Source organism: Nitratidesulfovibrio sp. 1201_IL3209, assembly GCF_036763125.1.
Classification (GTDB): domain Bacteria; phylum Desulfobacterota; class Desulfovibrionia; order Desulfovibrionales; family Desulfovibrionaceae; genus Cupidesulfovibrio.
This window is the reverse complement of sequence record NZ_JBAIYT010000006.1, coordinates 1-57,671: the sequence shown is the minus strand read 5'-3', so window position 1 is coordinate 57,671 and position 57,671 is coordinate 1. Positions and strand designations below refer to the sequence as shown.

Genomic DNA, 57,671 nt, shown 5'->3' with positions numbered 1-57,671 from the left:
CATCATCAATACCCAGGGCGGGGTGGTGAAGCCGGGCGAATCGATCCTCGAACTGGTGCCGCTGGACGACACCCTGCTGGTGGAGGCGCGCATCCGCCCGGCGGACATCGCCTTCCTGCACCCGGGCCAGAAGGCCATCGTCAAGGTCACCGCCTACGACTTCTCCATCTACGGCGGCCTGGAGGCGGGGCTGGAGCAGATCAGCGCGGACACCATAGAGGACCGCAAGGGCGAGTTCTACTACCTGGTCAAGCTGCGCACCAGGAAGAACGCCATCACCTATCGCGGCGAAAACCTGCCCATCATGCCGGGCATGACCGCCACGGTGGACATTCTCACCGGCAAGAAGACGGTGCTTGACTATCTGCTGAAGCCCATCCTGAAGGCGCAGCAGAACGCCCTGCGGGAGCGTTGATGCGGCAGAGGGCCACGGGCGAGGAAAACGGCGCGGGCAGCGCGCCGTACCATCCCGGCCGACCGGTTGCGGCGGGCGGGGCCGGGGGGGTGCGTTCGCGCCGTGAACCCGGCCCGGATGGCCCCTGCCCGAATGCCCCCTGCGTGGACGGCCCTTGCGTGGTCGGCCCCGGCGCGCGTGGCCTGATGCAGGTGCTTTTCCGCCGACGTGGCCGGGCGCTGCCCGTCCTGCTGGCCCTGGTTGCCTTGCTTGCCATGCCGCTGGCGGTGGAAACCGGCGCGTGGCGCGGCATGGCCGTGGCGGGCGGCTCCACTCCCAAGGCCGCACCCATGCAGGCGCAGGATGCGGGCAGCACCGCCGCGAGGACCGGGCCGCCCGCCACCCCCGAGGTGCGCGGGGCGGTGGCCGGGCCAGCGCGGGATGAGGCCGGGACGGACACTGGTGTACGGTCGGCGCCGAATGCTGCCGATAAGCTGAAGGAGCAGGGCGGGCAGGGTGGGCAGGTAGGGCAGGCCGGGCAGGCAGGACGGCAGGAGGCCGCCGGGGACGAAAGCGACGCACGGGCGCAGGACGCCGCCACCGCGCCGGACATGCCGGACATACCGGACAAGGCTGATGGAAGCGGCGGGGCAGCCGTCCCCGATACGGTGGCCGACGCCGCCGGTGATGACGCCGCCGGAAAGGATGATGACGGAGAGGTCGCGGGCAAGGCCACGGTGGGCGCACCCGATGCGCCCCTTGTGGCCCAGGCCGAGCAGCCCCCGGCCCGACAGGGCCAGCCATCACAACCAGTCCGGCAGGGCCAGCCGACCCGGCCCGGCCAAGCGACGCAATCCGGCCAGGCCGCGCAATCCGGCCAGACGGCCGAGCCCGGGCGGGCCGCCCCGGCCCGCGCGCGTCCCAACGGCATCCGGCTGTTCAACACCATCGAGTTCAGGGGGCCGCTGAAAAACCTGCCCAAGTGGGACCGGGTGCTGAACGTGGACCGCAAGACGCCGGGCCTGATTCCGGAACGGGCCCTGGGCGGGCGCAACGCCCTGTGGGGCGAACTGCGGTCCGAATGGCGCGGCCTGTCCACCATGGACAAGTTGCGCAACGTGAATTCCCTGTTCAACCAGTGGCCCTACCGGCTGGACAGCGAAGTGTGGGGAGTGGTGGACTACTGGGCCGCGCCCATCGAATTCCTGCGCAAGTCGGGCGACTGCGAGGACTACGCCATCACCAAGTATTTCGCCCTGAAGCAGCTTGGCGTGCCCGTTTCGGACATGCGCATCGTCATCCTGCTGGACTCCATCCGCAGGCTGGCCCACGCCATACTGGTGGTATACACCGGGGGCGACGCCTACGTGCTGGACAATCTTTCCAATGTCGTGCTGTCGCACCAGCGTTACGGGCACTACGTGCCGCAGTACTCCATAAACGAAGAATACCGGTGGGCGCACATCCCTATCAAGAGCGGCCCCGGCACCCGAAGAATGCAATAGCTCGCGGAGGACCCATGGCAGAGAACAGCGCATCGACAGGTACGCCGGACCGCGACAGACCCGCCGGACGCTCGCGGCTTCTGTGGTTCGGCATCGTGGTGCTTGCGGTCACCGTGGCGGCGGCCACGGTGGGGGCCTACTGGAACATCTCCGACGCACGGCGCAAGCTGGAGACGGACATCGCCCAGCGGCAGGCGGTGCTCACGCTGGCCCGCGTGGAATCCGTGCACCTGTGGCTGGCTTCCATGACCGAGCAGGGGGCGCGGCTGATCAACGCCGACCTGTTCCGGCTGTTCGCCTCGGAGGTGAACCAGCTGGAAGGCGACGTGGGCCTGCTGCTGAATAAGCCGGGTCAGGACGGGAACAAGGCGGGCAAGCCGGGCGCCGTTCAGGGCGACGACGACATCTCGCAACTGGCCGCGCAACTGCCGCTGATGCGCAACCTGCTGCGCGAGTTCGTCACCTATTCCGACTTCGTGTCCGGGCGCATCGTGAACACCCGCGCCCAGACCTACATCTCCACGGACGCCACCCCCGTGCCGCTGGGCGAGGACCAGCAGGCCGCCATCCGCACGGTGCTGGAAACGGGGCAGATGCGCTTCTCGCACGCCCGTTCCACCCAGACCGGGCTGGTGCTGGACCTGTTCATGCCCATCCTGCCGCCCCAGTTCGAGGCGGCCACCGGCGCGCGGCCCGTGGCGGTGCTGATGCTGTCCAAGATCATCTCCGGCAAGGTGGGCGAGTTCCTGGCCGCCTCGCCGCTGGTGGAGAAGGGGCAGGTGTCGCGCCTTGTGCAGCGCACCCCGCGCGGCTTCGAGGAAATCGCCCCCTCGGCCCAGGAAGGGTTGAAGAACGTGCCCCCGCCCGTCTTCGCCGAAACCGGCGACCTGCCCTTCATGCAGCGCGTCTCGGTGGATGGCGGCACGCAGGTGTACTCCACCGGGCGCAAGGTGGCGGACATCGAATGGTGGACCGTGGAGGAGATTCCCGCCGACCTCGCGCTGGCCCGCCTGGCCGAGCGCGAGCGCACCGTGGTGGGGCTGGCCGTGCTGTGCACCCTGCTGCTGGTGGTCATGCTGGCCTCGCTGTGGTGGTGGCTGGTGGGGCGGGAGCAGCGCGAGATCGCGCGGGACTTCAAGGCCCTGTTCGAGGTCATCGACGACCAGAAGCAGCTTCTGGACGGCATCAACTCGGCCATGACCCACCCGGTCTCGCTCACCGACGACCAGGGCGTGTTCCAGTACGTGAACCGGGCCTTCGCCCGCGCCGCGGGCCGCAGTCCCGAAGAACTGCTGGGCATGGACATGCAGGCGGTGTTCGGCTTCGACACCGCCCGGCGGCTCACCGCGCCCGACGCCCAGGTGCTCATGGGCGGCGACCCGGCGACGCTGACCGAAGTGGTGTACCTGAGGTCGCAGAAGCGCCACTTCCAGATCGTCAAGGCCCCGCTGTTCGGACCGGACGGCAGGCAGGTGCGCGGCGTGGTTTCGGTGTTCCACGACATCACCGACCTGGTGGAGGCGCAGGAACGCAACCGCCGGGTGGTGCAGCAGACCATCGACGCGCTGGTGCGCGCCATCGAACAGATCGACCCGTACCTGGCCGGGCATTCGCGGCTGATGGGCCTTGCGGCCAGCCTGACGGCGCGGGCCATGGGCCTTGGCGAGCGCGACGTGGCCACGGTGGAGGCGGCGGCCAACCTTTCGCAGGTGGGCAAGATGTTCGTGCCGCGCGACATCCTGAACAAGCCCGGCAAGCTCACGGCCGAGGAAAAGCAGGAGATGGAGCGCCATGTGGAATACTCCCGCGACGTGCTGGCCTCCATCGAGTTCGACCTGCCGGTGCTGCCCGCCATCATCCAGATGAACGAGCGGCAGGACGGCAAGGGTTACCCGGAGTGCCTCCTTGGCGACGGGATATGCCTCCACGCGCGCATCCTGGCCGTGGCCAACGCCTTCTGCGCCATGCTGCGGCCGCGCTCGTACCGCCCGGCCCTGCCGCTGGACAAGGTGCTGGACGCCCTGGAAAGCCAGACCGACAGCTACGACGTGAACGTGGTGCACGCCCTGCGCGACGTGCTGGACACCCCGGCGGGCGAACGGCTGCTGGGCCAGATCGGCGGGGCGGCTACCGGCGGGGCCGACGACGAGGCCTAGCCGGACAATCGCCGTCCGCGCAACGGATGGGAACGGTTAATAAAAAGGGGGGCGCCATGCGGCGCCCCCCTTCGTATCGTTGGCAGGTCGGGTGCGCGTCAGGCGCGCATCTCGGCGGTGAGGCGGCGCAGGTCGCCGGCCAGCCCGGCCAGTTCGTTCACGGCCGTGGCCGAGCGGGACATGATTTGCGCCGTGTCCTGGGCGATGATGTTCACTTCCTCGGTGGACCGGCTGATCTGCTCGCTGGCGGCGGACTGCTCTTCCGAGGCGGTGGCGATGGAGCGCACCTGGTCGGCGGTCTGGTCCACCATGGTCACGATCTCCTTCAGCGCGCCGCCGGAGCGTTCGGTAAGCTCGGTGGAGCGCATCACCGCGTCCACGGCCGCCGCCGTGGCCTGCACGTTGTCGCGCGCGCCGGACTGGATGGAGGCGATGGCCTGGCCCACCTCGCGGGTGGCGTTCATGGTCTTTTCGGCCAGCTTGCGCACCTCGTCGGCCACCACGGCGAACCCGCGCCCGGCGTCGCCGGCGCGCGCCGCCTCGATGGCGGCGTTCAGGGCCAGCAGGTTGGTCTGGTCGGCGATGTCCTCGATGACCTGCATCACCCGGCCGATGTCCTCCGCCTGGCGGCCCAGCCCTTCCATGTTGGCGCGCAGGTCCACGGCCAGGTCGCGCACGCCGGTGATGGCCTGCACCACGCCGGCCACCAGTTGTTCGCCCTCGTCGGCCTTGGCCCGCGCGCCCTCGGCGTTGCCCGCCGCCTGCGAGGCGTTGTGGGCCACCTCCAGCATGCTGGCGTTCATCTGCTCCATGGCCGTTGCCGTCTCCGCCGTGCGGGCGCGCTGCCGGTCGGTGCCGCCGTTGGCCTCGTCCACCTGGCGGGCCAGTTCTTCGGCCGCCGTGGCCAGTTGCCGCGCGATGTCGTCGGCCTGTTCGGCCACGCGGGTGATGGCGGCGTGCTGGGCCTCGACGCGGGCCTGCTGGGTGCGCAGTCCGGTGACGTCGGCGTAGATGGTGAAGGCCCCGATGAGGGCGCCGTCCAGGTCGTACAGCGGGGCCACGTCCACCTGGGCATGCACCGGCTTGCCCGTCTCGGTGGTCAGGTCCACGCTCAGGTTGCATTCGGCGCCGCCGCTTTGCAGACACCGGCGGGTGGCCATGTCGTCCATGGCGCGGCCGTACACGAAGCGGTCCAGCGGCTTGCCCACCCAGTCCTGCGGGGTGCCGGGGCGCTCCAGCATGTCCACCAGCGCCGCGTTGGTGAACACCACCTTCTCGTCGGGAGAACTGATGGCGAAGGGCACGGTCATGCCGTTCAGCACGCCCTGGGTGAAGCCGAGCTTGTTCTTCATCTCGGCCACCATGGCGTTGACGGCGCCGATGGTGTCGCCCACCGCGTCGCGCGCCTCGTAGCGCATGGCGGCGGAAAAGTCGCCGGAGGCCACGGTGCGGGCGTAGGCGGCCAGTTGCCCCATGGGCTTCATCAGTTCGCGCACCAGCAGCCACACGAACAGCACCGCCAGCGCCAGCGCGGCCGCGCCGCCGCCCGCGGTCCAGCGCAGCATGTCGGTATCCGCGCCCTGGAGCATCTCGTCGCGGGTCATGGCCACGGCCAGGTACAGGTCCCACGGCTCGAAATAGCGCACGTAGCCCACCTTGAGCCCGTCGTACTCCCATTCCAGGAAGCCGTTGCGGGTTTCCAGCATCTGCCTGCCGTAGCTGTCCTGCAGGATGTTGGTGCCGGTGCGGGTGGGGTGCAGCAGGCGGGCGCCGTCGGGCGTGAAGATGAAGGTGTAGCCGCGGCCGCCCACCTTGGCCTGCCCGAACATGGTGCGGAAGGCCTCGCCGAGCAGGGGTTCGCCCACGAACAGCGCGCCGATGACCGTGCCGTAGGCGTCCTTCACCGGGCGGTAGTGGGTGCGGAATGCCTTGCCCATGACCATGGCCCGGCCGGTGTAGTCCTTGCCTGCCGCCATGGCCTGGTACACCGGGCTGGATTCGGGGATGTAGGTGTCGATGGCGCGCTTGCCCTGCGCGTCGGTGATGGTGGTGGCCACGCGCAGCAGCTTGCCGGGCAGCAGCACGAACAGGGTGGCGTCGGAACCCACGGTGCGCTTGTGGCGTTCCACCAGGGCGTTGGGCGAAAAGGGCAGGGGCGTGCCGTCGCCGGTCAGTTCGAAATTCGGCACGGCGACGCGGGATTTTGCGCCGCTGGATTGGTCGGTGACCTCGTGCTCGGTTCTGCCGGTGGCGTTGAGGTGCAGTTCGCCTTGGCCCAGCAGCGAACCGGACAACGCCTCCAGGCTGTTGTGCAGGGCTTCGCCGCCGATGCTGTCCTGCATGGCGGCCACGTCGCACATGGCGTCCATGAATCCGGCAAGGTTGTCGTGCCCCATCCGGTCCAGCGTGCCCTGGGTGCGCCAGGCCACGATGCCGGACAGGAACACGATGGTGCACAACACCACCATGATGACCCCGGAATACATCTTGGTGGTGATCCTGAGTGTATCCAGCCGCATTGTCGTCGCCTCCCGTCGGCATTTTCCATGGTACGTAAGTCCCCACTTCCCTGGCCGGGTGGTTGCACTATTTTTCACAAGAGGTCAATCGATTTCTCCATATATGGCCGTGTTAGTCGCTGCGTCACATCGCGGAACGGAAAGCCGCGCCGTGCGGATGCCGCCGCGCGGCACTGGAGTCGCACCCGTGGCGGCGCAATGGAAAAGGCCCGGCATGGTGGCCGGGCCTTCGGGAATTGTGACGGGTGGGGGAGGGCCGCCGGTCAGTCCGTGCGTTCCCCGTCCGGCCTGGGCGTTGCGGTCCCGGCCAGGGCGGCCATGCGTTTCACCTGGCGGCACACGCCCATGACCAGGTCGAATTCGTGGCGGCGCAGCCGGGTGCGGCCAAGGAAGCGGCGCACCGGCATCATGAAGTAGTCCGGGTTGTCGGCGCGCAGGTAGTCGATGGCCAGCAGGGTGTCGCGCAGGGTGTCGTGCAGCAGTTCCAACTCCGCATGGTTGGCCAGACGCGAATCCGGGGCGGGGCCGGGCCGGAACGGGTGCGCCGACGCGCCCTTCAGGCATTCGTACAGCACCACCAGCACCGCCTGGGCCAGGTTCAGCGACGAGGCATCGGGCGCGGTGGGGATGGTCAGCAGCCGATGGCAGTGCTCTATCTCGTCGTTGGTCAGTCCCCGGTCCTCCGGGCCGAACACCACGGCCACCCGGTCGCCCCCGGCCAGCACCGGGCAGGCTTCCGCCGCCGCGCGCTCCGGCGAGAGCAGTTCGCGCCGCCACCCGCCCGTGCGCGCCGTGGTGCCGAACACCAGCGCGCAGTCCGCCACCGCCTCGGCCAGCGTGGCCGCCACCCGCACCCCGGACAGGATGTCCTGCCCCTTGGGTGTGGCCAGCGGCACCGCCTTGGCCGGGTCGCCGTCCGCCTCGCTCCAGCGCTCCGGGTCCACCAGCACGATGTCGCGCGCGCCCATGTTGGCGCACGCCCGGGCCACCATGCCCACGTTTTCCGGGAACCGGGTCTTTACCAGGACGACAGACAGGTTGTGCAGCATTGTCGTATGGGGAAGAAGGTTGGAAGAAGAGGGGAAAGACAGGAATATCGGGGGAAGGGAGGAAAAATTTCGCTCTGCGGTCGCCATCCGTAAGACTCGCGCTCTGCGCTCGCCTAACGGCTGCCGCAAATTTTTCCTCCCTTCCCCCGAACCCCCATCCCTCCTTTCAAACTTTTTATTTGGTCCGTTGAACAGAGGGGTGGGAAGCCTACGCGGGCCAGACCTGCCTCGCGCCCATCACCGCCACCACGGCGCCGGCGGCGAACTTGAGCGACAGGCCCAGGAACTTGCCCACCAAGGCGCCCCAGGCGGCCTGGCGGGCCGCGTCGCGCGGGCGGCCATGGCTCAGTTCCGCAAGGTAGCAGCCGAACCACGCCCCGGCCAGAGCGCCGGGCAGCGCGCCCAGGCCGAACAGGAAGGGCGCGCCCAGAATGGCCCCGGCAATGGCCCCCACGATGCCGCCGAGGTTGCCCCGCCCGGTGGAGCCGTGGCGCTTGCCACCCAGCATCTGCACGCCGAATTCCAGCACCTCGCCCACGGCGGCGGCCCCGATGATCGTTGCGAAGAACCACGTGTCCATGCCCGGCGCGGCGGGGGCCAGCAGCTTCCACAGCGCCAGCACGCCCACGGCCAGCCAGTTGCCCGGCAGGCCGAACACGTTGAGCCCGATCATGCCGAACAGCACGATGATGCACAGGGTGGCGAGGATGTAGTCCATGGGGCTCCGTGAGGATATGGGGACGAGGGGTTGGCGATGTTGCCCCAGCTTAACCGCGCACGCCCCAATTGAAAAGTTTTGAGGGCGGGAAGGGGGTGTGGGGGAAGGGAGGGAACTTTTCGCTCTGCGGTCGCCATCCGTAATGTTCGCGCGTTGCGTACGATGGCCGTACGGCTCGCAAGCTCGCCAACGGCCACGCTTCGCGCCCTTTGGGTCGATCTGCGCGCTCACAAACGGCTGCCGCAAAAGTTCCCTCCCTTCCCCCACGTTCATGTTTTCGATGTCTTTCCGCCTTACAACGCGGGGCGTTCGCGCAGGTCCTGCACGCGCTGGGCCTTGCCTTCGCTTTTGGGCAGGCTGTTGTGCTGGACCAGGTCCACCTTGGGGGTGACCAGGATTTCGTCGTGGATACGACGGGTGATGCGTTCGCGCAGGCCGTGCAGCTTGCGCATGTCTTCCTCGAAGTATTCGTCGCGGATTTCCACCTTCACGCGCAGCACGTCGCGGAAGTCGTCGCGTTCCAGCACGATGAGGTAGTTCTGGCCCACTTCGGGGAAGCCCATGAGCACCTGTTCCACCTGCATGGGGTAGATGTTCACGCCCTTGACGATGAGCATGTCGTCGGCGCGGCCCAGGATGCGGTCCAGGCGGCGGTGCACGCGGCCGCAGGCGCATTCGCCGGGCAGGAACCGGGTCAGGTCGCGGGTGCGGTAGCGCAGGACGGGCATGCCCTGGCGGCACAGGGTGGTCATGACCAGTTCGCCCACCTCGCCGTCGGGCACAGGCTCGCCGGTGGCGGGGTCGATGATTTCGGCGATGTAGGCGTCTTCCCAGACGTGCAGGCCGTTCTGGTGCACGCACTCGAAGGCCACGCCGGGGCCGTTCATCTCGGACAGGCCGTAGGAGTTGTAGGCTTTCAGGCCCAGCATGTCCTCGATGCGGCGGCGGGCTTCCTCGGTGTGCGGCTCCGCGCCGATGAGCGCGATGCGCAGGGGCAGGGCGGCGGGGTCGTCGCCCTCGTCGCGCAGGGCGGCGCCCAGGTACAGCGCGTACGAGGGGATGATGTGCGCCACGGTGGTCTTGAAGTCGCGCACCAGCTTGACCTGGCGGCGGGTGTTGCCCGCCCCGGCGGGGATGGTCAGGCAGCCCAGGCGTTCGGCGCCGTAGTGGATGCCGAGGCCGCCGGTGAACAGGCCGTACCCGGCCATGTTCTGGAACACGTCCTCGCGGCGGATGCCCACCATGTACATGCAGCGGGCCATGAGGTCGGCCCAGGAATTGAGGTCGGACTGGGTGTGGTAGACCACGGTGGGGGTGCCGGTGGTGCCGCTGGATGCGTGCATGCGCACCAGTTCGGACTTGGGCACGCAGAGCAGCCCGTCGGGGTACTGCGAGCGCAGGTCGTCCTTGCTGGTGAGCGGGATGCGCCGCACGTCGTCCAGCGAGCGGATGGAGCCCGGGGTGACGCCCGCCTCCTTCAGCCGTTTGCCGTAGAAGGGCGACTTCATGGCCTGCTCCACGGTGTTGCGCAGGCGGACGATCTGGGCGGCGGTGATGGCCTCGCGGCTCCAGGTTTCGGCGATGTCGAAGAACTCCATGGCACCCCTCTTTTATGGTTGCCCGCGTGGCGGGCCGTGTTGACCGGAAAATGCGCGTGACTGCCGGATGTTGCGAACACGGATGGGCGTGCGCCCGCGCGGGTCCGTGTGGGCCGGGCAGGCCGTACAGGCCGGGCGGGGCCGTGGCGGCGGGCTATGTGCCGTCGCGCAGGGCCAGCCCGTGCAGCAGCCCGTGGCAGCCCGCCAGCATCATGTCGCCGTGCGGGGCGATGAACTGGCCGTGCCCGCGCAGCATTTCGCGGCGCGGCCCCAGCACGAAGGCGGGGCGGAAGCCCTCGGTCTCCGGCGGGATGTCCGGGGCAAAGGCGCTGCCGTGGCCCCCGGCGGCCCGCACCTGCTCGTCGGGCAGCCAGCACAGGCGGAATTCGTTCAGGTCGCGCAGCAGGGTTTCGGTGGTCAGCATGCCGGTATGGTGCTCGTACACGCCCCACACCCGCTGGCGAAAGACCAGAAAGGCGATGGTGTGGCTGTTGCCCGCGTTGACCACCAGCACCCCCTCGCGGGCGCTGCGGGCCTGCACCTCGGGCAGGGCCAGCGCGCCCAGCACGGCGGCCGCGCCGGTATCGGCCACGGGGCCGCCGCCGATGGCCCGCTGCAAGGTGGCCAGCCGGGTGAACTGGGCGGGCGGCGCATCGTAGATCAGGCTGGCGGGGTTGGCGCCTGATTGGCCGTCACCTGATTGGCCGTCCGTGGAAGTATTGAGGAAGCCGCGCCACAGCTCGAAGCGCCCCACGGTGTTGGACCCCTGCGGATGGTGTCCGTGGTCCTGCGCGGCGGCCACCACCAGATGCGGCTGCGGCAGGCCGCAGGTGTCCAGCAGGGCGCGCCAGAAGCCGGGCTCGTAGTCGGCCAGACGCACCGGGACGAATCCGGCGGGGCAGGAGTCGGCGATGTCCACGCCCAGGGCGCGCACCCGTTCCGGGTTGTCGTGCAGGGCCAGGGCGGCGTCGGGGTGGGCGGCCATGCGCAGCCCGGCGGCCACGTGGGCCTTCACCGCGCCGAAGAAGCCGCCGCCCATGTTCTCGCCGTGCAGCCAGACGTGGCGGCCTTCGGCGGTGAGTTCGGCGATGCGCCGGGCCACCCGGCGCGCGGGCGTGGGCAGCACGAAGCGCGGCCAGTTTTCCGGGTTCAGGCCGGGCATGGTCAGCAGCACGTCCTGGGTGCCGCTGCCGATGTCCAGACACAGGATGCTGCCGGGGCCGGGTTGGGGGGCGGGGGCCGGGGAAGCGGTCGGGGCCTGCGGGGCGGAGCGGAGATCGGGTATGTTCATGCGTCGGTATGGTTCGCGTAGGGGTTCGGTGTGGCTGCCGCGCACCGGGGGCCGCGACGGGCCGCAGGAAAGCGCGGGGCGCCGTGCCAAGGCACGGGCGGTCCATGGGGCGGTCCATGGGACGATCCATGGGACAATCCGCGGGACAATCCACGGGGCGCAGCCACGGGGAGCGGCCACCGGAAGGGAACCGGTGCGGCGGCGGTGAAGGCAGGGCACGACAGTACATGCAAACCCGCAACCACCGCAAGCCGCCGAGGGTGCGGACGGCGCACGCGGTTGTCACCGGGGCGCGGAAAAACAGCAGAAAACGCTTGCCAAGCCGGGTTGTCCAAGGCTATACGGTCGTTCCCGCGCCGAGGTGGTGGAATTGGTAGACACGCTATCTTGAGGGGGTAGTGGGAGAAATCCTGTAAGGGTTCGAGTCCCTTCCTCGGCACCATGTTTCGAAGACGCCGCAGTGGAAACGCTGCGGCGTCTTCGTTTGCGCCCGGAATACGGCACGGGAAAATATGGACAAGCACCTTGCGTTGGTTTTGAAATTATTTCATTATCTAAGCATGTTGTTTGATTTTCCTGAGGTATTTAACAGTAATAATTACTATTGCTAAATCTGCATTTTCCGATATAGTCGCTGCACGGATTGGGGTCGTCAAACGATCCAGGGAGTTATCGAACCCGGCGAACCCGCGGCACAGGCCTGAAAGATGGCGACGCTCGTGAGGTTTCGCACAGACTGCGGGCGCGCGGATGCCCGCGCAAGGAGGCGATGATGCGAAAGGGAGCAGCATGGATGATGGCGGGCTGGGCCGTGGCGGCGGTCATCGGGCTTGGCGCGGTCACTCTCGGCGTACCCGGCCTGATCGGGGTGACGGGGGTGACGGGGGTGACGGAGGCGCGCGCGGCAGCCGCCGAAAAGGGACCGGAGGACAAGCAGCCGGTGAAGGGCGTGCCGCAGATGGCCAAGTTCAGGCAGGTGTCGGAAGTGGTGCGCGACAAGTGCATGGCCTGCCACAGCCGCGACTACGACCTGCCCTTCTACGCCAAGGTGCCCGGCATCAAGCAGATGATCGAGAAGGACTTCCGCGACGGCCTGCGCGCCATGGACCTGAACGTGGAACTGGTTGACGCCGCCAAGGACGCGCCGGTGGGCGAGGCCACCATCGCCAAGATGGAATGGGTGGTGCTGAACGAAACCATGCCCCCGGCCAAGTTCACGGCGGTGCACTGGGGCAGCCGCCTGAACGCCGAAGACCGCAAGGCCATCATGGAATGGACGGCGTCCACGCGCGCGGCCCATTACGCCACCGGCGCCGCCTCCAGCCGCGCCAACGAGCCGTTGCAGCCCCTGCCCGAATCGTTGCCCACCGACGCCCGCAAGGTGGCCCTGGGCGAGCGGTTGTTCAACGACAAGCGCCTGTCGGCGGACAACACCCTGGCCTGTTCCGGCTGCCACGCCGAGGACAAGGCGGGCACCGACAACCGCCGCTTCGCCGAGGGCATCCGCAAGCAGTTCGGCGACATCAACGCCCCCACCACCTTCAACGCCGTGTTCAACAGCCGCCAGTTCTGGGACGGCCGCGCGGCCAACCTGCAGGAACAGGCGGGCGGCCCGCCGCTGAACCCCATCGAGATGGGCTCCAAGGACTGGAACGAGATCATCGCCAAACTGGCGGCCGACCCGGACCTGACGGCGGCCTACGCCGCGCTGTACCCCGGCGGCTGGACCGCCGCGGGCATCACCGACGCCATCGCCGAATACGAAAAGACGCTGATCACCCCCAACAGCCGTTTCGACAAGTGGCTGAAGGGCGACGACAAGGCCCTGACCCAGGCGGAACTGGACGGCTACCAGCGCTTCAAGGCGTACCGCTGCTCCAGTTGCCACGTGGGCAGGGCCGTGGGCGGCCAGTCGTTCGAGTACATGGACCTCAAGGCCGACTACTTCAAGGACCGGGGCAATCCGCTGAACTCCGACGTGGGGCTCAAGGGCTTCACCAAGAAGCCCGAAGACCAGCACCGCTTCAAGGTGCCCACCCTGCGCAACGTGGAGCTGACCGCGCCCTACCTGCATGACGGCACCGTGACCACCCTGGACGACGCCGTGCGCATCATGGGCACCTACCTGTCCGGCATGCCCATTCCCGAGGGCGACCGCGCGCTCATCGTGTCCTTCCTGCGCACGCTGACCGGCGAATACAAGGGCAAGCCGCTGACCGGCGTGGCCGTGGCCAGGTAGCGGAGGGCGGCGCGCCGACGCGCGGGCCGCCTGCGACCGAAGACCACGGGACGGAACAACACGCACAAGGGCGGAACGGGCAATTCCCGTTCCGCCCTTCCTTCTTTCCTTGTCGCGGCTCGCGGGGCTACGCCTCCTCGCATTCTCCGTCGTCGGGATAACGTTCCAGAAAACGCCGCTCGGCCTCGGAGTCGCCGATCAGGATCAGTTCGTCGCAGGCGTGCAGCAGCAGGGTGGGCTCCGGGTTGACGGAAAGGCCGTCCGGCCCGCGCAGGGCCACCACGCTGCATCCCGTCCCATCGCGGATGCCGCTGTCCTGCAGGGTGCGCCCGGCAAGGCCCACGCCCACCGGGGCGCGGAAGATGTTCAGCCCTTCGCTGAGCATCAGCACCTTGCCGGGGCTCAGCAGGTTGATCACCGTGTTGGACACCAGCGAGGCGTACGACATGACCAGGTCCGCCCCGGCCTTGTGCAGGATGCCGATGTTGCGGTCCAGCGTGGCGCGGCTGATGATCTGGATGTCCGGCCGCAGCCTGCGGCAGTAGATGGTCAGGTAGATGTTCAGGTCGTCGTCGTGGGTGGTGACCAGCACGGCCGGGGCCTCGCGGATGCCCGCGCGCTCCAGCACGTCGAGGTCGGCGGCGCTGCCGGTGACGGTGTGCTCCTGGTCGTGCACCAGGCGGGGGTTCTTTTCCACGACGCGATAGTCGATGCCGGAGCGGGCGAACTGCCGCGCCGCCGCCAGCCCCACGCGCCCGCCGCCCAGGATGAGCACCGGCGCGGTGGATTTCGCGGTGGCGTCCGGCCTGCCGGTTTCGTCCTGTTCCCCCTGTCCGCCTTGTCCGGCCTGTTCGCCCTGTCCGCCCGTCGCGCCGGAGGCGGTTACGTCGTCCTGCCGTCCCCCGATGTACCTGTCGAAGGCGTCCATCTGTTCCCGTGTGCCCGCCAGCACCAGCACGGTGCTGGCTTCCAGCGGCGCGTCGGGGCGCGGCAACTGGAAGCGGCCGCGTTCCCACACCCCCACCACGTTGACCCCGGTGACCTTGCGCAGGTCGCTGTCGCGCAGGGAATGGCCCACCAGTCCGGTGCGCATCACCGGGGCCTCGGCCACGGTCAGGTCGTCGAACCGGCCCACCACGCCGGTGCGCATGTGCCCGGCCAGGGTGCGCCGGGCAAGGCCCTGTCCCAGCATGCTGGAAAACTTGAACACGTGGGTGCTGCCCGCCAGGGACAGGATGTCCACGGCCTCGTCCTGGTCGGCCCCGCAGACCACGGGGATGTCGGGGCTGGCCTCGCGCGCGGTGAAGGCCACGTTGGTGTTGCGCACGTCGCCGTCCAGGGCCACCACCATGGCCGCCTGCCCCACGCGCAGCCGCCGGTAGGTTTCCGGGTCGTCGTAGTCGCCCACGGCCACGGTATGGCCCTGGTCCTGGAGGTCCAGGGCGGCCTGGGCCTCGGTGCACAGCAGCACGTAGGGGTGCGAATACTGGGCAAGATCCTGGCCCAGCGCCTGGGCGGTGGCGTCGCCGCCCACGATGATCACGTGGCCGTCGGTCTCGGCGGGCAGTTCGCGCGGGGCGCGCAGGCGGGTCTGCGCCTCCAGCCACGGCGCGTAGAAGAACTGGATGAACGTGAACGGCAGCATCACCAGCAGGAAGATGATGCCCGACAGCAGCACCACGAGGGTGAACAGCTTGCCCGTGTCGCTGAGAAAGGTGATGTCGCCGAACCCCAGCGTGGACATGACCGTGAGCGTCCAGTAGAAGCCCGTGGCCCACGAGTACTCGCGTCCCTCGTGGTTCATGATGACGTGGAACAGCACGCTGTACAGGGTGATGACCACCACCAGCAGCAGCACGAACCGGAACAGGAACCGCATGTTGCGCTGGGCCGAGCGGCTCTGCATGAAGAAGGCGATCTGCGAGGGCAGGAACTTCATCGGGCATCCCCTGCGGTGTTGGAAACGGAGTGCGGCGGTGCGCCCATGCTACCAGCGCAGGCGGCGGGACGCCAGCCACGGGAACGGAAAAGGCCGGAAACGGGTGCGTTTCCGGCCTTCGGTTTTGGGGTCGGGAGGCGTGGCTACTCCGGAAATGCCCAGAACAGGGTCATCACGGCGCAGACCGTTGTGATGAGCACCGAGATGACGAACGCGGGCCGGATGGCCTGCGACGCCTCGCGGATACGGTCGATGCTGGCCGCCGCGTTCTGCAGCTTGGCGGGCGAGATGACGCTGGCCAGCCCGCCGCCGATGCCGCTGGCCGCCGCGATGACCAGGCCCGACGCGCCGATCTTCTCGGCCGTGGACAGGTGCAGCTTGGTCAGCATGGCGATGGACGACGACTCCGATCCGCTGATGAACCCGCCCAGCAGGCCCAGGTACGGGGCCACGAAGGGGTACATCTTGCCGAACAGCGCGGCCGATGCGTCGGCCATGACGTAGACCATGTTGTGCAGCGGCTGGGCCAGGGACCAGTCCGCGCCCTTGCCGGAATGGTTCATGACGTAGGCGATGGCGAAGAAGACCGAGGCCGACATGAACGGCCGCCCGGCGCGCTTGCCCGCCTTGACCAGCGAGGTGGCCACCTGCTGGCGGGTGGCCTTCAGGAAGGGCAGGGCGGCCGCCGTGCACACCAGCACCCAGAAGTAGGCCTGCCAGAAGATGCGCAGCCGTTCCGGAGACTTGGGGATGATCTCCAGCGGCATGGACCACTGCTTGAAGGTCAGGTCGAAGAACGGCAGGAACGGCGCGTTGAGCACCAGCGAGACCACGGTCAGGATGATCCACGGCGAGCAGGCGGCGGCCAGCGAGTGCCGGCGCTCCGCCGCCAGGTCGTTCTCGTTCAGCAGGGTGCGGTCGCGCAGGGGGCGGCCGGTCAGGCGGATGTACAGCATCAGCGCCACGATGACCGCGAGCCCGGCGGCGATGCCGGTGATGGTCACAAGGCCCAGCCTGGCCATGAAGATGGCCACCACCCCGGCGGTGATGCCCGCGATGAGCGCGGGCATGATGCCCTGGCGCACCATTTTCATGCCACCGGTAAGGTGCAGCATGCCCAGCGCGATGCAGGTGGAAATGGCGGGCATGAACCGGGCGAAGTAGCCGCCCACCTCGGTTACCGGCAGGCCCACGAAGTTGGCGTAGACCACGGCGGGGATGCCCAGCAGGGCGTAGGTGCACAGCGCGTCGTAGCCCAGCGCGGGCAGGATGATGGCCGCGAAGGTGGAATAGCCCAGCGCTAGCATGATGGGCGGCAGGATGGACACCGTCACCGCGCCCAGCGAGGTGAGCAGGATGCCGAAGCCCACGTTGATCAGCATGATCTGCACCGCCTGCTGGCCGGGGGCCACGCTTTTCATCAGCGCCACCACGCGGGCCACGGCCCCGGTTTCCTGCATGACGGTGATCTGCAGGATGCTGGCGGACATGACCAGGGCGATGGGCAGCGAGGCCACCAGCCCCGCCACGGTGGACAGCAGGATGACCGAGGGCGCGGTGTCGAAGAACAGCCAGGCGATGGCGGCGGCCACCGCCCAGCCGATGTACCCGGCGGTGTCGGCCGCCACCCGGTACACGAGCAGCAGCACGAAGATGGCGATGACGGGCATGAAGGCGAGCAGAACGGACAGGGCATACATGGGGTGCTGGACCTCCTCGTGAAATGTTCTCACCGGTCCCGGCGGCGGGGAGCCGCGACCGGGACGCGCCCGGAGCGGCATGCCGTTGCGGGCCGGGGTGGCCGTATCCTCGTGATCATGTCCCTTTCCTCCGTCTGTGGTCATGGCCGCCGCGCGGCATGAAAAAAGCCGGGTGCACCAGCGGTGCGCCCGGCCATGCATGCCATGCGAGACGCCCGCCTACGCTGTCCGGCAAAAGTAATAGAAGTAAAAAAACGCCCCGTTGGAATGGGGCGCTAGGAATACTTCAGGAGTGGCGGCCAAGGGCTGGCGGGACGGAACGGCCACGGTGCGTTTGGCGCACGGGGCGGAAAGGGCCACGGAAGCCGAAACCGGTCCCCTGCCCGCGTCGGCGGGGTCCTGCGCCGGACGAAGGGGGGCGTGGAGCGCGGCGGCCATGGTGGGCCGCGTTGCGGGGCGGTGTTCGGTGCTGGCGGTCATGCGGTACCTGCGTACGTCGTGGGGGCCAGGATCATGGCGTAGCCATGCCTTCCGTGCCGCCGTCCGCTCCGTGGGCATGTGTTCGCGCCTTCCGGGGCGCGGCGCTCGGGGCGGTTGCGGCGGTGCCCGAGAGGGGCGCTGTAGACTGAGAAAGCGCCACCCTGCGGGATGGAGGCGAGAATAGGCGGGGCCGCGTGAGAAGGCAAGCGGAAAAGCTCCGGAATCACAAAAACGTGATCACCGTGCGGGACGGCACGGAACGAGGCAGAACGGGGCAGAACGGGGCGGGCGGGCGCCGGGTGGGCAGGCGGGCGGAACATGGGGCGCGGCGCCCCGACCGTCGGGACGCCGCGCCTTGGCCGTATCCGGCGTCATGGCCCCGCACGGTGGGGTCACGAGGTGCCGGACGGCAAATCCGCATGGGGCATGGCGCCGGGGGCTGGCGCGCCGGGGCGCGGCGGGACGTCCCGTTCAACACCGGGACCCGCGCCGGGCACCTTGCCGGGGGCGGCGGGACCGGCATGGACGTGGCCCGGCAGGCCCGGCGGTGGGTGCGGCGGGCCGGGAAGGGGGGTGCGGATGCCGGTCTCCCTGATGATGCGCTGGCGCATCTCGATGGCCAGGTCCTGCTGTCTGGCGGTCACCTCGCGCAGGGCGCGGGCGCTGCGGGCGGTCTCGTCGGGGTCGGGGGTGGCGCGGGTCAGCGCGGCTTCCAAGGCCGCCCACGCGGCGTACTGTTCCTGGCGCAGCGCGGCGAAGCGCGCCGCGAATCCGTCGCGGATGCTCCGGATGGCCGAGCGCTGTTCCGCCGTGGGCGGCGTGGGCGGCGGCGGTGCGTCGTACGGGATATCAGGCGGCGGTGCCGGGGGAAGGCCCATGGCGAAGGGGGGCAGGGGCGGCGGTCCGAAGTCGGGCCGGGGACCGGCATGCAGCGGCCCCACGGCACGGGCGGTCACGGCCGCAAGGGCCATGCCCGCCAGCAGCAGGGCCGCGCAGGTCCCGGTACGGACGGTGGCTGGCAGCATTTCCATCTCCTGGATAACCGGCCGCGCCAGGGGGCGTCGGCATGCGCGGATCGCCGCTGCGCCCCGTGACGTGCATGGCCGGTGCATGGGAATGCTATCGTCCGTTTCGGATGTGGCTCAACCCGTGATTTGGTTAAGAAATGTAAAGAGATTAACGCCCCGTGCCGGGCGCGCCGTTCCGGTCCGCCTGCTGCATGTTCATGGAGGTTCCGGGGTGCGGGGCAGGGCGATCCGTCAGCGGGAGGACAGAGAGGGAAGAACGGGCGGAAACCCGCCGGGCGGCATGGGGGGCCGGGCGGCAAGAAGGAGGGAACGGGCGGGGAGGGGGGCAGGCGAGGGCCAACGCGTCAACAGGATCAACGCGGCAGCGGGTCAGGGGGGGCAGGGGGGGGGCAGGGGTCAGCGCGTCAACTGATCAGCGCATCAGCAGGGTGGCCACGGTGATTTCCAGCAGCAGCGCGGCGGTGATGAGCAGGGCGAGGTCTTTCATGGAAGGACTCCTGCGCCGGGCGGCACGGCTGATGCGTCCGCCCGGCTCGGTAGTTGGCTGATGTCGTCGGGGCGCGCGGGGCGTCTCCGGCCGCCGCGCTCCCTGGGGTCACGCGCCGGTGCGGCCCGTGGCGGGAACGGAGGACCGGGTCGCCGCGCCCGAGCCATCGGCGGGGCAGGCGCCGTCAAGACCGGGCCGCGCCGCCAGGGCGAGATCGTGTTCCCTGCGGTCGTCACTGGTGATGAGGCGCCGCAGCGAACCGGCGAAGCGCCGGGCCACCACGCGGCCGGAACCGATGGAGCAGGCAAGGGTCATGGCATGGTCCTCCGTGGGGTTGCGGTGGTGTGGGCGTGCGAGGGGGACCCTACAGGGCGGCCGCCACGCGTCCGGCCCAGGCCGAGATGTCGTCGCGCATGGTGCGCGGGTCGCCGTCGATCTTCAGCGAATCGGCCACGATGTCCGCGCCGAGGTTGGACAGGCGCTCCTCGATGGCGTCCACCGCGCCGCAGAAGTAGGTGTAGCTGCTGTCGCCGCAGCCGAAGCAGGCCGCCCGGCCCTTGCCCGCGCCCGTGGCGTCCAGCGATTCGTACAGGTGGATGAAGTCGTCCTGCAGTTCGATCTCGTCGTCGCCCCAGGTGGAGCAGCCGAACAGCACGAGGTCGCGGCCCTCGCACAGGCCTTCCGCCTCGACCTGGCCCGCGTCGCGGATTTCGACGGCGTGGCCCGCCTCGGCGATGTCGCGGCCGACGGTTTCGGCGACCCAGGCGGTGTTGCCGGTGGTGGAACCGTAGACGATGAGCACGTTGGCCATGGGAATCCTCCGGATGGATGGTGTCGGTGTTCGTGTCGCGGCCGCCCGTCAGGCGGCCCGACTACACTGTTTCCCAAGGCGGTGGCGGCGTGCGGGATGCGCGGCGCGGGCGGGGGAGGTGGCCCTTTCCGCCCGCCCCGGGGTGCAAGGCCGGGACGGGCGGGAAGGGCCGGAGGCTGGAAGGCGTGGGAGTCGTGTGGGCATGCGTAGGAAGTCGTTGTGGTTGTTCGTTGTGGCGACCATAATGAAAATGAAAATCCTTTTCAAGAAAAAAGCGCACGACCCGGCGAAAAAGACCGGCCGGGTCGTGGTGGTGGTGGGCGCGGCGGTCGCGGCGGCCTGGGGCGGGCAACGTCCTTGCGCGGCGGTGCGGCGTGGCGTACAGAGGCAGGGCCGCACTCCCGCGGTCCGTCGCCATACCCGCAGATGCGCCGGCAGCACCGGCACCGGAGCCTTCCCTTGGACATCCTGGGCATTTTTTCGACCTTCGTCTCCTTTCTGCTGCACGTGGACAGGCACCTGTTCGAACTGGTCTCGAACTGGGGCGTCTACACCTACGCCATCCTGTTCCTGATCGTGTTCTGCGAGACCGGGCTGGTGGTCACGCCGTTCCTGCCCGGCGATTCGCTGCTGTTCGCGGCGGGCACCATCGCCGGGGCCGGGCACCTGGAATACTTTCCCCTGGCGTTCACGCTGCTGGCCGCCGCCATCATCGGCGACGCGGTGAACTACCGCATCGGCCGGTACATCGGCCCGCCGGTGTTCGAGAAGAACTACCGCCTGCTCAACCGCCAGCACCTGTACCGCGCGCACGAGTTCTACGAGCGCCACGGCGGCAAGGCCATCGTGCTGGCCCGCTTCGTGCCGGTGGTGCGCACCTTCGCCCCCTTCGTGGCGGGGGTGGCGGCCATGGACGCCCGGCGCTTCCTGCTGTTCAACGCCGGCGGGGCCCTGCTGTGGGTGGGCCTGCTGGTGACGGCGGGCTACTTCCTGGGCAACATCCCGGTGGTGCAGCGCAATTTCAGCGTGGTCATCTACGGCATCATCATTGTGTCCGTGCTGCCCATCGTGGTGGAATACGCCCGCGCAATGCTGCGCCGCGAACGGTAGCCGCGGCGACGAAGCGAAGCGGCAGGCATTTCCCCCCATTGTCGCGTCGCATCCCGCGCCCCGGGGCGGGAGCGGCGCGCGCCGTGTTCCGCGTCGCGCTCCATGGCGTCGATGCGGTTCCGCATCGTTCGTTGCGGGTTTCCCCTTTGACGTCGTGCTGCTTTGGAGTAGTGTGATAGCGTCGGATGTGGCTGCGCGGGTTCCGGGGGGAACCGCGTGCGGCAGGACGCAAGGGGCCGCTGCAATGCAGGATGGATACGACGCTGACGACCGCGTGCGTCCGGAAGGTGGGGAACTGCCGGAATTGCGCGAACAACCTGGCGGGGGTGACGGGCCAACGGGGGATGACGGGCGGCGCGGGGCAGCCGACGGGGCCGGGCCTGCATCGCATCCGGCTTCCGGACCTTCGCCGGAGACGGCCGGGCCGTTGCGCCGCGAAGCCGAACTGTTCCGGGGCCTGTTCCGCAACATGAACGCGGGCGTGGTCGTGCTGCGTCCCGTGCGGGATCGTCCCGGCGTCATTTCCGATGCTGGCCCCGACATTGTCCCCGATGCCGGCCCCGGCATTGGCCCGGAGGCCGTTTCCGGGGCGTCGCCTGACGTGCCCCCCCAAGAGGGCACGGACTTCGTCCTGCTGGACATCAACCCGGCGGGCGAACGGCTGAGCCGCCTGCCGCGCGAAACGTCCATCGGCAAGCCCCTGTCCGCGCTGCTGCCCGCCCCGGTGGCCGCCACCCTGCGCGAAGCCCTGGCCCGCGCGTGGCGCAGCGGCATCGCCGAACACCTTCCCTCCTTCCTCTACAGCGACGAGATACGCGGCTGCTGGCGCCACTATTTCATCAGCCGCGCCGATTCGGGCGACCTGCTGCTGATCTACGAGGACGTCACCGAACGCTATACCGCCCTGGCCAACCTGGCCGCCGGAGAAGAGAAATACCGCGCCCTGGTGGAAAACACCCCGGACATCGTCATGCGCTTCGGCGGCGACCTGCGCCTGACCTACGTCAACCCCGCCGTCATTCCCTACCTGGGGCCGCCGGAAGCGCTCATGGGACGCGAGGTGACGGAACTGGGCCTTGCGCCGCAGGTGGCGGAATTCTGGGCGCGGCAGTTGCGCGGGGTGCTGGAGTCGGGCCGGGCGGTGCAGACCGACTATGTCTTTCACGGCCCCTCCGGCCGGGTGCTGTTCGACTGGCGGCTGGTGCCGGAGCGCGGCGCCGACGGCGGCGTGTCCTCGGTGCTCAGCCTGCTGCGCGACGTGACCCGCCATCGGTCCACCGAGCATGATTTCCGCACCCTGTTCCGCAAGCTGATAACCAGTTTCGCGGTGCACGAAGTGCTGCTGGACGACGCGGGAAGGCCGGTGGACTTCCGCTTCCTGGCCGTGAACCCGGCCTTCGAGACCATTTCCGGCCGCCGGACCGAGGACGTGCTGGGCCGCACGGCCAGCGAACTGTTCGGCCCGCAGGATCCGGCCTGGCTCGAACTGCTGGGGCGGGTGGCCCTGGCCGGCGAACCGCTGCACATGGAGCGCTATTCGCGGAACATGGGAAAATGGCTGGAAATGACCGCCTACCGGGTGCGCGAACGGCAGTTCGCCATCATCGCCGCCGATATCACCGAGCGCCGCAACGCCCGGCGCGAACGCAGGCTGGGCGCGGCGCGCCTGGCGGCCCTGCACCGCCTGTCGCACATGGACGCCGCGCCGGAACGGTCCATCATGCGCTTTGCCCTGGAGCAGGCCGTGCGGTTGACCGGCAGCGAGTTGGGCTATCTTGCGCTGGTGGACGGGGGCCGGGTGACGGCGGACGGCGTGCTGTGGTCCCACCTGATGACGGAACCGGCGACGACGGGGACGGGCGCTGCCACGCCGGGCAAAAGCCCCGTGGAGGGGCCGTGGTCCGAGGTGGCGCGCACGGGCCAGCCGGAAATCCGCAACGGCGATGAACCCGGCCAGCCCGGCCAGACAGGCCAGCCCGGCCAGACAGTCCAGAGAGTCCAGGCAGGCCCGGACGGGGACGCCGGTGCCGCTTTCCCGGCGGGCGCGGCCCCGTCCGGCGCGTCGGGGGCGCAGCCTGCCCACCGCGTGGGCGGCATCTCGCTGTGGCGGCACCTGGCCGTGCCCGTGCTGGAGGAGGGCAGGCTGGTGGCCGTGGCGGGCGTGGCCAACAAGGACCAGCCCTACGAGCGGGCCGACCGGCGCCAGCTGGACCTGTTCATGCACGGCATGTGGGAGCACATCGCCCGGCGGCGCGCCATGGTCTCGCTGCGGCGGGCCAAGGACGCGGCCGAGGCGGCCAGCCGCACCAAGGACGAATTCCTGGCCAACATGAGCCACGAACTGCGCACCCCGCTCAACGGCGTGCTGGGCATGCTGCAACTGCTGGACGGCCCGGACCTGGACGACGAGCGGCGCGGCTACCTGCGCACGGCCGTGGAATCGGGCCATGCCCTCCTGCGCATCATCGACGACCTGCTGGACCTTTCCATGCTGGGCGCGGGCGAATCGGGCCTGCGCGGAGAACCGTTCGACCCGGCCGCCGTGCTGCGCCAGGTGGCCGACATGGTGGACCCGGCGGCGCGGCGGCGGGGGCTGGCGTTGGGACTCATCGCCGATGCGCTGCCCGGCCGGGTGCGCGGCGACGCGGCGCGGCTGCGCCAGGTGCTGTACAACCTGGCGGCCAACGGGGTGAAGTTCACCCACCAGGGCGGGGTGGACATCCTGGCCTGCCCGGTGGGCGGCGACAGGCTGCTGTTCACCGTGCGCGACACGGGCATCGGCATTCCGGAGGAAAAGCTGGCCGTGGTCTGCGAACCCTTCGCGCAGGTGGACGGTTCATCCACCCGGCGCTACCAGGGCGCGGGGCTGGGCCTGGGCATCGTGCGCCGCCTGGTGGCGCGCATGGGAGGCACCATGATCATGGAAAGCGAGGTGGGCGTGGGCACGTCGGTGCACGTCTGCCTGCCGCTGCCCACGGTGGAGGAGGCCGCCAACGGCATGTCCGTGAACGGGGCGCTGGCCGCCAACGGCGGCGGGACGGGCATGCCCGAAGGGCGGAACGGGGCGGCGGCGTTGGCCGGTCCCGCCGGGGCGGCGGAAGGCGCGCCGTCCGCGTCCCCGGAAGCGCGGCAATCGCGCGCGGCCAGCCGCGCGGCGCACGAGGCCGCAGCCACGGCGCTGCGCGTGCTGGTGGCGGAGGACGACCAGATCAACCGGCTTACCGTGCAGCGCATGCTGGAGCGCGAAGGCCACCGGGCGGTGTGCGTGGAAAACGGCGCGGATGCCGTGCGCGCCGTGGGCGAGGCCGACTACGACATCATTTTCATGGATATCCAGATGCCCGGCATGGACGGCACCGAGGCGGCGCGGCGCATCAACGACCTGGCGCGCAGCACGGGCCGGACGCGCCCGACCATCGTGGCCCTGACCGCCCACGCCCTGCGCGGCGACCGCGAGCGGTTCCTGGCGGCGGGCATGGACGACTACATCGCCAAGCCCCTGGAGCGCGAGGCGTTGCGCCGGGTGCTGGGCAGCCTGACCCCGCTGATCCGCTGATCAACGGATTCGCCGGTCCGCTGACCCGCCGGCCCGGCCGTCCGCGCGCGGTTGCGCCAAGCCGCGCTTTCGCGTACTTCGGGGCCACGCCGGGCGCACGCCGCGTCCGGGCCTTCCCGTCCGCCCACGCGCCTGCCGCCCCCCTGGCGCCACGGTCCGCCGCGCGGGGCGCAACAGCAGGAGACTTGTATGCTCAGAAGCATGACCGGTTTCGGACGCAGCTTCCTTGAAGACGCCGACTGGACGCAGACCTGGGAAGTGCGCAGCGTGAACGGCCGCCACCTCGACATGAAGTGGCGGCTTCCCGTTTTCGTGCGCAACCTGGAACCGCGCTTCGAAAAGGTGGTGCGCAAGTTCGCCACCCGGGGCCGGGTGGACATCACCCTGGGGCTGCAACTGCGCCGGGGCGACCTTGGCGTGGTGGGCTTCAACGAGAGCCAGGCCACGGCCATGCTGGACACCCTGGCCGCCTTCGCCGCCGCGCGCGGCGACGCCTACAGCCCGGACTACAACCGCATGCTCGGCCTGTCCTTCTTGTGGGAGGACGCGGGCGCGGAACCGGACGAAGACCTGCTGGCCGGGCTGGAGGCGGGCCTTGCCGCCGCGCTGGCGGACTGGAACGAAGCGCGCGCCCGCGAGGCCAAGGCCCTGGCCATGGACATGACCTCGCGCATCATCCGCATGGACGAGTGGGTGGCCCGCATCGAGGAACGCGCCCCGGACATCAAGGAAGAGCGCTTCCAGAACGTGCGCGACCGGTTGTCCGAACTGCTGGAACGCGCCGGAAGCGAACTGGACGAAGGGCGCTTCCTGCAGGAGATCACCCTGCTGGCCGACAAGCTGGACGTGAGCGAGGAACTGACCCGCCTGCGCGCCCATCTGGACCGGCTGCGCGAACTGATGGCCCAGGGCGGCGACGCGGGCAAGCGCCTGGACTTCACGCTTCAGGAATGCTTCCGCGAGATCAACACCTGCGGCAACAAGATCCAGGACGCGCAGATCTCGCGCCTGGTGGTGGATTTCAAGAACGAACTGGAAAAGTGCCGCGAGCAGGTGCAGAACATCGAATAGCCCCGCCCGTGCCGCCCGTATCCGCCCGTGCCTGGCCGTCCCGCCCGCATGCGCGGGACGGCGCGCCGGGCATGCGGGCAACGGGACACGCCGGAACGCCATGCAGCAGAAACCGTCATCGCAAAAGCTCATCAACGTCGGCTTCGGCAACTTCGTGGTGGCCTCGCGCGTCGTGGCCATCGTCAACCCCTCGTCGTCGCCCATGCGCCGCCTGCGCGAGGACGCACGGCAGGAGGGGCGGCTGGTGGACGCCACCCAGGGCCGCAAGACCCGTTCCATCATCGTCACCGATTCGAACCACGTCATCCTTTCGGCCATCCAGGCCGAAACCGTGGGCCAACGCTACACGCAGGAGGACGCCGACTGATGGCCCGCCAACGCTCCGGCATCGTGCTCGTGCTGTGCGCCCCCTCGGGCACCGGCAAGACCACCCTGACCAAACGCCTGCTCGCGGAGTTCCCGCGCTTCGCCTACTCCATCTCCTACACCACGCGTCAGCCGCGCACGGGCGAGGTGCACGGCCGCGACTACCACTTCGCCACGGTGGAGGAATTCACCCGCCTGCGCGACGAAGGCTTCTTCGCCGAATGGGCCGAGGTGCACGGCAACTTCTACGGCACCCCGTTGCAGGCCACCCTGGACATGCTGCGCGACGGGCGCGACGTGATCTTCGACATCGACGTGCAGGGCGCAAGCCAGCTGCGCGGCAGCCTGCGCCAGGGGTGCTACGTGTTCATCCTGCCGCCCTCGCGGGCGGAACTGGAACGCCGCCTGCGCGCCCGCGGCACCGACGACGAGCCCACCATCCAGCGCCGCCTGGCCAACGCGGCCAAGGAACTGGACCAGGCCCACTGGTTCAACGCCTGGATCGTCAACGAAGACCTGGAGACCGCCTACGACGAACTGCGCGCCGCGTACATCGCGGCCACGCTGTCGCCCGCGTGCAGCCCGGACCTGGTGGGAAGCATCATGTCCGGCTGGCGGCCCGAGGGACAGCAGGACGGGCAGCCGGACGGGCGGACGCCGGAAGGGGGGCGCGGGTAATGGCCGAACTGGTCGTCGCACTGGACTATCCGGCCATGGACGCCGCCCTGGGCACGGCCCGCGCGCTGCGCTACGCCGCGGAGGACGCGGCGGGCGGCCGCCTGTGGATGAAGGTGGGGCTGGAACTGTTCACCGCTTCCGGGCCGGAAGTGGTCACCCGCCTGAAGGACCTGGGCTTTCCCGTGTTCCTGGACCTGAAGTTTCACGACATCCCCAACACGGTGCGCGGGGCGGTGCGTTCCGCCGTGGCCACCGGGGCGGACATGTGCAACATCCACCTTTCGGGCGGAGAGCGCATGTGCCGCGCGGCGGTGGAAGGTCTGGCCGAGGGCGCGGCGGCGCGCGGCGGCGGGGCGGTCCCTGCTCTTGCCCCGATACTGCTGGGCGTCACCGTGCTGACCAGCGTGGGACCGGGCGAACTGCCCGGCGGCGCGGATCCTTCGGTCGAGGCGGCCCGCCTGGCCGTGTGCGGCCGGGAGTGGGGCTTGAGCGGCGTCGTCTGTTCGGGGTATGAAGCGGAAGGCATCAAGCTGCGGTGCGGGCGGGACTTCATCTGCCTGACGCCGGGCATCCGCCCTGCCGCCCGCGATGGGGCCGGTTCCGGCGGCGACGACCAGCGCCGGGTGATGACCCCGGCCGAGGCGGTACGGGCCGGTTCGGACTACCTGGTGGTGGGCCGCCCGGTGACCGGCGCGACCGGCCCGAATGGCCCGGCCGATGCCGTGCGGCGCATTCTGGCCGAGATGCGGGAGGCGGCGGGGCAGCGGGCCTGAGCGGCGCGGGCGGGGGCCTGATGCCGCATGGCGGCGCGTCGCCTTCAAGGAATGGGGGCATGGCGGTTGCCGCTGATATGTGAGAAAAGGGGGTGGGGTGAAGGCAGGCATGGTCGCGCGCGGCGCGTCCGGTCTGTCGCGCCCGGCGTAACCTGTTCCGGAAAACCGGGCCGGATGCCAGACACGCGCCCCCGGCTGGAGGCTTCAGATGACCGACGTGACCCGCGACGACCCCGTGCCCTCCGCCCAGCAAGGGACTCAACAGGGCGGCCCGCGCGGCAGGGAACGCATCAAGGGCGTGTTCTCGACGCAGGACGTGAAGAAGGTGGGCACCGGCACCACCACCCGCAAGACCATCCAGAAGGGGTTCTGGTACGCCGAAGAGACCGAGACGGGCGACATAGAGGTCCAGCCCCTGAACAACAACTACGTTCCCTCGGGCCCCAAGCGGCGCATCACCATCGACGAACTGCTGGAAAAGTTCGCCCCCGAGCCGGAATTCTACGTCCAGACCGTCTTTCCGCGCATGCGCGAGCTGAACAAGACCGTGGCCCGCGCCGACCGCCACCGCCAGAAGGGCGAGACCTTCAGCGCCGAATACGAGTACGGCAACGCCCTGCAGGTGGACGAGGAGAACGTGCGCGCCAACTTCGGGCTGGGGCTGACCTACCTTTCGCGCGGCGAGACGGGCAAGGCCGACGACATCTTCGAGCGGCTGGTGAAGCTGGAGGCCGCCTTCGACGAGGAGCACAAGCACCTCTTCAATGATTTCGGCATCAACCTGCGCAAGAACCAGATGTTCGACCAGGCCGTGACCTACTATTCGCGCGCCCTGGAGCTGACCCGCAAGGACGAGAACCTGCACCTGAACATGGCCCGCGCCATGCTGGAGAAGAAGGACTTCACCGGCACGGTGGAGCACATCCTGAAGGCGCTGGAAATCAACCCCGCCATCGACGCGGGCATCAAGTTCCTGCAATGGATGCAGGCCAAGAAACTGGTGCCCGCCGAACAGCAGGACGTCGTGCGCGACATGCTGGCCCGCATCGCCGCCGGGGGCGGCAAGGCCCCGGCGCAGGCCGGCACGGGCGGAGGCGGGTCATGAGTCCGGCCGGCGTCCCCCCCGATCCCGCCGGACCCGCCGGGTCAACCGGACGGGCCGGACCCGCCCGACAGGCCGGACCCGCCGGAGCAGGCGGTTTGAACGCGGCCCAGGCGCTGCTGGACGACCTGCTGCGCCGCCCGCCGGAACTGCCCTACGACCCCGGCCTGCTGCGCGAACTGTTCGACTCCACCCGCGACAATTCCATGGCTCCCCTGTCCGTCGTGGCCGGGGTGGTCAACAAGGCGCAGGGGCTTGCCACCCGCGTGCTGTCCCTTGCCAATTCCGCCTATTACGGCTTGCAGTCGGAGGTGACCTCCGTCCAGCGGGCCGTGGCCGTCCTGGGCATGGCCGAAATCCGGGCGCTGGTGCTGGCCCTGGGGGTTTCGCGCATGATCGACCGTTCGCGCCTGCCCGCCGCCTTCGACCTGCGCAGCTACTGGTCGCACCAGCTTTCCGTGGCCGCCGGATGCCGCCTGCTGGCCCGCCGCCTGCCCGGCTGCGACGGGGAAACCTGCTATACCGCCGGGCTGCTGCACGACCTTGGCAAGCTGCTCATCGCCGCCTACCGGCCGGAGGACTGGACGGCCATCCGCCAGTTGGCCAGGGACGAGAACCTCATGGACTCCGAGGCGGAGGACCTGTTGCTGGGGCTGGACCACGGGGTGGTGGGCGCGCGCCTGCTGTCGTTCTGGGACCTGCCCATGGCCCTTACCGAGCCCATCAACTGGCACCATGCCCCGCACCTGGCGGGCGAGCACGAACGCGCCGCGCTGGTGGTGCACGTGGCCGACGCCGCGCTGCGCCTGCGCGAACGGCTGGCGGGGCGGAATGCGGAGGGCATGCCCGGCAACCTGCCCGGCGGCCTGCCTGATGATTTGCTGATCCCGCAAGGGCTGGACGACGCGGCCCGCACACTGGGGGTTGACGTGGCGGCCTTCATGGCGGAAATCGAAACCCTGCTCGAAGGCGAGCGGATCGGGCAGTTCGTTTCCCAGTTGGCATAACACGGTTGAGCCGTGCTTACCCATTACCTTTGCAGTGATGCTCCTCGCGTTGAGGCTGCGGCAAATGGTTTCCCCGCCCGAAATGGCCTAACCCCAAATGAAAAGTTTGGGGGGGAGGGGTTCGGGGAGGGAGACCCTTTCCAAAGGGTCCCCTCCCCGTTGCTCTCCCCCTGTTTTGCCGACTTTTTCCCGGAGCATGCGTGACCCGCAACTGGATATTCCGCCCGGAGCCGGAGGCGGCGCCGCCGCCGTTTACGGCGTGGGCAGACCGGCTGGAAGTGTCGGAACTCATCGTACGCCTGCTGTGGCGGCGCGGGGTGGGGTCCGTGGACGACATGGCCTTGTACCTTTCGCCCAACCTGCGGCATCTGGCCCCGCTGGCGGAGTGGCCGGGGCTGGAGCAGGCGGCCCGCACCCTGACCGACGGGTTGCTGGCCGGGCTGCCGTTCGCCGTGTGGGGCGACTACGACGTGGACGGGGTGACCTCCACGGCGCTGGTCAAGGGCGTGCTGGCCCACCACGGCATCGAGGCGGCGCACCACATCCCGGACCGGCGCGAGGAAGGCTACGGCCTGAACGTGGCGTGGGTGGAACGGCTGGCGGCGCAGGGCGTGCGCCTGCTGCTGACCGTGGATTGCGGCATCTCGGACGTGGAGCCGGTGCGCCGGGCGCGCGAACTGGGCATGACGGTGGTGGTGTCCGACCACCACATGCCGCCCGAGGGCTTGCCCGAGGCCGACGCCATCTGCAACCCGCGTCTGGCGGAATGCCCGTGCCCGGCCCTGGCCGGGGTGGGGGTGAGCTTTCTGGTCATGGCGGCGGTGAACGCGGCCCTGGCCGAACGCACCGGCAAAAAGGCCGACATGCGCGACTTCCTCGACCTTGTGGCGCTGGGCACGCTGGCCGACGTGGTGAGCCTGCACGGGCAGAACCGCATCCTGGTCAAGAACGGCCTGCTGAAGATCGCCGAGGCCCGGCGGCCCGGCATGGCCGCGCTGAAGACGGTCAGCGGGTACAACCCCTCGGCCGCCATCGGGGCGGGGCAGGTGGTGTTCGGCCTTGCGCCGCGCATCAACGCGGCGGGGCGCATGGGCAAGGCGGAGCTGGCCCTGCGGCTGCTGCTGACCGACGACCACGCCGAGGCGGCCCGGCTGGCCCAGGAACTGGACGCGGAAAACGCCCGGCGCCGGGCCGAGGAAGACCGCATCCTCGACGCCGCCAAAAAGCAGGCCGAAGGGCAGTTGCACCGCGTGGGCCTTGTGCTGCACGGCGACGACTGGCACCCCGGCGTCATCGGCATCGTGGCCTCGCGCATGGTGGACGAATTCTACCGGCCCACGCTGATCCTGAGCCGCGACGGCGAATCCATGAAGGGCTCCGGCCGCTCGGTGGCGGAATTCGACCTGCACGCCGGGCTGGCCCGCTGCGCCGACCTGTTCACCAATTTCGGCGGGCACCATCAGGCGGCAGGCATGAGCATGGCCGCCAGCCATGTGGAAACCCTGCGCGAACGGTTCGACGCCGTGGTGCGCGCGGAACTGGGCGACACGCCGCTGACCCCGCGCCTGAAGCTGGACGGCGAACTGGGCTTCGCGCTGGCCGGGGATTTCACCCTGCTCAAGGAACTGGAAATGCTCCAGCCGTTCGGCATGGGCAATGCCGAGCCGGTGTTCGCCTCGCCGCCGGTGCTGGTGCGCGACCTGCGCCGCTTCGGCCCCGCGCGCGACCACGTGGAACTGCAACTGACCGACGAGAGTTGCGGCATCACCCTGCGCGCCAAGGCGTGGCGGCAGTCGGACCAGTTTCCGGACAGCCTGCGCGGCACGCGGCTGCGCCTGGCCTATACCCCGCGCATCGACCGCTACAACGGCGCGGCGTCGGTGGACCTGCGCATCAAGGACTGGAAGGCTGAATAGGGGACGGCGGCGTCGCAGGGGGTGACGGCGGCGGCTTCATGCCGCCCGCGTGGCGGTGCGCCCCGTTGCCCTTCCCTCCATGCGTGGCTATCGTCTTCGTGCGGCACGGGATTTCCCTGCCGCCGCTTTTCGCTGGAGCCAGGCATGGACGAGAATCCGCACCCGCAGGATGGCGGAACGCCGCCACCGGACGCAGGCCGCGCCGGAAACGGCGCGGCCGGTGCGCGCTGCAACGGCCGTTCCCCCCTGGATCGCCTGTGGCGGGCAGTGCGGCTGTACCGGCTGCGGCTGGTGCGGCTGCCGTCCACGCCGCACCGCATCGCGCTGGGCGTGGGCCTTGGCATGCTCATCGGGTCCATTCCGCTGATTCCCTCGCAGATGCTGCTGGCGGGCGTGGTGGCCTGGCTGCTGCGGGCCAGCCCCGCGGCGGCGGTCATCGCCACGCTGTATTCCAACCCGGTCACCTTCGGGCCGCTGTACGCCATCTTCTTCGCCATCGGGTCGTTCCTGCTGCCCGGCATGCACGTGGCCCTGCCCGACGACCTCGCCAATCTCACTTCGCTGCTGGCCATGGGCTGGGACGCGTACCTTGTGCTGTGCGCGGGCGGGGTGGTGTTCGGGGCGGTGGCCGGGGTGGCGGCCTATGTGGCCACTCTTCGCATGGTGGCCGCCTACCAGCAGCGGCGGGTGCGCTGGCGCACCGGGGCCAGGAACGCCCCGCCCGTGGTGACGGAGTGCGCGCCGTCCGAAGGGGGCGACGGGTGCGAACCGGATGGCATCGTGAATGGCGGGGCCGGACGGCCGGACGCCGGGCATGGGGTATCCGGACAGGCCCCGCCCGGACAGGATTCGCCCGAACAGGATGCGTCCGGACAAGATGCGTTCGGACGGGACACCCCGCCACGGGACGCGCGCAGGTAACGTTGTGGCGGCGTCTGCCGTCAGTGGCGGGCAGGGGCGGAAACGGTGCCGGCGGCGTGGACCGCGGGCGCGATGGAAGGCGGGCGGATGGGCTCAGGAATCGGGGCGGTACGCGGTGCGTGCCGCCTCTTGCAGTTCCGGGGGCAACAGGCGCAGCCACGGCGGGGGGCAGGATGCGCCAAAGTCCGGCAGTTCGATGCGGGCGTGGTGCAGGAACAGCGTGGATTCGGCGGGCTGTCGTTCCGGTTTCGAACCGGGGGGCGGCCCCGTCTGCTGCGTGGCCGGGGACTGCGATCCGGCGGCATCGGGACCGCCGTAGCGTGCATCCCCCACGATGGGGTGCCCCAGCGCGGCGAGGTGGGCGCGGATCTGGTGCCGCGCGCCCTTGCGGATGACGCAACGCACCAGCGTGCAGGGGGTGGCGGGCATGCGGCCGTCCCCCGTCGTGGCAGTCGTGCCCGTCGTGTCAGTCGTGCCAGTCGTGCCAGTCATGGCGGTCACGGCGGCTTCCCCGGCATCCATGACCCCCAGCGGCGTGACCTCGGTATGGCGCAGCGGGTCGGGGCTGTCGTCGGGCAGTACGCGGGTGGTGGCCCGGTTGGCCGTGTCCAGCGCGCGGCGCACCGTCACCGGGTGCTCCAGCACCCCGTGCGCCAGCGCAAGGTAGGTCTTGGCCGCCCGGCCGGAATCCTCGGCCGCGTGGAAGTGGTCGGCGGCCTGCGGGGTGCGCGCGGCCAGCAGGATGCCCGAGGTGGGGCCGTCCAGCCGGTTGAGCAGGCGCGGAACGCCGGGAGCGTCTTGAGAATCGGGCGTGCCGGGCGAACCGGACGAGCCGAGCAGGACGGGCAGCAGCGCTTCCACGCTGGGGGCGGCGCTGCCCGCGATGGCGGCGGAATGCAGCCCACCGGGTTTGTACAGCGCCACGAGGCCATGGGCCTCGGCCAGCACGCGCGGTGCATCGGCGGGATTTCCTGTGGCGCCGCCTGCGGTCGGGGCGAGGTTTCGCGCCGTGTCATGCGCCTGGCCTGGCGTCGCACCCAGCGGGCGCAACTCCACCATCTGTCCGGCCCGCACGCGCGCGCCCGGCCCCGCCGGGCGGCCGTCCAGCAGTACGGCGTGGGTCTGCCACAGGCGGCGGCGCGCACGCAGCCCCGCGTCTGGGGGAAGGGGGGCGGGCATGCCCGGCGGCAGTTCCAGCAGGGGCAGCAGCCGGGCCAGGGCGGCATCCAGCCGCGCGCCGTGGTCGTCGGGCAGGATGCGGGCCGACGCGGCACTTGGCGCAGCGTCTGGCGCAGCATGCGGCGCGGCATGCGGGGGCGCGATGCGGGGAGGTTCGTCGCACCGGGGTGCGCTGGCGTGGGAAGGGGGAACCGGTCGGGCGCTCATGCTCGGCAGCCTGCAAGAGAATGAAGAGGCGATGGGCCTTCGCCGCATCCGCCGCCTTCGCGTGGCGTTCAGCGTTGGGCGGCGGACTCCGCCAGAGCCCGTTCCGTCATGACCCGTTCCGCCGTGGACATGGCGCCCACGCGCAGGGGCACGGCCACCCGGAAGGCGGCGCCGCTGCCGGGCTCGCTTTCCACCCACACCCGGCCGCCGTGCGCGGTGACGATGCGCTTGACAATGGTCAGCCCGAGGCCGGTGCTGGCCTCGCCCGCCGTGGGCCTGGCGCTCAGCTTTTCGAACGAGCGGAACATGCGCTCGCGCTCCTCGGGCAGGATGCCGGGGCCTTCGTCCGCCACCTCGAACACCGCCTCTGCGCCGTCCACGCGCACGGCCACGGTGATGCACGTCTGCGGCGGGGTGAACTTCACCGCGTTGCTCAGCAGGTTGTCGAACACCTGGGCCATGCGGCGCGGGTCGAACATGCACTGTGCGTGCTCGAAGTGCTTGTCGATGCGGATGTTCTTGGCGCCCGCCGCCAGCGAGGCGAAGGACAGCCGTTCCGCCGCCAGCACGGCCAGGTCGCCGGGTTGCAGCACCAGGTCCAGCCGACCGCTCTCGATGACGGTGACGTCCAGCAGGTCGTTGACCAGTTGGAGCATTTCGTTGCTGGCCTGATGCATGGTGCCCAGCACGCTGTGCTGGTCCTCGGTCAGCGGGCCCAGCACCCCGTCCAGCAACAGGCGGCTGAACCCCCGGATGCCGTTGATGGGGTTGCGCAGGTCGTGCGCGGCCATGCCCAGGAAGCGGTTCTTGACGTCGTTCAGTTCCACCAGGGTGCGCGCGCGTTCCACCGTCTCCACGTTCTGGAGCACGCGGCAGTACAACTCCTCGCGCAGGAAGGGCTTGGTGATGAAGTCGTCGGCGCCGTTCTTGATGAATTCGACGGTGAGCGGGCGTTCGGCGTGCACGGAAACGCCCATGATCGACAAGGTCTCGCGCGGGTAGCGTTCGCGGATGCGGCGGGTCAGTTCCAGCCCGTCCATGTCGGGCATCATGAAGTCGGTGATCACCAGCATCACGTCGGGGTTGCGTTCCAGCACGCGCAGGGCCGTGGGGCCGCCGGAGGCTTCGTACACCTGGAACATGTAGCGGCGCAGCTCTTCCTTCATGAAGGTGCGCATGGAGGGCGAATCGTCCACCACCAGGAGCTTGGCCGAGCGGTTGCGGTGCAGCCGGGCCACGGCGCGCACCACGTTGTCCACGGCGTGCTCGTCCTTGATGATGTAGTCGATGACGTCCTTGGAAAGGATGTAGCGGCGCGTGGTGTCGTCCAGGCGCGAGGTGAACACCAGCGAGGGCACCTTGCGGGTGCGCGCATGGTCCACCACTTCGCCGTCGGGGGCATCGGGCAGGGTAAGGTCGAGAATGGCAAGGAACAGGTTGGGGCCCTGTTCGTCCATGATGCGGACGGCCTCCGCGCACGTGCCCGCCGTGACCACGGAAAACCCGAGGCGTTCGGCGATGCGCGTGCGCAGTTCGTCCGCGCTGGCGCGGCTGTCCTCGACGATGAGGATGAGCGGATGCGTCATGTTGCTCCGTGCGGGCGTATTGGCTTGCCGGTCCCGCGGACGGGGAACGGCCAGGGAAGGGTGCGCCATTTCACACGGATTTGCAAGCATCCATGGAAGGGCCGGACGGCATGGTCCGGACGACATGGTCCGGGGAGCATGGTCCGGGGGGGGCGCGTCCCTGCGCCCCGCGTGCCGGACGGCGGACCTGCCGCGCGCGGCGGCGGCCCCCATGCGCCGGTCCTTCAGGAACCGCCTTTGCCGCCGGTCTCCGTCAGGCGCGGCGTGAGCTGGTACCCCATCTCGTGGGCCATGTATTCCAGCGCGGCCACGTCGCGCGTCACCCGCATGATCTCCAGCAGGGTGTCCGCGCCCAGCTTGGCGCTGTGGTCGTACGGGTTCAGTTCCCGCATCATGGTGGGATAGGGCTTGCCGATCTGCTGGGCAACCCACTTGGACCGCCGCGCTCCAAGGACGGCGCTCTGGGTGATGCTGGTCACGCTTCTGCGCATGGGCGCTACCTCCTGCCTGCGGTGTCTGGGAACCGGCGTGCCGTTGCGGCGCGCGGAGGGCACTGGACCATGATATCGCAGAAACCATGAAGAGGCGGGGTTGTAAACGTGGTGATACGGTATTTTGGGCGTTGAGCGTGACGGTATTTTCGTGGTAGTGTACCCGTAAATCTGTGTAGGGTGACGCTTCATCAGGTAGGGGTTGTGCGCCTGTCCGGCGGGAATGTCACTGCATGGCGCGGGGGTGGGCCGCGTCGGCCCCGAATGCCGGAGCGGCAAGGCCGCCGGAGCCGGGGCGCGGAGGGGCGGAACGCCAGGCATGCGGGACGGGTGCGGGCGGCGGGCAACGCCCCGCGCGAACATCGAGGCAGGCCGTCGGCGCCACTGCGCACGGCGGCGGGGCATGGGGTGGAAGCATGGACAACGGGCGGAAGGTGTTCATTGCCGCGCATCAGCCGCTGATGCGCGAAGGGCTGAAGGTGCTGCTGCGCGGGGTGGACGGGGTGCGCGTGTGCGGCGAGGCGTCGGACGGGCGCGCCGCGCTGGAAGGGTGTGAACGTCTGGGGGCGGACCTGGCCGTCATCGAGTGCGGGCTGCCCCTGCTGGACGGGGTGTGCGTGATGCGCCTGCTGAAGCGCCGCCACCCGGCCCGGCGGGTGCTGGCCATCGGCGGGGACGACCCGGCCATGCTGCACCCCGCGCTGGACGCGGGCGCGGACGGCTACCTGCTGCCGGAAGCGAGCGCGGAGGAAGTGCGGCTTGCGGTGCGCGCCGTGCTGGCGGGCGGGGGGTGGCTTTCGCCGTGGGCCGCGCGCGAGGTGTTGCGCGACAGGCGCGACGCCGCCGGGGCCGAACCGGCGGTACGGCAGCGCGACGCGCTGACCCTGCTGACCCCGCGCGAGCGCGAAGTGCTGCACCTGGTGGCCGAAGGCTACCGCAACCGCGAGATTGCCGGGTTGCTGGTGGTCAGCGACAGGACCGTGGAAAAGCACCGCGCCAACCTGTTCCGCAAGCTGTCGCTGCATTCGCAGGCCGATGCCAGGGCATGGGCCGAGGCGCGCGGCTTCGCGCTGCGGCCGAGGCCGCGCGGCGAACGGCCGGGACTGGGCTGAGTTGGGGGCGTCAGTCCTTGCCGCCCCCGTGCATCATGCGGATATCCATGATGTCCTTGGCCGGGTAGACGCCGCTGGGGCAGGCCCGGCTGCATGCCAGGTGGCGGCGGCAGTGGCGCTCGCCGTGCGGCCCCTTGCCGATGTGCAGCAGTTCTTCGCGCCGTTCGGGATGGCGGGCCAGTTCGCGGTTCAGGGCGGCCAGCGGGGCGGGCCCCATGAACCCGCTCCCGTGCGGGGCGGCGGGGGCTTCCTGGTCCCGCGCGGGCTGCCCGATTGCCTGCGATGTCGTTTGCGATGTCGCCTGCCCTGTCGCCTGTGATGTCACCGGGTGCGCCCCGTCCTGCCCGCCGCGCCGGGGTTCCGGCGGGGGCGTGTCGTCGGTGCCGTTGCTCACCGGGCAGGCGGACATGCACGCCCCGCATTCGATACAGTTCTCCAGCCGGGTGTAGCGGGCCACCCCGTGCGGCACCCCGGTGGAGGCCCTTTCCACGGGGCGCACGTAGCCCCAGTCCGGGCCGATGTGGGCGAACATGGGGCGCATGTCCACCATCAGGTCGCCCAGCACGGGCAGCGAGCGCAGCGGTTCCAGGGTCACCACGTCGGTGCCCAGGGCCAGCATGGGGGTGATGCAGGCCAGCCGTTCGCGCCCGTTGATGCGCATGGCGCAGGTGCCGCAACTGGAATGGTGGCACGAGTGGCGGTAGACCAGCGTGGGGTCGGTCTCCACGCGGATGCGGTCCAGCACGTCCAGCACGGAATCCTCGGGCCGCACCGGCAGCCGGAAGTCGTCGAAGCGGGCGTTGGCCCCGCCGGGGCCGCTGCGTTGCACCCGCACCGTGAGCGTGCGCGGCTGCTGCGGCGCGGGGGCGGATTCGGGAGCGGCCCCGGATGCCGTGGATTGGGACGTTGTGGATTCGGACGTTGCGGTCCCGGGCGGTGCGGCCAGGGCTTCGGGCGCGGTCTTTGCGGCGTCGCTCATGGGGTCAGCTCCTGTAGAAGGTCCGCGCGGGCAGCAGGGGCGTTTCGCGCGTGCGGCACGGGGCGTCGCGCCCGGTGAGGCGGCAGATGATGTCGGCGGTCTTTTCGGCCATGGCGCGCAGGGTCATGCCCTTGCCGCCGATGATGGACAGAAGGCCGGACACGTTGTCGCGCGTGCCGTGGTCGTAGCAGTCGAAGGTGCGGCTGATCTCCTGCGGCCGCGCGGCATCGGCGTTGCCGATGAGCGGCCGCGCGGCGGACCACGCCGAGCGGATGGGCGCCCCGGCGCAGGCGGGCACCATTTCCGAGCACAGGCGCACCATGCGCTCCACGTGGTCGGGGGGGATGTCCAGATGGTCCGGGTCGTCGGTGAGCCACATGGAGGTGCCCAGGACCGAAAGGCGGCGCTGCGGCACGATGATGTCGCCCTCGCTGGCCTTGCGCATGCGGTTGACCACCATGTTGGTCACCCGGCCCTCGATGGCCACCAGCACCCCCGGCCCCGGCTGGATGGGCACGTGCACGCCCGCCAGCGCCGCCACCTTGCCCGCCCACGCCCCGGCGGCGTTGACCACCAGGTCGGCCGGGGCCGACCATTCGCGGCCGCGCGCGCCGTCGGCGTCCTCGGTCAGGCTGCGCAGGCGCAGGCCGCGCACCGCGCCGTCCCGCACGTCGATGCCGACCACTTCCGTGAAATTGCGGGCCGTGGCTCCGCCCGCACGGGCCGTGGCCAGGAAGGGCAGGGCCAGCCGCCATGCGTCGAAGGTGGCGTCCGGCACCTGCATGGCCGCCAGCACCCTGTCGGTCAGGCCGGGCTCCAGCCTGCGGGCCTGCTCCGGCGTGTAGTCGCGCGTGGGGATGCCGGTGGCGGCGCAGGCGTCCTTCAGCCGCTGGCGATAGGCCATGTCCTCGTCGTCCAGGGCCACGAACAGCCCTTCGTTCTGTTCCATGGCCTGCGGCGCCAGGCGGCGCAGGATCATGTTTTCCTCGATGCATTCGCGCGCGGCCTCGGGATCGTGCACCGCATAGCGGGCGCCGCTGTGCAGCAGCCCGTGGTGGCGGCCGGTGGCCCCGCTGAAGAATTCGCCCCGCTCGTAGATGGCGACGGAAAAGCCGCGCAGGATCAGGTCGTGCGCGAGGGCCGCGGCCGTGCCGCCTCCGCCGATGATGGCGATGTGTTCCATGCGTGCTCCGCTGTGGGTATGCTGTCGCCCCGGCCGTGCCCCCTCCGCGTTCCTGAAGCCGGGCCGTGGACGCCGGACCATGTACCTTCCTAGCACGGATGCGGGGAGATGGTACAGTGCGTGGGCATGATTGGTGAAAAAATCCGGCTCCGGAGCGGAAAAACGGGGCGGAACCCGGACGGGCGCAGGCCAGGGGCTGTTTCCAGGCCGTGGCCGTCCCGGCGCTTTACAAGCGGGGGCGGGCGGGGTAGCCAGAGTTCTCCCCACGCGACGGTCCGGATTCGGCGTGGCGGCGCCGGGGCGTCGTCGGCCAGGATGCCGGCATGGCGGGCGGCCTGTCCGGCCCGTCCGGCTCGCTTGGCCTGTCTGGCCGGGACGTGCGCCCCGCGCCCCGCCCGTCGTCCGTTTCCGCCCAACCGGTTGCCCGTCTTCCGCAAGGAGCCGCCATGCATAGCAAAGAAACCGCCCTCGTGATCCTGTCCGGCGGGCAGGACTCCGCAACGTGCCTGGGCTGGGCGCTGGAGCGTTTCGGCCGGGTGTCCACCATCGGCTTTCACTACGGTCAGCGCCACACCGTGGAAATGGACTGCCGCCTGCGCCTCATGGACGAGGTGCGCCGCCTTTCCCCCGGCTGGAGCGAGCGCCTTGCCGACGACACCACCGTGGAACTGGCCCTGTTCCGCGAACTGGGCAGCACCGCGCTGACCCACGACGTGGCCATAGAGATGGGCCGCAACGGCCTGCCCACCACCTTCGTGCCGGGCCGCAACCTGGTGTTCCTGACGGCGGCGGCCGCGCATGCCTATCGGCAGGGCATCCGGCACATCATCATCGGCGTGTGCGAGACCGACTATTCCGGCTACCCCGACTGCCGCGACGACACCATCAAGGCCATGCAGGTGGCCCTGAACCTGGGCATGGAATCGCGTTTCGTGCTGCACACCCCGCTGATGTGGCTGACCAAGGGCGCCACGTGGGAACTGGCCCGGCAGGTGGGCGGCGACGCCTTCGTCGAGGTGGTGCTGGAGCACACCCATACCTGCTACAAGGGCGTGCGCGCCACCCGCCATCCGTGGGGCTATGGCTGCGGCGACTGCCCGGCCTGCGACCTGCGCCGCCAGGGCTGGGCCGACTACCTGCGCAGCTGTTCCGGCGGCGGGTGCTGATGGCCTACCGGATCAAGGAAATCTTTCACTCGTTGCAGGGCGAGGGCGTGCACGCAGGGCGGGCCGCCGTGTTCTGCCGCTTTTCCGGCTGCAACCTGTGGACCGGACGCGAGCGGGACCGGCCGGACGCCGCGTGCCGCTTCTGCGATACCGACTTCACGGGCACCGACGGCCCCGGCGGGGGCGTGTTCGAGGATGCCGGGCAACTGGCCTCGGCCATCCTCGATGCCTTTCCGTATGCACTGGACGGGGACGGCTGGCGGCCCTATGTGGTCTTCACCGGCGGCGAACCCGCCCTGCAACTGACCACGGAACTGCTGGACGCCCTGCGCGCGCGCGGTTGCCAGTGCGGCGTGGAGACCAACGGCACCCTGCCCCTGCCCGCCGGGTTGGACTGGGTGACGGTGAGCCCCAAGGCGGGCACGCGCCTTGCCGTGACGCGGGGCGACGAACTGAAGCTGGTCTGGCCGCAGGAAGGGCTGGACCCCGCCGGTTTCGCGAGGCTGGACTTCGGGCATTTCATCCTGCAACCGCGCGACGAGGCGGGGGCGGATACGGAAGGCAACGCCGCCCACGTGGCAGCCTGCGTGCGCTACTGTCTGGCTCATCCGCGCTGGCGGCTGGGGTTGCAGACGCACAAGTTTCTGGGCATCCGCTAGGCGCCGCGCGGCCCCGCATCGCCCACGACACACACGCCGGGCCGCATCCACATGATCGATACCACGCCGTGCCCGCACGGCCGACACACAGGCAGGACGGCAATGGACATCTTCGTGACACTGAACTTCGACGCGGCGCACCGGCTGCCGTGCGTGCCGCAGGGGCACAAGTGCGGCAACCTGCACGGCCACACCTTCACCGTGGAGGTGCACGCGCGCGGCCCCGTGGGCAACGATACCGGCTGGGTGATGGACTTCGGCGACCTGAAGCGGCTGGCCAAACCGGTCATCGACCGGCTGGACCATGCCTACCTCAACGACATTCCCGGCCTGGAGAACCCCACCAGCGAATGCATCGCCCGCTGGCTGTGGCGCGAACTGAAGCCCGGCCTGCCCCAGCTGTGCCGTCTGGTGGTGCGCGAAAGCCCCACCTCGGGCGCGGTGTACGAAGGGGAGGGCGGGGCGGCCTGACATCGCAATCCCGCCAGATCCGACAATCCCGTCCGAGCCACCAGACCCGCCCGGGCCGTGAAACGTGCTGGATTCGAGGCATGAAAACGAAAAAGGGGCACCCCGTGGGGTGCCCCTTTTCGCGTGCCGTGTCGCGCGGAAAGCTGGCGGACGTGTCGCCCGTTTTGTCCGTACTGGTCCGTACTGGTCCGTACTGGCCAGGGCCGCCCGGTGTGGCCGGTTTCGCCGGGGCATCAGCCCTGCTTGTCGGCCATCTCGCGCGGGGCGGCCTTCTTGCCGGGCGCGGGCGTCTTGTCCGCCGTGGATCTGGTGGCGGAGGACTTCTTCCTGACGGCCTTGGGGGCCGGGTCCTGCTCTTCCGCCCTGGCCACGGCCTTGCGGTCGGCCTGCTTGGCCTGCTTGGCCGGGGTGGCCTGCGCGGTGGCCTTGGCGGCCTTGGACGCCGTGGCCTTGGCCTTGGGCGCGGCCTTGTCCTTGCCGGGGGCCTGGGCCGTCTTTTGCGCGGCCTTGGCGGGAGCGGCCTTTTCCGCCGTGACCGTGGCCTTCTTCTTTTTGGACGAGGACTTCTTTTGCGCCGGGGCGGCCTTTTCCGCCGTGGCCGTGGTCTTGGCGGCGGCCACCGCCGTCTTGCGCGCCTTGCCCGTCTTGGCGGACTTGCGCAGTTCCGCGTAGGCCTCGCTGTTGGTCTTGTGCAGGTTCAGGGCGTAGTCCGCGGGCTTCATGTCCGCCAGCAGCGAAGCGACGCTCTTGCCACCGCCGGAGGCGGAGCGGAAGCCCGCCTCCACCAGCCGGTTCACTTCCTGGGCGCGGGCCTGGGTGGTTTCCGCGCCCAGCACCACGGCCAGCAGGCGGGTCTTGCCGCGCTTCACCGTGGAGATGAGGTTGTAGCCGGAGGCGAACACCCAGCCCGTCTTGAGGCCGTCGGCCCCCTCGCAGTTGCCGAGCAGGGGGTTCTTGTTGGTGGTGATGACCTTGTTGTGCTTGATGTACCGGGTGGAGTGGTAGCGCAGGGCTTCCGGGTATTGGGCAAGGTAGGCGCGGGAAAGGGTCAGCATGTCGCGGGCGGTGGTGTGCTGACCGGCGGCGGGCAGGCCGTGCGGGTTGCGGAACACGCTGTTCTTCATGCCCAGCGCCCTGGCCTTGGCGTTCATCATCTGCACGAAGTTGTCCACGTTGCCGCCGATGTGCTCGGCGGTGGCCACGCTGGCGTCGTTGCCGGAGGAAACGGCCATGCCCTCCAGCAGTTCGTTCAGGGGCAGGGTTTCGCCCTGCTTCAGGAACATGCGCGAACCGCCGGTGGAGAAGGCGCGGCGGCTGACCTTGACGGTGTCCTTCAAGGAAGCCTTGCCCGCGCGCACCTGGTCCAGCGCCACGTACATGGACAGCACCTTGGTCAGCGACGCGGGGGGGATGGGCTCGTCGGCGTTCTGTTCATAGAGGATGCGCCCGGTGCTCATGTCCAGCAGCAGGGCGGAGCGCACGTCGAGGGTCTCGTGGCCGGAGGCGTGCGCCACGGGCGCGGCGAGCAGCGTGCCCAGCGCCAGTGCGACGAATGCCAGGGCGATCGTGCAGGCGAAGGCGGTGAACCGGATGGTGCGTGCCGCCGGGCGGGTGGATGCGGGGTGCGGGCGACGGGCCGTGTGGCCGGGGACGGTGGTGTGCATGCGCATGCGCTGTCTCGCCTTTCCGAGCCGGCCGCTCCGGGCCGGGAAACCGGTGTTTCAGGCCGCGCGCGGTGCGCGCCCCTTCGCGATGCGTTGCCGGAATGCCCTGGCCTCGGCGGGTCAGGGAATGCAGTGCGCCCGGCGGGCGCATCCGGCCCGGGGCGGAGTGTCTTTCCGGCCTTGTGGGACTGTGCGGCAGTGATCGGTTCGGACGTCCTCGTCCTGTGCCGGGCCGGTACATCCCGCTGGTTGTAATGTGCGTCGCCCGTGGCGCGCGGGGCAGGGCCGCCGCATTCCGTCCGGAATGGCCGCGCGCCGGTGTCCGCGACAAGCATTACTGTAGAGGGCGGTCCATGACAAGCATTCTCTGATGACTGCGCAGAAAATTGCACGTGTCCGGCGTGTGGAGAAATGGCCGGACAGGCCGGGTGGCGGGAAGGGCGGCATTGCAAGGCGCCCCGCAACGTGTTTTACGTCCCCCCGCAGGCCGACGTTGCACGCCGGACGGCATTGTTGCATGGGCGTTTAGCCGCCGCTCGGGTAAACGAAATTCCGGCATGTTGAATATTTTCTAGAGTTTGCCCCGCGCGGGTCGTGACCCGGCAACCCGCTCTGGTGCTGGACTCCCGGGTGCGGGAGGGGGCCTGGTCTCCCTGCGGCAGGTGGAACGGGTGTACTTGCCGTGTCGCAGTTGTTGTGCGGAGCGGTGCATCCAGGTCCTGCCGTCTTGCAGTGTGCCGGTTGCCCGCACGGGGGCGTGGGCGCCTCTCCGGGGCCATATGACGTAATGTTCGGGAGGGGGAGCGGGCAGTGTGGTGCGAACGGTCGGCGGCTGAGGCGGGCACGGCAGACGACAATTTCAGGCAGCCCTGGAGTTTTTAAGAAAAGTCTTTTTTGAAGGAAGGATACGTGGAAATGGCGTGGAAGCTGCCGGTTGCGCAAGCAAGCGGTCACTTATGCCCATATCGCGCGGGTTGAGCAACTAATCGCGCAATCATGCAAGATTGAGCGGTCAATCCGCGCAAGGTTGCGCGACGGGGCTGATTTTTCGCCGGAGCTTGTGAGAAAAATATTTATTTTATATTTTACTATGTTGAAGATGTTTTTCGTGGGGCGTCATGGTTGGCTGTCGCGCAATGGCACGGGCTGTGCTCAGGAAGGGGGCAAGGACGTCGCGTCAGGCTGACGAACCGGCCCGAGAAGATGCCTTGCGAAAGCGTGGACACGGAGCGCAAACCTCCAACGGAGAGGACCGTCATGAACATCACCTTCGAAATCATCGGACAGAGCTGCGACCTCGCACTGCACCCCGTTTCTCCGCAGACGGCCGAGGCCATCCGCACCAAGGGGCGCGAAATATACGCCGAAAAGTACATGAACTGGTGGCGCAAGGGGAACACCCGCACCTTCGGCATGCGCCTTGGGCCCGACAGCCTGGCCCGCCTCTTCGTGGACGGCCGCCAGACCGAACTGGACGAAAGCCTGCTGTACCGCGACGTGACCACCATCCGCCGCCGCATGTACCTGAACAGCAAGGCCAAGTATCTTGCCGTGCTCGGCTATGACGACGAGTGGTGCGCCTTCAAGTGGATATGGCACGACGTGAAGAATTTCGACCCCGCCAAGTTCAGTTTCCAGGTGCTGAACTGGGACCGCGTGATGAAGACGCAGGGGTACAACGTGGTGGACAACGTGTTCTACGACGGCCACCTGGCTGATGACGATTCGTGGTGCAACCCCAGCGGGTTCACCCTCATCGATCCGATGATCATCGACCTTGCGGACGTGCGCCGCGAGGTAGAGGCCGAAAAGGCCGGCGGCAGCAAGAAGGCGGCGTAACAGCGCCGCACACAGGCACTCCCGGTTGGGGTTCCCGCCCGACCGTTCGTCAGACCCGCACCCGTAGTAGCCCTACCCCTCCCTGCCCGAGAGCGGAGGTCCCCACACCCTCCGCTCTCCCCCTCCCCCAGGGCCCGCCGTCCGTAAGCGGCGGGCCCCGCCTTTTCTTCGATCCGGGTGCCGCCTGATGCCATGGCGAGTGGGCCTTTTTACTGGCGTGGCATAAAAAGTGAGCGCTCACCTTTTTTTTGGTAAATGAAAAAAATCACAATAAGAGCGGAAAACTGCCGGGAAGTCGCATGGTTCCGCATAAAATGGATTGTGTGCCCAATTGGGAATGATGCCGGGAGAATGCCGGTCCGAGCAGGGGGGTGTTTTTAGAATCTCTTGTAATCAAGCATGTTAGCGTACTATATAAAAATGTGGCGCACGCTCGTGTGGATAGCGTGAGCACGAGGTTTTGCGATAGGTTGAGTTGACAAACAACCAGGTAAGGGGCAGTGTCAGGCTGTCGACGCTGTGTGAACAACCAGTACAAGCGACCCCGCCCTGTGCCTCCATCGGAACCTGCCCGTTCATCACGATGGAGGCGACGCCCCCCGGCAGACGGCCATGCCGCGCCAGGGGGAGGCCGGAAAGCCCCCCGACGGAACGCGGTACGCGGCATGCATCCATGTACGGAGTGCCGGGCCGGGCGAAGCCGGGGTGGACCGGAAGGGACGCGGGTGGCGGAAGGTGTTCAGGCACGGCCGTCGGCGCGATGCGCGAGAGCGGCGCGGGGCACAGGCGGCGCGCCGTCCCACGGGACGGCGGACGGGCCCACCCCACATGCGATCTCACGGAGGGATCGCACGGCATCCGGGCGGCCGCACCGGATGCAGCCGGAAACCGAGAGGGCGCATCGGCAACGAAATGGAGTTGGATCATGAACGTTACCCTTACCATCACCGGCAGAAGCTGCGACCTGGCTCTGCACCCCGTCTCGCCGCGCACGGCGCTGGCCATCCGCGCCAAGGGGCGCAAGATCTACGCCGAGAAGTACATGGACTTCTGGCGGCGCGGCAACACCCGCAATTTCGGCATGCGCATCGAAGCCGACACCAAGGTGCAACTCTTCGTCGACGGGGCGGAACAGACCTTCGACATGGGCGCGCTGCTCGGCAACGTTTCCACCAGCATGAGCAACCTGTACCTTGACAGCAAGGCCAAGTACCTCGCGGTGATGGGCTTTGCCGAAGAGGTGTGCAGCTACACCTGGACCTGGAAGAACGTGGAAGCCTTCGATGCCGTCCGCTTCATGACCTGCATCACCGACTTCGGTCCGGTGCTGGGCAGCGCCATGCGCGCCATCGACGAAGTGCGTTACGACACCCTGTGTGCCGACAACTTCGCGTGGGACAACCCCGGCGGCTTCAACCTCATCGATCCGGTGGTGCTGGACCTCGACCAGCTTCGCCGCGTGGCCCGCGCCGCCTAGCGCGCAGCGCGCCACCGCCGCCCACGGGCGCACAGTGACCATCAGGGGGGGGCCGCAGGCTCCCCCTTTTTGCATGCAGAAACCCCCGCGCCGGGCGCGGGATTTTCCGCCTGCCATCAAACCGTCCCTTGCAGGGGCGGTCCTGATCCATGGCTGCATGCCCGGTACATGCGGGAAACAATGCGTTTCAGGTCGGCAATGCGCGCGGCCGGGCTTGCAATGCGCCTCCCGGACATGCCACTATGAGCACCCGGCCGAGCGCGGCCCCGCCGTGCGCAGGCCGCTTTGCGCGGCGCGCATCAGGCCTCCAGCGGCCGGAACATCCCGCATTGCACGGAAGGTACGATGGAACTGCCCCTGCTCAAGGAATTCGTGGTCATCTTCGGCCTTTCGGTGGCCGTCATCTATCTTTGCCACTACGTGAAGGTGCCCGCCATCGTCGGCTTTCTGCTGACCGGCGTGGTGGCCGGGCCGCACGGACTGGGGCTGGTCAAGGCCGCGCACGAGGTCGAGATCATGGCCGAAGTGGGCGTGGTGCTGCTGCTGTTCACCATCGGGCTGGAACTTTCCCTGGGCGAACTGATGCGGCTGCGCAAGCCGGTGTTCCTGGGGGGGCTGGCGCAGGTGGCGCTGACCATCCTGGCCTTCGCGGGCGGGGCGGAACTGCTGGGCCTGCCCCACGGCACGGCGGCGTTCATCGGCTTTCTGGCCGCGCTGTCATCCACGGCCATCGTGCTCAAGCTGTTGCAGGAACGCGCCCAGATGGACAGTCCGCACGGGCGCATTTCGCTGTCCATCCTGATCTTCCAGGACCTGGTCATCGTGCCCATGATGCTGCTGGTGCCGTTCCTGGCGGGCAAGGGCGGCGAGACCGGGCCGTCGCTGCTGTTCACCATGGCCAAGGGGGCGGGCATCATCCTTCTGGTGTTCCTGCTGTCGCGCAAGATGGTGCCCGCGCTGCTGTACCGCATCGTGCGCACCCGCAACCGCGAGGTGTTCCTGGTCTCCACGCTGGGGTTCTGCCTGGCCATCGCCCTGCTTACCTCGTCCATGGGGCTTTCGCTGTCGCTGGGCGCGTTCCTGGCCGGGCTGATCATGGCCGAATCGGAGTACAGCCACAGCGCGCTGGAGGGCATCATGCCCTTCCGCGACGTGTTCACCAGCCTGTTCTTCATTTCCGTCGGGATGTTGCTGGACTTCAACTTCGTGCTGGACCACCTGCCGCTGGTCATCGGCGTGACGCTTTCCGTACTGGCCGTGAAGTGCCTGCTGGCCAGCGGGGCCACCCTGATGCTGGGCTACCCGCTGCGTCCGGCCCTGATGGTGGGCCTGGCCCTGTGCCAGGTGGGGGAATTCTCGTTCGTGCTGGCCAAGGCGGGCGTGCGCTACGAATTGTTCGACCGCACCCAGTACCAGCTGTTCCTGGCCGCCAGCATCATGACCATGGCGCTGACGCCGTTCCTTATTGCCGGGGCCCCGCGCATGGCCGGCGCGGCGGTGCGCCTGCTGCCCGCGGGCACGCGCCTGGCCCGGCGCGACGAGGAGGCGGCGGCTGAAGAGGCGGGCCGCGCGCACAGCGGCATGAACCTGACCAACCATCTGATCATCGTGGGCTTCGGCATCGGCGGGCGGCACCTGGCCCGGGCGGCCAAGGCGGCGGGCATCGACTACACCGTGCTCGAGATGAACCCCGACACGGTGCGTACCTTTGCCGCCAAGGACGAGCCCATCGCCTACGGTGACGCCTCGCACCCTGCCGTGCTGGAACAGGCGGGCGTGGGCGCGGCGCGGGTGCTGGCCATCGTCATCTCCGACCCGGCCGCCGTGCGCAGCATCACCGACACGGCGCGCAAGCTGAACCCGTCGCTGCACATCGTGGTGCGCACCCGGTTCATCAGCGAGATAGCCGCCCTGCGCGAACTGGGGGCCAACGACGTGATCCCCGAGGAGTTCGAGACCTCGGTGGAAATCTTCACCCGCGTGCTGAGCCGCTATCTTGTGCCGCGCGCCGAGATAGAGCGCTTCGTGGACGAGGTGCGCACCGAAAGCTACGACATGCTGCGCCAGGTGGACATCCGCACCGAGTCGCTGGCCGCGCTGTCCACCTATTTCACCGACTTCGACCTCAGCGCCATGACCGTGGACGCGGGCTGCATGCTGGACGGCATGACCCTGCAACAGGCCGACCTGCGCCGCCTGCACGGCCTGACCCTGGTGGCGGTGAAGCGCGGCGAGGACGTGCTGCCCAACCCCGACGGCACCCTGCGGCTGATGGCGGGCGACGTGGCCTACGTGTTCGGCCCGCACGCGGACATCGCGGCCAAGGCCGGGCTGTTCGCGGCCCGGCGGCGGGCCTGGGAGGTGCCCGGCGAAGGGGGCGCGGAGGACGCGGAACCCACGGAACCCACGCGAAGGGGCCTGGAGGCAACGCTGGCCGACGGTTCCGCCCCGGCGGACGGCGCGGAGGCCGCGCCGGGTGAGGATGCCGTCGCCGCTCCGGTCGAGGCCACGCCCGGCGATAAGGTCTGATCGCGCAGGCTCCCCGTTCGCGCACGGCCGCGCCGGATCGGGCCAGGTCAGGCCGATCGGGTTGGTATTCCTGAACATGACAGCCCTCGCGAAGGTACTCCTTCGCGGGGGCTATTGTTTGGCCTGCGGAGGCTGTGCCGGGGATGGCCCGGCACAGTGGAAAGTACGGGCGGGGCAGATATGGGCGGGCGTCCGCATGGTGTCGTGCATGAAGTCCAGGATGCCTCGGGCGCGGGCCTGCCACGTGAAATCGGGGGCAAGGGCGGCATTGGCTTCGCGCATGGCGGCGAGGCGGGCGGGCGCATCCGGCCCGGTGGCGAGTTCGAGCACGGCGGCGGCAAGGTGTTGTCCGGAAAGCCCGGCACTGACCACGCAGTGGGTACCGGGGATCAGCGCTTCCGTTGTTGAGCGTACAGGGGGGAGAATGATCGGTAACCCACAGCCGAGCGATTCCGTAATCTTGATTTGGGAGTAGAATGATGCATCCGAAGAAGCGGGAACGATGCTGGCATCGACACCCGCCAGGGTTTCGCCGACATGGCTCGGTGCCACGCGCCCCGTGAGGATGATGCGTTCTTGCCACAGGGGCACGCATTCCACCCGGCGGCGGAAGTCATTCATGTCGGGCCAGGTGACTCCCCCGATCAGCGCCAGCCGGAAGGTTTCCGGCAGGTGAAGCATCATGTCCAGCAGGTGGCCAACGCCTTTGGCAGGTGTGATGGAACCGAAGTATCCGATGGTGAAGTGTTGACGTCTGTTGATGTCTGTTGATGCTGAATGGAAAACATTTGGATTGTATCCTGCAGGTGCAACAAAGGCGGGGCCATTGTATCCAAACTTTTTCCTTACGGTATGCAAGATTTCGGAGTGAACGCAAACGATCCCGCAGGGGTGTTGCAATACATGGCAGAGAAGCTCGTCGTGCGTGATGTCGTGCAGTTCAAGGAACAGGCGTATTTTTTTTCCGAAGATGCTCGCCATGCGCAACAGCGCTGCGGCGGGCTTTGGTTCACGGGCAAGGAATACGGCGTTCGGGATGCGCAGCGCGCTGGCGAGGCGGGCGTGGAAGAAGGCGTCGTACAGCGTGGGGCCGCGAAAGGGGATGGTGCGCAGGCGTAACGCGGGGGGCAGGTCCACCGCGTAGTCGTCGGAAAGGTGTTCTGCCAGCGTCTGTCCGGTGCCACGCCGCATGGCCGGGTATATCTCCGTTTCCACGCCGCAGGCGGCGAAGGCGGAGGCCATGTTCACGGCCTGGATGTGGTTGGCGGCAGCGTGGGGAAAGCGCAGCTTCTTGGCGATGACGAGGCGCATGCGGAATGGGGGGTGGGACGCTGGCCGTGGAGACGCGGTGCGGTGATTTCACGCGGCGGCGGGAAAGCCGATGCGCCGGGAGGAGTACGGGAGGGGGGACCGGCCTGCACGACAGGTCACGACGTAAACGGACGGAAGCTGCCGCCCCCGCCCGTCGCGGTATCCACGCCTGCCTGCGGTCCGCCGGATTCCGGCGTTCGCTGCCAGCGTATTGATGAGGTCAACCAGACGGTTGCGCCCGTCCTCGTCCTGACCGGTGGCAGCGTTCATTGCAGCGCGCACGGCAGGCATCAGCCCTGCAAGCCCGCTGTTGTCGCCACCTTCAAAGAGAGAGTGTTGCCGTTGCCGCATGTGGTTGGCCGTCCGCTGGGGTGGTGGGCCAACGTCCAATCATTATCTGGTCATGGACGTTGACCCTCGGTTACGGGCGGTTTAGGTAGAGTGTGCGACAACTTTCCCTATCGCCCGCAAGCTGAAAATATCCTTTTAGCGAGTAAAATCAAGCAAAGGTTCACTTGCAGGCTTAATTTTTCAAAAAAATTTGCAAATATTAGTAAGGTCAAACAGTTATGACCATGCTGAAGATTGCAGATTTGCTTGCAGGTGCCCGTCATGGAAGATGCAAGTTGGAACGAAATTCTTATGCGCCTGTACGAGGCCACCGGGACAAAGACAGACGCCGCCCTGGCAACGGCTCTGGGCCTCTCGCATCAGGCGGTCTACAGCGCAAAATCAAAATCAAAAATTCCACCATCATGGATTTACGAGGCCGCACGGCGCTACGCTGTTTCGGCGGACTGGTTGTTCTTCGGGCGCGGGCCGATGTACCCCGATGGGCAAGCCACCCAGGCAACGCTGCCCGGCCCGGAGGTAGCTCGCAGGCTCTTGGCGTCCCGACCACAAGGACAAGAGGTTGCCTCCGGAAATCTGGGCGGGCCTGAGCCCGGCTGCGACATGGTGCTCGTCACCAAGGTAAAGGCGCGCCTTGCCGCTGGCGGCGGCAGCCTGGAGGCCAACGGAGAATCCGTGTGCCGCTATGCGTTCCGCTCCGACTGGCTGTGCCGCAAAGGCTCACCGGCCCAGATGGTGCTCATGGATGTGGTCGGCGACTCCATGGCCCCCGACATTCAGGACGGGGACATGGTCCTCATTGACCAGGGCAAGACCGAGATCATCCCCGGCGCGGTCTACGCCGTGGGTGTTGACGACGCCGTATACGTCAAGCGGCTGGAGGTTCTGCCCGGCCGCCTGGTCATATCCAGCGCCAACCCGGCATACGCGCCCATAGAGGTTCACCGCGAAAGCCGGGACATGGAAAGCATCCGCGTCATCGGCCGCGTCCTCTGGTGGTGCCACGAAGCGCACTAGCACCGCATTTTCAGGCAAATTTCGTGTCGAATCAGACACGCACACACGTGCGCCGGGCACGGCCAGGCACGCCGGAACGGACGGGCAAAACTGAGCCGCAGCGGGCAGGCGAGCTGCGAGAAATCTTGCCTTGCATGAAAAAAACCGGGCCGAAGTCCGCGATGAAATCTCATCTTGGAATTCGACCCGGTTTTCGCGCGCCAATCCGACGAAGCCCGCACCGGTCCTGCTTTCGTCGTGCATTCGTCCTATTCGATCACGTCGTTTCCTCGTGTCTCAAGCCACCTGCCCCCTAACAATGCCCCGCCGCGCGGCCTACAACTTCCTGACCTCGGCGTACCAGCCGCCCGCCTGTTCCAGCAGGCCGTACAGGCGGCCCACCAGCGCGTGCGGGTCGGCCAGGTAGCCTTCCAGCAGCAGGCTGGCCTCGAACAGTTGCAGGGTGGCGTTTTCCACCATGGGGTCGGCCGGGTCGGCCTTGTGGATGCGCAGCAGGTTGCGCAGGATGGGGTGGTCGCGGTTCACTTCCAGCACCTTTTTCGGAATGGACTCGTCGCGCTGCATGACCTTGAGCAGCTTTTCCATGGACGAGGTCACCGTGCCGTCGGGGCTGACCAGGCAGGCCGGGCTGTCGGACAGGCGGTGCGACACGCGCACCTCGGTCACCTTGTCGCCCAGCAGTTCCTTCATGCGGGCCAGCAGCGCGTCGAAGGCGGCGGCGTCGGATTCGGCCAGCGGTTCCGCCTCCTTGCGTTCCTCCACGGTGGGGAAGGCGTCCAGGGTGGCCGCGTCGGCGTGCTCCACGGCCTTCAGGGCGAAGTCCTTGTAGCTGCCCAGCGCGTCCATGACGAATTCGTCGATGGGCTCGTACAGGAACAGCACTTCCAGCCCCTTCTTGCGGAAGATTTCCAGGTGCGGGTTCAGCCGCGCGGCCTCGCGGTTGGGCGCGGAGATGTACCAGATGTCCTTCTGGCCTTCGCGGGCGCGGCCGATGTAGTCGTCCAGCGAGGACAGCCCCCTGGCGTCGTCGTGGTGCGAGGTGTTGCAGCGCAGCAGGCCCGCGAACTTCTCGCGGTTGGTCCAGTCGGTGTGGCCCAGCTTGAACACCTTGCCGTGGCTGCGCCAGAATTCGGCGTACCTGTCCGCACCCGCGGCGGCCAGCTTTTCCAGGTGGCCGAGCACCTGCCTGGTCACCGTCTGGCCGATCTTGCGGATGACCACGTTCTCCTGCAACGTCTCGCGCGAGATGTTCAGGGGCAGGTCTTCCGTGTCCACCACGCCCTTCACGAAGCCGAGGTATTCCGGCAGCAGGTCCTTGTTCTCGCGCTGGATGAGCACCCGGCGCACGTACAGGTCCAGCCCCCAGCGGTCGCGGCCCATGCCGAACAGCTCCTGCCCGCGCGGCGGCACGAACAGCAGCGCGGTGAACTGCACCGGGGCGTCCACGGAAACGTGGATGGTCTCCAGCGGGGCGGCGGCATCGAAGGTGAGGTACTTGTAGAAGTCCTCGTACTGCTGCGGGGTGACCGAGAACTTCGGTTCGCGCCACAGCGCCGGGGTGGTGTTCACCCGCTCGCCCTCGACCATGATGGGGAAGGGCAGGAAGTTTGAGTGCTTGCGCACGATGGATTCCAGGCGGTGGCGTTCCAGGAATTCCGAGGCGTCTTCCTTGATGTGCGCCTCGATGACCGTGCCGCGCGCCGGGGCGCCGGCCCCGTTCCCGCCATCCGCCCCGCTCCCGCCATCCACCCCGGACACGCTGAACGAGCCGGAACCGTCCGATTCCCAGACGTGGGCGGCAGCGCCGGGCTGGCACGAGCGCGAGGTGACGCGCACCTTGTCCGCCACCATGAACACCGAATAGAAGCCCACGCCGAAGCGGCCGATGATGGACGCGGCGTCGGTGGGCGCGGAGGAAGCCGGAGACGCGGGGGATGCGGCGGACGCGGCGGACGCGGATGCGGCCTCGCCGTCGGCGTCTCCGTCAGCATTGGCGGCGTCGGAGCGGGGGGTGCCGTTCAGGCCCTGCTCTATCCCATGTTCGGCCATGAACCGTTCCGAGCCGGAACGGGCGATGGTGCCCAGGTTGTCGATGAGTTCCTGCCGGGTCATGCCCACGCCCGTGTCGGCGATGCGCAGGATGCGCGCGTCCTTGTCCACGCTGATGGCGATGTCCAGCGGCAGGTCGGGCGCGGCCACGGTGTCGCCCCGGCTCTGGAAGAAGCGCAGCTTGTCCAGGGCGTCGGACGCGTTGGAGACCAGTTCGCGCAGGAAAATCTCGCGGTTGGTGTACAGCGAGTGGGTGATGATGTGCAGCAGCTTCTGCACCTCGGTGCGGAATTCGTGGGTCTCGTGCGCGGCGGCGGTCATGGTCTCCTCCTGTGAAGGCGTGATCTGGTGAACGAAAGGGGCACGGCGCGCGTGCCCGGAATGTTATGCAATTGTTCCGTGCCGTTGCGGCCGGAAAAGTTCCCTGTGCAGATAGTGCCGGAGCGGCGCGTGTCAAGACGCCGTGCCCCTCCCCGAAGTGAACTGCGCCGCCGGGGCGTCCAGCTTGAAGCGCAGGCGCAGCACGCCGTTTTCGAAGTCGTGCGAGATGAGCCGGAACGCGCCCACTTCCGCCGTGTTCCGCACGTGGGCGCCGCTGCACGGGCAGGCGTCGAACTCGCCCACCTGCACGATGCGCAGGGTGTCGCCCGCGTCGTCCGGCAGGCGGCCCAGGTCGAAGCGGACGGCCGCCTCCGTGCGGTCCATGTCCACGGCGGTGACCGGAAGGTTGCCGGACAGCACGCGGTTCACTTCGGCCTCTATGGCGCGGGCCTCCGCATCGTCCAGTTGGTGGTCGAAGTGATAGTCGCACTTGGATTTTTTCGGGTTGACGTGGGCGCTGAAGCAGCGTCCGCACCCGTAGCGGGCCACCATCACGCCGTTCAGGACGTGCTCGGCGGTGTGCATGCGGGGGGCTTCGTCCTTGCTCATGGCGGTCTCCGGAGTGTTGCGGATGTGGCGTTGGCGCGGGTGGCGTTTACCTGGGGCATGGGGTAGGTGTGTGGCGAACTTGCGGCGGCGGTGGCGACCGCTCTCGCAAAGGTACGTCCCATATGGACCGGCCGCCGCGCCGGGCAAGAATACAGGAGAGGATGCATGGATTTCAAGGTGCTGGCCGACCTGGTGGAGAACGGGCTGCCGTTCCAGAAGCTGCTGGGCATCAAGGTGGCGGAGATGGAGGCGGGCCGGGTGAAGCTGTACATTCCGTACCGCGAGGAGCTTGTGGGCGATACCCGGCGGCCCGCCCTGCACGGCGGGGTCATCTCGTCGCTGGCCGACGTGTGCGCGGGGTTCGCGGTGTGGACCAAATGCCGCATCGAGGACCGCATCGCCACCATCGACCTGGTCATCGACTATCTGCGGCCCGCCTCGGCCAGCGACCTGTACGCCGAGGCCACGGTGAAGCTGCTGGGGAACCGGGTGGGCAACGCGCAGGTGGCCATCTGGTCCGCCGACCGGCCGGACAGGCACGTGGCCGAGGGGCGGGGGGTGTACAACATCAGAAGGGGATAGCGGCGCGTTCGTCTGCCCGCCCGGCCCGATCCGGTCCGATACGATCCGGCCTGATCCGGTCTGGCTGGACATGGCTGGACAACAGGGCGGCTTTTGAATAAAAGCAAGTATTGAGCCATGTTGTAATTATTTTTGTGTAGCGCTTACCATTAGTTCCCATCTGCTTTCCGTTCCGGGGGGAACGGCAAGTCACCGCGCGGCCGTGGACGGCGCGCCCGCCTATCTTCCGAACGTCTGTGCCATACCAAAGGATTGTCATGCGTTCATTTTTTGCGTCATTGCCGATGCGGATGAAGATATTCGTCATCATGCTGCTTCCGCTCGTGGCGTTACTGGTGTTTTCCGGCTCGCACGTCATGGGCAAACGCGCCATCGTGGTCGAAATGCAGAATGTGGCGAGTCTTGCCGCCCTTTCCGTGGCCATTGGCGACGCCGTCCATGAACTTCAGAAGGAACGTGGCCTGTCGTCGGGGTTCGTCGCCAGCCGGGGCGAGCGGTTCGGCCCGGAACTGGCCTCCCAGCGGCGCGGGTCGGACGATCCGCTGGACAAGCTGCGCGCGCGGCTTGGCGCGTTCCCGGCGGGGAACTTTCTTCCGGAGGTAAAAACCGCCCTTGGCAAGGTGGAGGGCGAACTCGGCGGCATCCGCGAGAAGCGCCGCGAAGTGGACGCGCTGTCCCAGAAGCCGGCCGGGATCATCGCGTCGTACTCCGCGACCATAGCCGTGCTGCTGGAGGTGAACGCCGTCATTTCGCGCGCCAGCACCGAACCGCGCGTTCTCGGGCGCATCGTGGCCTACGATGCGCTGCTGTGGGCCAAGGAGTACGCGGGGCGCGAACGGGCCACGCTCAACGGCGTGTTCGCGCAGGGAACGCTTTCGGGCGATCTGTACCGCGCGTGGCTGGCGGTGCTTGCCGCGCAGAACGAGCGGCTTGCCTCGTTCAGGGCGCTTGCCGGTCCGGAAGACGCCGCCCTGCTGGAAAGCAGGCTGACCGGCCCCGCCGTGGCCGAGGTGGCCCGGATGCGGGAACTGGTCATGACCAGGACTCCGGGCGAGGCGTCTGGCGGCGATGCCGCCGAGTGGTTCAAGGCGTCCACGGCGCGCATAGATCTTTTGCGTCAGGTAGAGGTGGGGCTGGCCGATTCCCTCATGCAGCTCACGAACCGTCTCGGCCGGGACGCGCGGACGGACATGTTCGTCTACGCCGGGGTATCCGGCATGGCCCTGGCCGCCACGCTGGCCGTGGGGCTGCTGGTTTTCGTCTCCATCAACACGCCCTTGCGCCGGGCCGTGGCCTTTGCCGAAGCCGTGGGCAAGGGCAATCTGGACCACCCCCTGGACGTGCGGCAGACGGATGAGATAGGCACGCTGTGCAGCGCCATGGGGAACATGGTCGGAAACCTGAAGCTCAAGATCGCGGAAGCGCAGACGCAGACGCAGCTTGCGGCCCAGGAAACGGAACACGCGCGCAGGGCGCAGGCCGAGGCGGACGAGGCGCGGGCCGAGGCGGAGCGCGCGCGCCGGAACGGCATGTTGCAGGCGTCGGTGCGCATGGAAGACATGGTGCGCAAGCTCACCGGGGCCTCGGAGGGCATCGCGGCCCAGGTGGTGCAGTCCAGCAAGGGCGCCCAGGCGCAGAAGGACCGCGTCACCGGAACGGCGCTGGCCATGGAACAGACCAACGACTCCGTCATGGACGTGGCCCGTAGCGCGGGACGGGCTTCGGAAATATCGCACGACGCCCGGCAACTGGCCAGCGACGGCGCCGCCGTGGTCCGCCGCATGGTGGGCATGGTGGGCGAAGTGCGCACGCAGGCGTTGCAGCTCAAGGGCGACATGGAAATCCTCGGCTCCAACGCCGCCAACATCGGGCAGGTGCTGGGGGTCATCAACGATATCGCGGACCAGACGAACCTGCTGGCGCTGAACGCGGCCATCGAGGCCGCCCGCGCGGGCGACGCGGGGCGCGGTTTTGCCGTGGTGGCCGACGAGGTGCGCAAGCTGGCGGAAAAGACCATGTCCGCCACGAAGGAAGTGGCCGAGGCCGTGCTGGGCATACAGAAGGCCACGCGGACCAATGCCGAGAGCGTTTCGCAGACCGTGGGCAGCATAGAGAACGCCACGAACATGGCCGAGGAATCGGTCCGGTCGCTGGAGCGGATCGTGGACATGGTGGCGCACACCAGCGACCAGATCCGGTCCATCGCCGCCGCCGCGGAGCAGCAATCCGCCGCAAGCCGCGAGATCAGCGGTTCCCTGGCGGACATCAACGCCATCGCCAACGAAACCGCCAAGGGGATGGAGCATTCGGCCTCGGCCGTGGAGGAGCTTGCGTCGCTCGCCAGGTCGCTGCAACAGCTGGTGGCCGAGATGGCTGCGGAGGGGCGGGCCTAAAGGTCGCGCCGCGCCACGCGCGGAATGTGAGAAGCCGTATTGCAAGAGCGGGTTCCTGCCATGGCAGGAACCCGCTCTTGCA

At 68.7% G+C, this 57,671-nt stretch carries 44 protein-coding genes and 1 tRNA gene (1 of these 45 running past the window's edge); 25 read left to right on the top strand and 20 right to left on the bottom strand.

Annotated features, from left to right (window positions below):
- The 3 genes in view from V6B97_RS05010 to V6B97_RS05000 are tightly spaced (at most 14 nt apart) and all read left to right on the top strand, a layout consistent with a single transcriptional unit that may run on beyond the window.
- Positions 1–415: the final stretch of an HlyD family type I secretion periplasmic adaptor subunit gene (locus tag V6B97_RS05010; RefSeq protein WP_333505451.1), read on the top strand. It extends 875 nt beyond the left edge of the window; 415 of the gene's 1,290 nt are visible here — the last part of the coding sequence; its start codon lies off the left edge, out of view; its stop codon occupies positions 413–415.
- Positions 415–1,899 carry a transglutaminase-like cysteine peptidase gene (locus tag V6B97_RS05005; RefSeq protein WP_333505397.1) on the top strand — a complete coding sequence of 495 codons (1,485 nt, stop codon included), beginning with the start codon at positions 415–417 and terminating at the stop codon, positions 1,897–1,899. Before V6B97_RS05010 ends, V6B97_RS05005 begins: the two co-directional genes overlap by 1 nt.
- Positions 1,900–1,913: 14 nt before the next feature.
- Positions 1,914–4,055, top strand: coding sequence for an HD domain-containing phosphohydrolase (locus V6B97_RS05000; protein WP_333505396.1), 2,142 nt, complete (start codon positions 1,914–1,916; stop codon positions 4,053–4,055).
- A gap of 98 nt (positions 4,056–4,153) precedes the next feature.
- On the opposite strand, the gene V6B97_RS04995 is transcribed toward V6B97_RS05000, so the two are convergent.
- From V6B97_RS04995 to V6B97_RS04975, 5 genes are all read right to left on the bottom strand, one after another.
- Complete coding sequence (locus V6B97_RS04995) at positions 4,154–6,574, bottom strand: methyl-accepting chemotaxis protein (protein ID WP_333505395.1); 2,421 nt, start codon at positions 6,572–6,574, stop codon at positions 4,154–4,156.
- 263 nt (positions 6,575–6,837) lie between these two features.
- Positions 6,838–7,623, bottom strand: coding sequence for an RNA methyltransferase (locus V6B97_RS04990; RefSeq protein WP_333505394.1), 786 nt, complete (start codon positions 7,621–7,623; stop codon positions 6,838–6,840).
- Positions 7,624–7,831: 208 nt separating this feature from the next.
- Positions 7,832–8,341 carry a DUF456 domain-containing protein gene (locus V6B97_RS04985; RefSeq protein WP_333505393.1) on the bottom strand — a complete coding sequence of 170 codons (510 nt, stop codon included), beginning with the start codon at positions 8,339–8,341 and terminating at the stop codon, positions 7,832–7,834.
- A gap of 293 nt (positions 8,342–8,634) precedes the next feature.
- Positions 8,635–9,939 carry a phenylacetate--CoA ligase family protein gene (locus V6B97_RS04980; protein WP_333505392.1) on the bottom strand — a complete coding sequence of 435 codons (1,305 nt, stop codon included), beginning with the start codon at positions 9,937–9,939 and terminating at the stop codon, positions 8,635–8,637.
- Between the two features lie 154 nt (positions 9,940–10,093).
- Positions 10,094–11,230: a DUF1786 domain-containing protein gene (locus tag V6B97_RS04975; RefSeq protein WP_333505391.1), complete on the bottom strand. Its 1,137-nt coding sequence runs from the start codon at positions 11,228–11,230 to the stop codon at positions 10,094–10,096.
- 355 nt (positions 11,231–11,585) lie between these two features.
- Here V6B97_RS04975 and V6B97_RS04970 point away from each other — a divergent pair.
- A tRNA-Leu gene (locus V6B97_RS04970) sits at positions 11,586–11,672 on the top strand.
- A 330-nt stretch (positions 11,673–12,002) separates the two neighbouring features.
- The gene (locus V6B97_RS04965; protein ID WP_333505390.1) at positions 12,003–13,469 is read left to right on the top strand and encodes a cytochrome c peroxidase; all 1,467 of its coding nucleotides are present in this window, start codon (positions 12,003–12,005) and stop codon (positions 13,467–13,469) included.
- Positions 13,470–13,596: 127 nt separating this feature from the next.
- Here V6B97_RS04965 and V6B97_RS04960 read toward each other — a convergent pair whose 3' ends face one another.
- From V6B97_RS04960 to V6B97_RS04940, 5 genes are all read right to left on the bottom strand, one after another.
- The gene (locus V6B97_RS04960; RefSeq protein ID WP_333505389.1) at positions 13,597–15,408 is read right to left on the bottom strand and encodes a potassium channel family protein; all 1,812 of its coding nucleotides are present in this window, start codon (positions 15,406–15,408) and stop codon (positions 13,597–13,599) included.
- A gap of 143 nt (positions 15,409–15,551) precedes the next feature.
- Entirely contained in the window at positions 15,552–17,108 is a 1,557-nt protein-coding gene (locus V6B97_RS04955; protein WP_333505388.1) for an L-lactate permease, read from the bottom strand.
- A gap of 872 nt (positions 17,109–17,980) precedes the next feature.
- Positions 17,981–18,613, bottom strand: a complete 633-nt coding sequence (locus tag V6B97_RS04950; RefSeq protein ID WP_333505387.1) for a hypothetical protein — start codon at positions 18,611–18,613, stop codon at positions 17,981–17,983.
- A gap of 598 nt (positions 18,614–19,211) precedes the next feature.
- Complete coding sequence (locus V6B97_RS04945) at positions 19,212–19,418, bottom strand: hypothetical protein (protein WP_333505386.1); 207 nt, start codon at positions 19,416–19,418, stop codon at positions 19,212–19,214.
- 49 nt (positions 19,419–19,467) lie between these two features.
- Positions 19,468–19,914: a flavodoxin gene (locus V6B97_RS04940; RefSeq protein ID WP_333505385.1), complete on the bottom strand. Its 447-nt coding sequence runs from the start codon at positions 19,912–19,914 to the stop codon at positions 19,468–19,470.
- Between the two features lie 459 nt (positions 19,915–20,373).
- On the opposite strand from V6B97_RS04940, the gene V6B97_RS04935 reads away from it, so the two are divergent.
- The 10 genes from V6B97_RS04935 (at position 20,374) to V6B97_RS04890 (ending at position 32,414) form a co-directional block, all read left to right on the top strand.
- On the top strand, positions 20,374–21,024 hold the full coding sequence (locus V6B97_RS04935; protein WP_333505384.1) for a DedA family protein: 651 nt from the start codon (positions 20,374–20,376) through the stop codon (positions 21,022–21,024).
- 244 nt (positions 21,025–21,268) lie between these two features.
- Entirely contained in the window at positions 21,269–24,580 is a 3,312-nt protein-coding gene (locus tag V6B97_RS04930; RefSeq protein ID WP_333505383.1) for a PAS domain-containing protein, read from the top strand.
- 189 nt (positions 24,581–24,769) lie between these two features.
- Positions 24,770–25,651, top strand: a complete 882-nt coding sequence (locus V6B97_RS04925) for a YicC/YloC family endoribonuclease (RefSeq protein ID WP_333505382.1) — start codon at positions 24,770–24,772, stop codon at positions 25,649–25,651.
- Positions 25,652–25,751: 100 nt separating this feature from the next.
- Positions 25,752–26,018 carry a DUF370 domain-containing protein gene (locus V6B97_RS04920; protein WP_333505381.1) on the top strand — a complete coding sequence of 89 codons (267 nt, stop codon included), beginning with the start codon at positions 25,752–25,754 and terminating at the stop codon, positions 26,016–26,018.
- Positions 26,018–26,695, top strand: coding sequence for a guanylate kinase (gene gmk / locus V6B97_RS04915; RefSeq protein WP_333505380.1), 678 nt, complete (start codon positions 26,018–26,020; stop codon positions 26,693–26,695). Before V6B97_RS04920 ends, gmk begins: the two co-directional genes overlap by 1 nt.
- Complete coding sequence (gene pyrF / locus V6B97_RS04910; protein ID WP_333505379.1) at positions 26,695–27,468, top strand: orotidine-5'-phosphate decarboxylase; 774 nt, start codon at positions 26,695–26,697, stop codon at positions 27,466–27,468. The genes gmk and pyrF overlap by 1 nt, the downstream gene beginning before the upstream one ends.
- Before the next feature lie 208 nt (positions 27,469–27,676).
- Positions 27,677–28,573 (top strand): tetratricopeptide repeat protein, encoded by an 897-nt coding sequence (locus tag V6B97_RS04905; RefSeq protein WP_333505378.1) that lies wholly within the window; start codon positions 27,677–27,679, stop codon positions 28,571–28,573.
- Between the two features lie 95 nt (positions 28,574–28,668).
- Complete coding sequence (locus tag V6B97_RS04900; RefSeq protein ID WP_333505377.1) at positions 28,669–29,577, top strand: HDOD domain-containing protein; 909 nt, start codon at positions 28,669–28,671, stop codon at positions 29,575–29,577.
- Positions 29,578–29,777: 200 nt separating this feature from the next.
- On the top strand, positions 29,778–31,493 hold the full coding sequence (recJ, locus tag V6B97_RS04895) for a single-stranded-DNA-specific exonuclease RecJ (protein ID WP_333505376.1): 1,716 nt from the start codon (positions 29,778–29,780) through the stop codon (positions 31,491–31,493).
- Between the two features lie 144 nt (positions 31,494–31,637).
- Entirely contained in the window at positions 31,638–32,414 is a 777-nt protein-coding gene (locus V6B97_RS04890) for a DUF2062 domain-containing protein (protein ID WP_333505375.1), read from the top strand.
- Positions 32,415–32,507: 93 nt separating this feature from the next.
- On the opposite strand, the gene V6B97_RS04885 is transcribed toward V6B97_RS04890, so the two are convergent.
- From V6B97_RS04885 to V6B97_RS04875, 3 genes are all read right to left on the bottom strand, one after another.
- Positions 32,508–33,800: a pseudouridine synthase family protein gene (locus V6B97_RS04885; protein WP_333505374.1), complete on the bottom strand. Its 1,293-nt coding sequence runs from the start codon at positions 33,798–33,800 to the stop codon at positions 32,508–32,510.
- 68 nt (positions 33,801–33,868) lie between these two features.
- Positions 33,869–35,386, bottom strand: a complete 1,518-nt coding sequence (locus V6B97_RS04880; RefSeq protein ID WP_333505373.1) for a response regulator — start codon at positions 35,384–35,386, stop codon at positions 33,869–33,871.
- 224 nt (positions 35,387–35,610) lie between these two features.
- A complete protein-coding gene (locus tag V6B97_RS04875; protein ID WP_333505372.1) occupies positions 35,611–35,877 on the bottom strand; it encodes a phage regulatory CII family protein in 267 nt (88 codons plus the stop codon).
- 416 nt (positions 35,878–36,293) lie between these two features.
- On the opposite strand from V6B97_RS04875, the gene V6B97_RS04870 reads away from it, so the two are divergent.
- Positions 36,294–36,989, top strand: coding sequence for a response regulator transcription factor (locus V6B97_RS04870; RefSeq protein WP_333505371.1), 696 nt, complete (start codon positions 36,294–36,296; stop codon positions 36,987–36,989).
- Between the two features lie 10 nt (positions 36,990–36,999).
- Here V6B97_RS04870 and V6B97_RS04865 read toward each other — a convergent pair whose 3' ends face one another.
- Both V6B97_RS04865 and V6B97_RS04860 read right to left on the bottom strand, forming a co-directional pair.
- Positions 37,000–37,968 (bottom strand): 2Fe-2S iron-sulfur cluster-binding protein, encoded by a 969-nt coding sequence (locus V6B97_RS04865; RefSeq protein WP_333505370.1) that lies wholly within the window; start codon positions 37,966–37,968, stop codon positions 37,000–37,002.
- A 4-nt stretch (positions 37,969–37,972) separates the two neighbouring features.
- A complete protein-coding gene (locus tag V6B97_RS04860) occupies positions 37,973–39,151 on the bottom strand; it encodes an FAD-dependent oxidoreductase (protein WP_333505369.1) in 1,179 nt (392 codons plus the stop codon).
- A gap of 446 nt (positions 39,152–39,597) precedes the next feature.
- On the opposite strand from V6B97_RS04860, the gene queC reads away from it, so the two are divergent.
- The 3 genes from queC to queD all read left to right on the top strand — a co-directional run bounded on the left by queC (position 39,598) and on the right by queD (position 41,447).
- Positions 39,598–40,317 carry a 7-cyano-7-deazaguanine synthase QueC gene (gene queC, locus V6B97_RS04855; RefSeq protein WP_333505368.1) on the top strand — a complete coding sequence of 240 codons (720 nt, stop codon included), beginning with the start codon at positions 39,598–39,600 and terminating at the stop codon, positions 40,315–40,317.
- Positions 40,317–40,976: a 7-carboxy-7-deazaguanine synthase gene (queE, locus tag V6B97_RS04850; protein ID WP_333505367.1), complete on the top strand. Its 660-nt coding sequence runs from the start codon at positions 40,317–40,319 to the stop codon at positions 40,974–40,976. Before queC ends, queE begins: the two co-directional genes overlap by 1 nt.
- A gap of 102 nt (positions 40,977–41,078) precedes the next feature.
- Positions 41,079–41,447, top strand: a complete 369-nt coding sequence (gene queD, locus V6B97_RS04845; protein ID WP_333505366.1) for a 6-carboxytetrahydropterin synthase QueD — start codon at positions 41,079–41,081, stop codon at positions 41,445–41,447.
- 233 nt (positions 41,448–41,680) lie between these two features.
- Here queD and V6B97_RS04840 read toward each other — a convergent pair whose 3' ends face one another.
- The gene (locus V6B97_RS04840) at positions 41,681–43,111 is read right to left on the bottom strand and encodes a D-alanyl-D-alanine carboxypeptidase family protein (RefSeq protein ID WP_333505365.1); all 1,431 of its coding nucleotides are present in this window, start codon (positions 43,109–43,111) and stop codon (positions 41,681–41,683) included.
- Positions 43,112–44,368: 1,257 nt separating this feature from the next.
- Between V6B97_RS04840 and V6B97_RS04835 the strand changes: the two genes are divergently transcribed.
- From V6B97_RS04835 to V6B97_RS04825, 3 genes are all read left to right on the top strand, one after another.
- A complete protein-coding gene (locus tag V6B97_RS04835) occupies positions 44,369–44,950 on the top strand; it encodes a hypothetical protein (protein WP_333505364.1) in 582 nt (193 codons plus the stop codon).
- A 925-nt stretch (positions 44,951–45,875) separates the two neighbouring features.
- A complete protein-coding gene (locus V6B97_RS04830; protein WP_333505363.1) occupies positions 45,876–46,427 on the top strand; it encodes a hypothetical protein in 552 nt (183 codons plus the stop codon).
- A 345-nt stretch (positions 46,428–46,772) separates the two neighbouring features.
- On the top strand, positions 46,773–48,956 hold the full coding sequence (locus tag V6B97_RS04825) for a cation:proton antiporter domain-containing protein (RefSeq protein ID WP_333505362.1): 2,184 nt from the start codon (positions 46,773–46,775) through the stop codon (positions 48,954–48,956).
- 111 nt (positions 48,957–49,067) lie between these two features.
- Here V6B97_RS04825 and V6B97_RS04820 read toward each other — a convergent pair whose 3' ends face one another.
- Positions 49,068–50,267 carry a glycosyltransferase family 4 protein gene (locus V6B97_RS04820; protein ID WP_333505361.1) on the bottom strand — a complete coding sequence of 400 codons (1,200 nt, stop codon included), beginning with the start codon at positions 50,265–50,267 and terminating at the stop codon, positions 49,068–49,070.
- 612 nt (positions 50,268–50,879) lie between these two features.
- On the opposite strand from V6B97_RS04820, the gene V6B97_RS04815 reads away from it, so the two are divergent.
- A complete protein-coding gene (locus V6B97_RS04815) occupies positions 50,880–51,635 on the top strand; it encodes a LexA family transcriptional regulator (protein ID WP_333505360.1) in 756 nt (251 codons plus the stop codon).
- A 315-nt stretch (positions 51,636–51,950) separates the two neighbouring features.
- Here the strand turns inward: V6B97_RS04815 and htpG are convergent, their stop codons facing one another.
- The gene (gene htpG / locus V6B97_RS04810; RefSeq protein WP_333505359.1) at positions 51,951–54,005 is read right to left on the bottom strand and encodes a molecular chaperone HtpG; all 2,055 of its coding nucleotides are present in this window, start codon (positions 54,003–54,005) and stop codon (positions 51,951–51,953) included.
- A 132-nt stretch (positions 54,006–54,137) separates the two neighbouring features.
- Positions 54,138–54,614 carry a hypothetical protein gene (locus tag V6B97_RS04805; RefSeq protein WP_333505358.1) on the bottom strand — a complete coding sequence of 159 codons (477 nt, stop codon included), beginning with the start codon at positions 54,612–54,614 and terminating at the stop codon, positions 54,138–54,140.
- 165 nt (positions 54,615–54,779) lie between these two features.
- Here V6B97_RS04805 and V6B97_RS04800 point away from each other — a divergent pair, with 165 nt between their 5' ends.
- Positions 54,780–55,196, top strand: coding sequence for a PaaI family thioesterase (locus V6B97_RS04800; RefSeq protein WP_333505357.1), 417 nt, complete (start codon positions 54,780–54,782; stop codon positions 55,194–55,196).
- Here the strand turns inward: V6B97_RS04800 and V6B97_RS04795 are convergent.
- Entirely contained in the window at positions 55,183–55,506 is a 324-nt protein-coding gene (locus V6B97_RS04795) for a hypothetical protein (RefSeq protein WP_333505356.1), read from the bottom strand. The two genes, V6B97_RS04800 and V6B97_RS04795, sit on opposite strands and share 14 nt — an antisense overlap.
- Here V6B97_RS04795 and V6B97_RS04790 point away from each other — a divergent pair.
- The gene (locus tag V6B97_RS04790; RefSeq protein WP_333505355.1) at positions 55,505–57,589 is read left to right on the top strand and encodes a methyl-accepting chemotaxis protein; all 2,085 of its coding nucleotides are present in this window, start codon (positions 55,505–55,507) and stop codon (positions 57,587–57,589) included. The two genes, V6B97_RS04795 and V6B97_RS04790, sit on opposite strands and share 2 nt — an antisense overlap.
- Positions 57,590–57,671 lie beyond the last annotated feature (82 nt).

Coding starts and splice junctions, on each gene's coding strand:
- V6B97_RS05005 (WP_333505397.1), top strand. CDS start 415: ATGCGGCAGAGGGCCACGGGCGAGGAAAACGGCGCGGGCAGCGCGCCG.
- V6B97_RS05000 (WP_333505396.1), top strand. CDS start 1,914: ATGGCAGAGAACAGCGCATCGACAGGTACGCCGGACCGCGACAGACCC.
- V6B97_RS04995 (WP_333505395.1), bottom strand. CDS start 6,574: ATGCGGCTGGATACACTCAGGATCACCACCAAGATGTATTCCGGGGTC.
- V6B97_RS04990 (WP_333505394.1), bottom strand. CDS start 7,623: ATGCTGCACAACCTGTCTGTCGTCCTGGTAAAGACCCGGTTCCCGGAA.
- V6B97_RS04985 (WP_333505393.1), bottom strand. CDS start 8,341: ATGGACTACATCCTCGCCACCCTGTGCATCATCGTGCTGTTCGGCATG.
- V6B97_RS04980 (WP_333505392.1), bottom strand. CDS start 9,939: ATGGAGTTCTTCGACATCGCCGAAACCTGGAGCCGCGAGGCCATCACC.
- V6B97_RS04975 (WP_333505391.1), bottom strand. CDS start 11,230: ATGAACATACCCGATCTCCGCTCCGCCCCGCAGGCCCCGACCGCTTCC.
- V6B97_RS04965 (WP_333505390.1), top strand. CDS start 12,003: ATGCGAAAGGGAGCAGCATGGATGATGGCGGGCTGGGCCGTGGCGGCG.
- V6B97_RS04960 (WP_333505389.1), bottom strand. CDS start 15,408: ATGAAGTTCCTGCCCTCGCAGATCGCCTTCTTCATGCAGAGCCGCTCG.
- V6B97_RS04955 (WP_333505388.1), bottom strand. CDS start 17,108: ATGTATGCCCTGTCCGTTCTGCTCGCCTTCATGCCCGTCATCGCCATC.
- V6B97_RS04950 (WP_333505387.1), bottom strand. CDS start 18,613: ATGCTGCCAGCCACCGTCCGTACCGGGACCTGCGCGGCCCTGCTGCTG.
- V6B97_RS04945 (WP_333505386.1), bottom strand. CDS start 19,418: ATGACCCTTGCCTGCTCCATCGGTTCCGGCCGCGTGGTGGCCCGGCGC.
- V6B97_RS04940 (WP_333505385.1), bottom strand. CDS start 19,914: ATGGCCAACGTGCTCATCGTCTACGGTTCCACCACCGGCAACACCGCC.
- V6B97_RS04930 (WP_333505383.1), top strand. CDS start 21,269: ATGCAGGATGGATACGACGCTGACGACCGCGTGCGTCCGGAAGGTGGG.
- V6B97_RS04925 (WP_333505382.1), top strand. CDS start 24,770: ATGCTCAGAAGCATGACCGGTTTCGGACGCAGCTTCCTTGAAGACGCC.
- V6B97_RS04920 (WP_333505381.1), top strand. CDS start 25,752: ATGCAGCAGAAACCGTCATCGCAAAAGCTCATCAACGTCGGCTTCGGC.
- gmk (WP_333505380.1), top strand. CDS start 26,018: ATGGCCCGCCAACGCTCCGGCATCGTGCTCGTGCTGTGCGCCCCCTCG.
- pyrF (WP_333505379.1), top strand. CDS start 26,695: ATGGCCGAACTGGTCGTCGCACTGGACTATCCGGCCATGGACGCCGCC.
- V6B97_RS04905 (WP_333505378.1), top strand. CDS start 27,677: ATGACCGACGTGACCCGCGACGACCCCGTGCCCTCCGCCCAGCAAGGG.
- V6B97_RS04890 (WP_333505375.1), top strand. CDS start 31,638: ATGGACGAGAATCCGCACCCGCAGGATGGCGGAACGCCGCCACCGGAC.
- V6B97_RS04885 (WP_333505374.1), bottom strand. CDS start 33,800: ATGAGCGCCCGACCGGTTCCCCCTTCCCACGCCAGCGCACCCCGGTGC.
- V6B97_RS04880 (WP_333505373.1), bottom strand. CDS start 35,386: ATGACGCATCCGCTCATCCTCATCGTCGAGGACAGCCGCGCCAGCGCG.
- V6B97_RS04875 (WP_333505372.1), bottom strand. CDS start 35,877: ATGCGCAGAAGCGTGACCAGCATCACCCAGAGCGCCGTCCTTGGAGCG.
- V6B97_RS04870 (WP_333505371.1), top strand. CDS start 36,294: ATGGACAACGGGCGGAAGGTGTTCATTGCCGCGCATCAGCCGCTGATG.
- V6B97_RS04865 (WP_333505370.1), bottom strand. CDS start 37,968: ATGAGCGACGCCGCAAAGACCGCGCCCGAAGCCCTGGCCGCACCGCCC.
- V6B97_RS04860 (WP_333505369.1), bottom strand. CDS start 39,151: ATGGAACACATCGCCATCATCGGCGGAGGCGGCACGGCCGCGGCCCTC.
- queC (WP_333505368.1), top strand. CDS start 39,598: ATGCATAGCAAAGAAACCGCCCTCGTGATCCTGTCCGGCGGGCAGGAC.
- queE (WP_333505367.1), top strand. CDS start 40,317: ATGGCCTACCGGATCAAGGAAATCTTTCACTCGTTGCAGGGCGAGGGC.
- queD (WP_333505366.1), top strand. CDS start 41,079: ATGGACATCTTCGTGACACTGAACTTCGACGCGGCGCACCGGCTGCCG.
- V6B97_RS04840 (WP_333505365.1), bottom strand. CDS start 43,111: ATGCACACCACCGTCCCCGGCCACACGGCCCGTCGCCCGCACCCCGCA.
- V6B97_RS04835 (WP_333505364.1), top strand. CDS start 44,369: ATGAACATCACCTTCGAAATCATCGGACAGAGCTGCGACCTCGCACTG.
- V6B97_RS04830 (WP_333505363.1), top strand. CDS start 45,876: ATGAACGTTACCCTTACCATCACCGGCAGAAGCTGCGACCTGGCTCTG.
- V6B97_RS04825 (WP_333505362.1), top strand. CDS start 46,773: ATGGAACTGCCCCTGCTCAAGGAATTCGTGGTCATCTTCGGCCTTTCG.
- V6B97_RS04820 (WP_333505361.1), bottom strand. CDS start 50,267: ATGCGCCTCGTCATCGCCAAGAAGCTGCGCTTTCCCCACGCTGCCGCC.
- V6B97_RS04815 (WP_333505360.1), top strand. CDS start 50,880: ATGGAAGATGCAAGTTGGAACGAAATTCTTATGCGCCTGTACGAGGCC.
- htpG (WP_333505359.1), bottom strand. CDS start 54,005: ATGACCGCCGCCGCGCACGAGACCCACGAATTCCGCACCGAGGTGCAG.
- V6B97_RS04805 (WP_333505358.1), bottom strand. CDS start 54,614: ATGAGCAAGGACGAAGCCCCCCGCATGCACACCGCCGAGCACGTCCTG.
- V6B97_RS04800 (WP_333505357.1), top strand. CDS start 54,780: ATGGATTTCAAGGTGCTGGCCGACCTGGTGGAGAACGGGCTGCCGTTC.
- V6B97_RS04790 (WP_333505355.1), top strand. CDS start 55,505: ATGCTGCTTCCGCTCGTGGCGTTACTGGTGTTTTCCGGCTCGCACGTC.
- V6B97_RS04795 (WP_333505356.1), bottom strand. CDS start 55,506: ATGATGACGAATATCTTCATCCGCATCGGCAATGACGCAAAAAATGAA.